Origin of the sequence: Flavobacterium sp. LAR06 (assembly GCF_041946075.1) — a bacterium.
In the GTDB taxonomy this organism is placed as follows: Bacteria; Bacteroidota; Bacteroidia; order Flavobacteriales; family Flavobacteriaceae; genus Flavobacterium.
The window spans coordinates 1-55,559 of sequence record NZ_JAUTYT010000023.1 but is presented as its reverse complement, the minus strand read 5'-3'; the positions used below and the strand labels follow the sequence as shown (position 1 = coordinate 55,559).

The following is a 55,559-nucleotide window of genomic DNA, read 5'->3' as shown; positions in this document are numbered from 1 at the left end:
TTTAAATCCTGTTATAAGCGTTTTTTTTGTCTAAAAAATAAACCTGATCAAAATAAGGGATGTTTTTCAGTGCCCTCACAAAAGTGGACGCTTTTTTTATGCTGAATGATCAAATGTAAAAAATGATCAAAAAAAAACCATCTCTAGGATGGTTTTAAAATTTTTAGAACTTAGGTTCTAATTATTTTTTTACTTCTTCTACTTTAGCAGCAGCAGAGTCAACTTTAGCAGCAGCAGAATCAACAGTTGCAGCAGCAGAATCAACTACAGCAGCAGCAGAATCAACAGCAACAGCAGTAGAATCTACAGCTGGCTCAGCAGCAGCATCAGCTTTTTTACAAGAAACAACAGTTAAAACAGCAACAACAGCTAAACTTAAAAATACTTTTTTCATCTTACTTTATTATAAAAGGTTAATTATTAATTCGTGGCAAAGATATAAATTTTTTAATATGTAAAATATTTTTTCACTTTTTTTTTAAAATATTTTCCTTGCTCACGATTATCTTATTTATCAAAGAATATGCCAAAATACTAAAAAAATGTTATATTATTGATTTTTTCGTCTAAATTATTTTTTATTGAATATTCTATAAGTGAATTGGCTGTTTTGATTCTCTTATTTGCACTTTGTTTTGCTTTTGAGTGATTATTGCGCAAGTTTATAAGCGTAAAATAATGCGATTTAAACGATTTTTATATTGAACGCGGTATGAAAATCTGTTTTTAGTGTTTTTGAGGCCTTACAAAACGATTTTCATTATGCTTTCGGTGGCACCTTTATTCTCTTGAATGTAGGACTTACAGATTTGACTCTTTTTTTCTAAGTACTTTTCATCCAAAAGCAAGCGATCAAAAATTTGTTTTAACTCACTACTATCTGAAATTACAATGCAACCTCCAATTTTAACGAGTTCAACTGCTTCTGCAAAATTCGAATAATTTGGACCAATAACTATCGGGACACCAAAGGTTGCAGGTTCGAGGATATTGTGAATTCCTGGGTTTCCAAATCCTCCGCCAACATAAGCAATAGTTCCATAACTATATATTTTAGTCAATAAACCTATGGTGTCTATAATAAAGACGTCATAACTAGATAAGTCTTTAATATTGTCTTTTTCAGAAAATAAAACCGTTGATTTTGTGATTTGAGATTGTAAATTGGAGATCTGGTCTTGTTTGATATTATGTGGTGCAATAATGAATTTTACAGTTGAAGGTGCCTGATTAATATATTCTGCTAATAAAGTTTCATCTTTTGGCCACGAACTTCCAATAACTATAATGGGAGTGTTGTTTTTAAATTGTTCAATAAAATCTACAGTGTTGTCTCTCTTTAAAATTGCTGCAACCCTGTCAAAACGAGTATCTCCAGAAACGATAACGTTTTTAAATCCGATAGCTTCGATTTTTTCTTTTGAATTTTCATTCTGAACAAAAAAATAAGTGAACGCTTTTAATGCTTTGCTGTAGAAACCGCCGTACCATTTAAAAAACATCTGATTGTCTCTGAAAATTCCGGAAATTAGATAAGTGGGAGTTTTTGTTTTTTCTAGCTCCTTTAAGTAGTTCAGCCAAAATTCATATTTAATAAAAAAGACTAATTCAGGATGGGCTAATTTTAGGAATTTCTTCGCATTGCTTTTGGTGTCTAAAGGCAGATAAATAGTGACATCGGCAACATTATTGTTCTTACGGACTTCATAGCCGGAAGGAGAGAAAAAAGTAACAATGATTTTATGCGAAGGATATTTTTCTTTGATTTTTTCGATAACAGGTAAGCCTTGTTCATATTCGCCAAGTGAAGCAGAATGAAACCAAATAGTCTTATCTGTTGGTTTTATTTTTTCTTCTAGAATAGTAAAAACATTTTTTCTTCCTTCAATAAATAGCTTGATTTTCGGACTAAAAAGCGCTATGATTTTCAGAAAAAACCCCGCAATAGAAACAACTAAATTGTATAGAAAAAGCATATATGTAATTTTGGTGCTAAATTACGCTTCTTTCAATTATTTTCATTGCCCAAAGGTATTAAATAACTATTTTTGTTCTTCCTTTTCGAGATTGGTTTTAAAAATTTAATCTCAAAGTTTTAAAAAAATAAAGACAAATGAAAAAAATTCAAATGGTTGACTTAAAGAGTCAATATGAAAAAATAAAATCTACCGTTGATGCTTCAATTCAGGAAGTTTTAGATACAAATACTTATATAAACGGACCTTTGGTTCATCAATTTCAAAAAAATCTTGAAGATTATTTAGGAGCAAAACACGTAATTCCGTGTGCAAATGGTACTGATGCTTTGCAAATTGCCATGATGGGATTGGATTTAAAACCAGGCGATGAGGTAATTACTGCCGATTTTACTTTTGCGGCTACTGTTGAGGTGATTGCTTTGTTGCAATTAACGCCAGTTTTGGTTGATGTTGATATGACAAATATGAACATTGATATTGATGCTATTAAAAAAGCAATCACACCAAAAACAAAAGCAATTGTTCCGGTACATTTATTTGGTCGTGCCGCCAATATGGACGCGATCATGGAAATTGCTGCTGAACATAATTTATATGTAATTGAAGATAATGCACAGGCAATTGGAGCTGATTATATTTCTAAATCAGGTACCAAAAGTAAAGTAGGTGTAATTGGTCACGTTGCAGCAACATCATTTTTTCCTTCTAAAAACTTAGGATGTTATGGAGATGGTGGAGCGATTTTTACTAATGATGATAAATTAGCCCACATTATCCGCGGAATTGTAAATCACGGAATGTATGAGCGTTATCACCATGATGTTGTAGGTGTAAATTCTCGTTTAGACAGTATTCAGGCAGGAGTTTTAAATGCGAAATTGCCACTTTTGGATGAGTATAATGCAGCACGTCGTTTGGCGGCTTCAAAATACAATGCGGCCCTTGCTGGAAACGCACATATTATTACACCTGAATTTGATGCAAACGAAAATGATCACGTTTTTCATCAATATGTATTGAGAATTGTTGATGCAGACAGAAATGCTTTAATGCAGCATTTATTGGATAAAGGAATTCCATGTGCGATTTACTATCCAATTCCATTGCATTCGCAAAAAGCGTATGTTGATACTCGTTATAAAGAAGAGCAATTTCCGGTAACCAATCAGTTAGTGAAAGAAGTTATTGCTTTGCCAATGCATACTGAATTGGATGATGAGCAAATTAAATTCATTACAGATTCTGTTTTAGAATTTTTAAACAAATAAATCATGAAGAAAGTAGGTGTTTTAATCTTGATGCTTCTTATTCAGTTTTCTGGTTTTGCTCAAAAATCAAATACTAAAGAAGAAACGGCTGTCAGTAATCAGGTTGAAATTTTGCGTAAAGCAATGATTGATGCTGATGGAGCTAAATTAAAATCACTGACTTCTGAAAAGTTAAATTACGTTCATTCGAATGGTAATTTTCAAAATCAGGCAGAATTTATAGACGGAATTGTTAGCGGAAAATCAGATTTTGTAACTATTGAATTTCAGGATCAGACCATAGCAATTCAGAATGATGTTGCAATAGTGAGACATGTTCTGGCAGCACATACCAAAGACGGTGGTGTTGATAAAGATATTAAAATCGGAATAATGCTTGTGTGGCAAAAACAAAAGAATAATTGGATTTTGATTGCAAGACAGGCTTATAAATTAACTACATAAAAAAAACAACACAAAAAACAACCAAAAAAATGAAAGTATTAGTAACAGGAGGATTAGGATTTATTGGTTCTCACACGGTAGTCGAATTGCAAAACGAAGGCTTTGAAGTTGTGATAATTGATAATCTTTCGAATTCTTCAGAAGATGTTTTAAAAGGAATTACAAACATTACAGGAAAAACACCTTTATTCGAAAAGTTAGATTTAAGAGAAAAAGCATCAGTTCAGGATTTCTTTAAAAAACACAGCGATGTTACAGGAGTAATTCATTTTGCAGCCTCAAAGGCGGTTGGAGAAAGTGTTGAAAATCCATTGTTATATTACGAAAACAACATCAGTACTTTAGTGTATCTTTTACAGGAATTACAGCAAAAACCTGAAGCAAGTTTTATTTTCAGCTCATCTTGCACAGTTTACGGGCAAGCCGAAAAAATGCCAATTACCGAGGATGCTCCAGTACAGGAAGCAATGTCTCCTTACGGAAATACCAAGCAAATTGGAGAAGAAATCATTACAGATACTACGAAAGTAACCAACATCAATGCAATTTTATTGCGTTATTTTAATCCGGTTGGGGCGCATTCATCCAATGAAATTGGAGAATTACCATTAGGTGTTCCTCAAAACTTAGTGCCTTTTATTACGCAAACAGGTGTGGGACTGCGTAAAGAATTATCTGTTTTTGGAGATGATTATCCAACTCCTGACGGAACTGCAGTTCGCGATTATATTCACGTAGTAGATTTGGCAAAAGCACACGTAATTGCATTACAACGTTTATTCAATAAAAAGAATTTACAAAAAGTAGAGACTTTTAATTTAGGAACCGGAAAAGGAAGTTCAGTTCTTGAAGTGATTAATAGTTTTGAAAAAGTAAGCGATAAAAAATTACCATACAAAATAATGCCGCGTCGTGAAGGTGATATCACTGAAGCCTATGCAAACACGGATAAAGCAAATAATGTTTTAGGCTGGAAAGCAGAATTGAGTTTAGACGAAGCAATGGCAAGTGCCTGGAAATGGGAACAAAAAGTTCGTTCTTAGTTTAGTATTCAGTCGCAGTCGCAGTTTCTAGTTACTGGCTATATAAATAAAATCCCAAATAATTTAAATGATTATTTGGGATTTTATTTTAATTTACTTTTATAATTTTGTAAGATTAATATGTTGTAATTATGGATTATGAAAAAGAGAATAAAAAAAATACTTTTGATTTTGATGCTGAATTTGCAAAAGGTTTAATTCCAGAAGAATTTAAAAACGAAATGTCTAAAAGAGTAAAAGCTTATCCCTGAAAAAAGTAACTAATGTCGATCAAAAGTTGGTGGGATTTTTTGTGATTCACTTTCTTTGTCAAATGTCCAGGATATAATCCACCATCTTTTCTCATCAAAATAAAGTTGTATACTGTTGATTCCTCTTCTCACAACCGGGCCGTTCTTTACTAATCTCGTTTCATAGGTGCTCCATACATGAGCAATGTTTCCGAATATTTGTACTTCACGATTAATTTCGTTTTCATAAAAAGGTGTTGTTAATATCATATCGTCCGTTAATTTATGGAAATCACTGATAGGCATAATGGTCTGTTTAATTTCTCCTTCTGAATTTACTGTGGGAAAGCAATAAATTGCATTTGAATTATGGAGTGAAATATCTCTTTTCCATTGTCTTTTTTCACCAATATCACCTGAAACTACTTCATAAGAAGCTTTTATGATACCGTCTATTGAAGTTACGTCCTCTTTTAATGGATATTGAATCTCTTGTCCACTTAAGAATGCTGTATTTGCTATCATAATTAATGTGATTTTAAAAATTGATTTTGTCATTGCTGAGTTTTTAAGTTCGGGCAAATAAAATCATAGCAAATCACATTAGGAACTTTTTTATACAGATGTGGGTAAATAGTATGCAGGCACGGTCTTTTTTTATGTTGCTGGTTACAGCATGAATTTATTGATTGCTTTAGTGAGACAATCTTTATACGTTTTGCCAATGGTTATTTTATTTCCTTTGGCTATAATGTGATTGTCTTCTATGCTATCTATATTGGTTAGGTTGACTATAAAAGAATTGTGAACCCTCATAAATTCATTAGGTAATACATCTATTAATTCTTTTAAAGATTTATAATAGGTGTGTTTGATATTTTCTATTGTTATAATCTGAACATAATTCCCCAAGCCTTTAATTACAGCTATAGAATCAAAATGTAGTTTTACAATTTTTTTATCCGTTTTTATGAATGTAAATTTTTCTTCTTTCATGCTATTTAATATCATTTTAAGGGATTGAGATTCTGGAGTAAATGTAAATGGTTTTATATAAAAAATCCTCACAAACATTAAGTTATGAGGATTTTTTATAAGTATAATTTTTAAACTGATCACTAAAAAAACTGATCACTGATTACTAAAAATTAAGCATTCGCCGTAACCGCTTCTTTGTCAATTTTATTAATCAAACCAGTCAATACTTTTCCAGGACCCACTTCAGTGAATAAAGTAGCGCCGTCAGCGATCATTTGCTGTACTGATTGTGTCCATTTTACAGGAGCAGTCAATTGTATAATTAAGTTCTTTTTGATTTCGTTTGCGTCAGAAACTGCGTTTGCTGTTACGTTTTGGTAAACTGGGCAAATAGGAGTAGAGAACGTAGTTGCTTCAATTGCAGCAGCTAATTCTTCTCTTGCCGGTTCCATCATTGGTGAGTGAAATGCTCCTCCAACAGGTAAAATTAAAGCACGTTTTGCTCCCGCAGCTTTCATTGCCTCGCAAGCTTTTTCAACTGCTGTAGTTTCTCCTGAAATTACTAATTGTCCAGGACAGTTGTAGTTTGCAGCAACTACAATTCCATCGATAGAAGCACAAACTTCTTCAACAATATTATCTGCTAATCCTAAAACAGCCGCCATTGTTGATGGCGTAATTTCACAGGCTTTTTGCATTGCCAAAGCACGTTGTGAAACTAATTTCAAACCATCTTCAAAAGATAAAGTTCCGTTGGCAACTAAAGCTGAAAATTCGCCCAATGAATGTCCTGCAACCATTTCTGGTTTAAAATCTTCGCCTAAAGTTTTAGCCAAAATAACAGAATGTAAAAATACTGCTGGCTGAGTCACTTTAGTTTCTTTTAGTTCTTCGGCAGTACCTTCAAACATAATATCTGTAATTCTAAAACCTAAAATTTCGTTAGCTTTTTCGAATAATTCTTTGGCTAAAGCCGATGTTTCATATAAGTCTTTGCCCATTCCTGTAAACTGTGCGCCCTGACCTGGAAATACGTATGCTTTCATTTGTCTAATTTATTTTTTTTATTTTTTTGAAATTGAAAATTAGTTTCAATTGAAAGGCAAAAATAGTATTTTTTTAGCTCGTATAATCCTTAAACATATAAATCCATGCTAATCTTGAAAATCTAAGATTGAAAGAAGTGAGTAAAGTAATGACAACAGCAATAATCGGAATGATTCGTAAATCGAATGTTTGATCAAAGAAAAACTGAGCAACACAATAAGTGGCAATACCTTGCGCAACGGTCAATCCGTAATTTACATACATTGCTCCAAAGAAATAGCCTGGTTCTTTCTGAAATTTGTAATTGCAATGACTGCAGTATTCATTCATTTTCGGCAAACCAAAAGGTAAAAAAATATTACTGTCTTTAAAAACTTTTCCTTTATGACAAATAGGACATTCGTTGCTTAAAATATGAGTTAATGTATTTGACATGACTTTGTTGTTTTTTATTTATACAAAGGTATTTTAGAATCTATTATAAGTCTTTTTTATATCTTCGCCACTTATAGCACAATAAAGACATTTGTTATGAAAAAATATCCAATTTATAGTGTTCAGAATTTCAGCTGTAACGATGTTCATCGCGATTTTTATGTAAATACTTTTACAGAACATTTAAAAAGCCACAGTTTTGTCGAAGAACCGCATCGGCATGATTCGTATTTAATGGTGTTTTTTACAAATGGTTCGGGATTGCATGAAGTCGATTTTGATCAATTCGAAATCAAAAGAGGGAGTTTGTTTGTTCTGCAACCCGGACAAATGCATCATTGGAGTTTGTCTGAAGATATCGAAGGTTTTGTGATTATCTTTTCGCAGGAACTTTATAATTTATACTTCGGACAGAAAAAGATCAACGAGTATAATTTTTACCATTCCATTCACAATCGACCGGAAATGGTTTTTGAAGAAAAGGAGATGTTAAAAATCCTGCCTTATTTTGATTTGCTGATTCAGGAAAATAATCAGAATAATAAATTGCAATTGGATAAAATGCTGAATTTGCTTGATTGTATTCACATTGAAATTTCAAGAAAATACAGTGAGACGTATTCCCATCAAACACATTCGTACAATATCAAAATCAACAAATTTGAATTGCTGTTAGAACAATATTTCAGAAAAGAGAAATTGCCTTCTTTTTACGCAGAAAAATTAAATATTACGCTTAAACATCTCAATAGAATCTGCAATGAAATTCTGCAAAAAACTGCCACAGAGGTAATCATGGATCGGGTAATTCTGGAAATAAAACGAATGTTAATCGACAAACAATTGGCGGTAAATGAAGTCGCATTTGCAGTCGGCTATGAAGATTATTCCTATTTCTCCAGATTCTTCAAAAAACAAACCGGAATGTCTCCCACGGAATTTCGAAATGTAAAATAAGGGCTTCGACTCCGCTCAGCCTGACATTCCTATTTTAAAGTTATGCATGTCAGGCTGAGCGGAGTCGAAGCCCCATTGCTAAAAGAAAGAACCCTGCACTTCCTAGAAAGTACAGGGTTCTTAACCAACCAAATTAAAACCTATTTTATAAGATTAAGCCTGTTTTGCGAATTGTAATTCGATGTTCAAACGAACTTCTTCTCCAACCAAAACACCACCAGTTTCAAGAGCTGAGTTCCAGTTTAATCCCCAATCTTTACGATTGATTTTACCTTCAATATTTAAACCTACTTTAGTATTTCCCCAAGGATCAGTCATGGTTCCGCTAAATTCTACAGGAAATTTTACTGTTTTAGAAACACCTTTAATGTTTAAGTCTCCAGTTAATTCATATTCTCCATCATTGATTTTTTTGAATGAAGATCCTTTAAAAGATAATTTTGGATGATTTTCAGCATCAAAGAAATCTCCACTTCTTAAGTGACCATCTCTGTCTGCGTTTGCAGTGTCGATAGAAGCGATATCTCCAGAAAATTGGATATCTGCATTTTCGAAGTTGTCTCCGTCTGTAGTAATTGTTGCGTCGTAAGTTCCAAATTTACCTGAAACATTTGTAAACATCATGTGTTTAACTTTAAAACCAATTTCTGAATGTGTTGGGTCAATTGACCATTTTGTAGTTGCCATAATTTTTATTTTTTAAATAATTAATTTCATTTTGATAGGACAAAGTTACGGTGGTAGTAAGCGTAACGCACTTAACCTAGATTAAGAAATAAAAAATGTCCTTTTTATTTTTTTGATTGATTATCTTAAAATACAATTCTCATGTAGATTAAAATTATCTTTTAGGAAAAGTTTAGTAAAAAAAAGAAACGATAAGAATCTGAAATTCAGATTGATTACCGTTTCTTGAAAAAAAGTATTAATTGTGTTGTAATGAATTAATAGTTCATCGGAATGTCCATCAATAAGAATTCGGCATCCGTATTTGCTTTTATAGTTAAAACATCAGTTCCTGAAATTCCAACAGCATCACGAGTATTTAATTCCTGACCATTGATCGTTACGTTTCCTTTTAAAATGAAAGCGTAAACTCCGTTTCCTTCTTTTTTAATTTTATATTCGGTGGCAATTCCGGCATCAAAATTCGCCATGTTAAACCAGGCATCCTGATGAATCCAAACACCTTCATCATCTGCATTTGGAGACAAGATTTGTGCTAACTTATTGTGTCTGTCAGCAACATCTAAAGTAATTTGTTGGTATCGAGGCGTTACATTTCTTTTGTTAGGAAACAACCAGATCTGCAACAATTTTGTTTGCTGATCTGCATTCGGGTTAAACTCACTGTGTTGCACTCCGGTTCCGGCACTCATTACTTGAATATCACCATTTTTAATGATCTCCGTATTTCCCATGCTGTCTTTGTGTGCTAAATCGCCTTCTAACGGAATGGTAATGATTTCCATATTATCATGAGGATGCGTTCCAAAACCCATTCCTCCTGCAATCGTGTCGTCATTCAAAACACGAAGCGCTCCAAACTGAATTCTATCCGGGTTGTACCAGCTAGCAAAACTAAAACTGTGATAAGCGTTAAGCCAACCGTGATTTGCATTTCCTCTTGTTTCTGCTTTGTGCAATACTATATTTTCCATGATCTGTGTGTTTTGTTATTTTTATAGTACAAATTTACGATCAACATGGAGGAAAAGCACTTAATGTAGATTAAGAAAGGTTTTTTGAAAGGTTCTGAGATTCTAAGGAACTAAGTTGCTAAGTTTTTGTTTTGATCAAAAACATGATAGAAATTAAAGGAAGTCCCAGCGGGACAATATGTTTATAGAAAATAATTTAACCGAATTATCAAAGCTCCAGCGGAGCGAAATGTTAATATTAGGAAAAATAGAAAAATATTGCTCCGCTGGAGCTTTGATGTTGGATTGGATATTTTCTAAGGTTTTTTTTGAAGCAGAAATTTTGGTTTTTACAAAACGTCTGGTCCCGCTATCCCATTCAATCTTTTATGCTGAACCCCAGCATAAAAGGATTTCCAGTTCTATTGGGGCTAAATTAGAAGTTTTATTTTATAAGAAGGTTCAAAGTTGCAGAGGTTCAAAGCTTTTTGATATTCAGTTGTGATCTCAACGAAGGAGAGATCACACAAGTAACTCGACAAAGATTGGCTATTGTTGGATCGGACTTTCTAGTGTGATCTCTCCTACGTCGAGATGACAAGATTATGCTGAATCATTATTTGAAAGTAAAAAACCTGAATTATTTAATCCTAATCAATTTCCCTTTTCCAACTACTTCATCAAGGTAATTCGCAGCCGAACTTTGCTTATCATGCATGTAAAATGGAATAGTATCTTTTTTGATTTGATCTTTTGAAATACTTATAATTAAATCTGTATTCATAAAATTTTCCAATAGAATTATACTGCCATAAGAAATTTTTCCTTTTGGCATATACTTGCTATCAAACACAAAGACACTATCCTTAAAAGTAATTTTATCTTTTTGGATATACGAATTGTCTTCTTCTATTAAATAATTATAACGGCCATTAAGTTTATCTGTTTCCTGATTTAAGTTAATAGAAAGCAACGTTATTATTAAAATAAGATATTTCATGATTTTCTAACTATATTGATTTATAAACTGCTGCACAACAGTATCCGTATTATCATGGCGTTTTTTTTGTTCTAAAGCAATCGGCGGCGCAGCTCTTTCTAAACAATTTTTCACGTCACAAGTCTCACACGTTACGCCTACAATTTTTTTAACAAGCGGTTTTCCTTCGATGAATTTGAATTTCTTTTTCATGGTTGGATTAATTAAAATTCCAACAGAAATACTTCGAATGGTATCGTGCATAAAAGGATCTTTTGTAGCCGATGAAAAAACCAAATATTCATTTCCGCTATGAATGTAACTCGAAACTTGCGCATCAAAGAAATGAGGTTTGTTTTGCTTGATGGCCTCGTCGATGGTTTTTACCGAAACCCATCTTCTGCAATAATGCTCGTTGGTTTCGTTGGCGTGTGGTTCTTGCTGGTTCGTAATATGTAATTCTTTTTTAATCTGATAAACATCAGAACCAATTTTATGCGACATTCTTAAAAAGAATAAATTCTTCAGATGAAAATCTTTCGGTAGTAAATTGGTCAATCTCTGGTAAAAAGATTCCGGAGAAACTTCGAAACTTTCGATCAAGGCCACAAATTCTTCCGGATTTGGTTTTTCGTTAATTAAGAAGTCATCGATTTTATCGACTACCAATTGTCTTGGTAACAATAAAGCTCCCGCAAAATAAGAAGCGTAAAAATTATGCAAAACCTGATCAAAATTATCAAATTTAATCCAGCTGAAAGTCAGTAAACGATCGGATATTTTTAAGTAATTATAGGCAATTTCTTTGGCTAAAATAAAAGCCCTTTGCGGATCGTCAATTTCTGTTGAAAGTAATAGGGTTTTGCTTTTGGGAACGTAAATCGAACGCAAATCACCCAAAGCTTCCTGATCTGTAAAAGCAATTTCTGTTATGGTATAATCGTATTCTTCTTTAAGAATGGCTTCTAATTCCTCAATCGTAATTTTTGAATCTAGATTGATCTGAAAGGATTTAGAAAATGCAATTACCTTCTCTTCTAAATCTTCAAAATAATTACTGTGTGCTTCCTGATAAGAACGCAATGCGGCCAAAAAGAAGCTTTCGCGACTTAAATTATAATGTTGGGCAATTTCAATAATAGTACTTATAAAAGCATTGACTTTCGCTGGTGCATTGGCAATAATATCGATTAAATCAGCCTCTTGAATGCCAAAAAGCTCAAGTGGAATCTCTTTTAAAATTCCGGATTTTAAGATTTCGCCAATCGGAGCGAGGTTGTTATCGAGTTTTAATGATACCATTTGGTCGTAAGACACGTCCAAATGTTCACACAAAAGCAAAATTTTATCAGTTTTTGGATATTTTTTTCCCTTTTCAATTTCGTTTAAGTACGATTTTGAAAGATTTGTCAATTTGGCTAAGCCAAAAAGGGAGAGATTTTTTTGAGTTCGAACCTGCTTCAGTTTTAGCCCAAATATCAGCTTTATATAGTCTTTTTCGATATCCATGAATCAAATATAATCATTTAAAAAATAATCGCCAAAAAATTATTTTTAATATTTAGCGAACGTTCGCTTGTTTTGTAAAAAACTTTTTTCTAATATTGTGGTGTAGAAATTATTAGATATCAAAACGTTAGTATTGAAATTCCTGAAAATGGATGGAAGTTGATTTTAACGAAAAGATTATTTAAAAAACTAAATAAAATCCACAGCTATGAAAAACCAATTAGAGATTACCGAGACGGCAATGGAATTTTTAGCCGAAAAGAACCTTTCTTATCCAAGTATTTGGACAGAAGAAGCAATTGTTTTTATAACAGAATTGCATCGAAAATTCGAAGCACAACGCAAATTGTTGTTATTACAGCGTGACCAAAAACAAGTCGCTTTGAATCTGGGCATTATGCCTTCTTTTCCTTCAGAAACCAAAACCGTCAGAGAAAGTAATTGGACAGCTGGAGAAACTCCGAAGGATTTATTGGATCGAAGAGTAGAGATTACAGGACCAGTGGATCGCAAAATGATTATCAACGCATTGAATTCGGGAGCGAAAACTTTCATGGCCGATTTTGAAGACAGTACTTCTCCAACCTGGCAAAATTTGATGGAAGGACAAATGAACTTAATTGATGCTGTAAACAAAACGATTTCTTATACAGATTCGGTTAAAAACAAATCTTATCAGTTAAATGAAAAAATCGCGACACTGATTGTTCGTCCAAGAGGATTGCATTTGCCTGAAAAACATCTTTTAATTGATGGAAAGGAAGTTTCCGGGTCTTTGGTAGATTTTGGATTGTATGTTTTTCATAATCATAAAAAGCTTTTAGAAAACAATTCGGGACCGTATTTCTATATTCCAAAATTGGAGCATTATCTGGAAGCGCGCTGGTGGAATACCGTAATTGATTTTACTGAGAATTATTTAAAATTGAAAAGGGGAACTATAAAAGTGACGGTTTTAATTGAAACTATTACGGCAAGTTTTCAATTGGATGAAATTATCTACGAATTGAAAGAACATATTGTTGGCTTGAATTGCGGGCGTTGGGATTATATTTTTTCTTACATCAAGAAATTCGGTAAGAATCCAAAGTTCATCGTTCCGGATCGTGATCAGGTTAATATGACTTCTCCTTTTATGAATGCCTACTCAAATTTGGTAATTCAAAGATGTCATAAAAGAGGAATTCACGCGATTGGCGGAATGGCCGCGCAAATTCCGATAAAAAATAATGAAGAAGCCAATGCACTTGCTTTCGCAAAAGTCAAAACAGACAAAGAAAGAGAAGTTCGAAACGGTCATGACGGAACATGGGTCGCCCATCCTGATTTGGTTTCATTGGCAAAAGCTGTTTTTGATGCCGGAATGCCGACTCCAAATCAGATTCATATTAAAAGAGAACATCGAAAAATAACGGAAGAAGATTTGCTTGAACCACCAATTGGAATTATAACAGAAAATGGTGTTCGAAAAAATATTAATGTAGGCGTTTTGTATTTGGCGTCATGGCTGAACGGTCAAGGTGCGGCGGCCTTGCATAATTTGATGGAAGATGCAGCAACTGCCGAAATTTCGCGATCGCAATTATGGCAATGGCTTCAGAATAAAGTGACTTTGGATAATGACAGAAAATTAGATTTGGCCTATTATCACGAATTGGCTTTAGACGAATATCAAAAAATAAAATCGGAATTAGGAGAAGAAAATTACGAAAAACGGCAATTTCCTTTAGCAGAAAAAGTACTGGAAAGATTAGTGGTAAATGCTGATTTTGTTGACTTTTTGACGATTCCTTGTTACAAATATCTATAAACTGATTTTTTTAAACACAGAGAAAACATAGGTTTAAAATTAAAAAAAAGGATATTTTAAAAAATCTCGATTTTCACACATAGCTATGCGTTTTTAAACAAGTGAAACGTCTTTAACCACAAAGAAAAGCTATGTCTCTACGTGTTTAAAAATTAAACTCAAAGAAAAGAAAATGCTTTACTAACCAACTTAACTATATTATTTATGAAAACAACAGAAGACAGAATTCAGGAATTGATTAACGATTGGATTACGAACCCGAGATGGAAAGGCGTTGAACGCCCTTATACGGCTACAGAAGTAGTGACGCTTCAGGGTTCGTATCAAATTGAACACTCTATTGCAAAAATGGGAGCGCAAAAATTATGGAAAAAGTTAAAAAGTCAGGATTATGTTGCTGGTTTGGGCGCATTGACAGGAAATCAGGCGATTCAGGAAGTCGATGCTGGTTTAGAAGCGATTTATTTAAGTGGCTGGCAAGTGGCCGCCGATGCAAATTTGGCAGGAGAAATGTATCCAGACCAATCGCTTTATCCGGTAAATAGTGTGCCAATGGTGGTAAAAAAGATTAATAATGCTTTGTTACGCGCTGATCAGATTCAGACCGTAAATGAAGTTGAAGATAAAAAAGACTATTTAGTTCCGATTGTGGCTGATGCCGAAGCTGGTTTTGGGGGAAACCTAAATGCTTTTGAACTAATGAAATCTATGATTGAAGCCGGAGCTTCTGGAGTTCACTTTGAAGATCAGTTAAGTTCTGCTAAAAAATGCGGGCATCTTGGGGGGAAAGTTTTGGTTCCAACACAAGAGGCAATTAATAAATTGATTGCGGCTCGTTTGGCTGCAGACGTTATGGGAGTTTCGACTTTAATTGTTGCAAGAACAGATGCGGACGCTGCTAATTTATTAACCAGCGATGCTGACCCAAGAGATGCTAAATTTATTACGGGTGAAAAAACGAACGAAGGTTTCTTCTACGTAAACAGCGGTATTGATCAGGGAATTGCAAGAGGTTTGAGTTACGCACCTTACGCCGATTTAATTTGGATGGAAACTAGTAATCCTGATTTGGTTTATGCTAAAAAGTTTGCGGATGCAATGCGAAAAGAATTTCCGGATAAAATGTTGGCATACAATTGTTCTCCATCATTCAACTGGGCAGCTAAATTATCTGTTGCTGAAATGGAAACGTTTAGAGAAGATTTGGCTGCAATGGGATATAAATTCCAGTTCATCACTTTAGCTGGTTTCCATGCTTTGAATACGAGTATGTTTGAATTGTCTAAAGCGTACAAAGAACGCGGTATGGCAGGTTATTCTGAATTGCAGGAAAGAGAATTTGCGCTACAGAAAAACGGATTCAGAGCGGTAAAACATCAGGCTTTTGTTGGGACTTCTTATTTCGATGCTGTACAGAATACGGTTATGATAGGAAAATCAACCATAACGGCGATGGAGCATTCTACGGAGGTTGAGCAATTTTAATTTTTTTCCGCCACGAATTCACGAATTTTTACTCTTAAAGATTGTAAAAAAAATAATTCGTGAATTCGTGGCGGAAAATCTTATTTCTTTAAAAGTCTTGCTTTCATTTTGCTGAAAAATTCTGGAGTAACGCCAATGAAAGAAGCAATTTGTTTTTGAGGAACTTTATGAACTAGTGTTCCGTATTTGGTCGTAAATTTCTCGAAACGTTCTTCGGCAGTTAAACTCAGATTATCCATTAATCTTTGCTGGTTGGCAACTAAAGAGTTTTCAATTAAAATTCTAAAAAAGCGCTCTAATTTTGGAATATCATGATACAATTGTTCCTGATTTTCTTTTGAAAGAGAAACCACTTCGGCATCTTCTAAAACTTCGATAAAAAGCTGTCCTGGTTTTTGCGAAAAGAAACTATACATGTCACTCATCCACCAGCCTTCACAGGCAAATGATAAAACATGTTCGACAATATTATCGTTGATATTGAAGCTTCTCAAAATTCCGGAATTTACAAAATACGAATGTTTGCATACTTCGCCGGCATTTAATAAAATGGTTTTGGTTTTGTACGTGTTGGTTTCTAATTTAGATAAAAAGTGAGCCTGTTCTTCAGGTGTTAGCGAAACGTGTTTGGCAATATTTTCAAGAATTAACTCCATTATTTTTCTTTTACTAAAGTGAATGAATTCGCCTTAAAACGATTATTTTCTACTTTCCCAGTAACGGATGCTTTGCGAATCGCATTGCAGAAACCATCTTTCGCATGGGCGTCTCCATGTTGGTCAATTGTTGTTCCGTCAACAAAATACGCTTTTCCATCAATGCGAACAGCTAAATCACAGCCATTTCCTTTCATTCCAAACTGACATTCGCCACAAGCGGTTTCTACAATTTGAGGTTTTTCAGTTGCTTTTTTATCCTGAGCTTGGGTTGCAATTCCAACAAATAGGAATAGTATAAATAGTGCATTTTTCATTTTTAAGAATTTACAGTTATTATTTTAGAAGTGGTTTTGGCGCGTTCTACAATTTCTTCGATTGGTGTTGCTAATGAATCGTGACTTAAAACAACTCCCATTCGGCGATACGGTCTTGAAGTAGGTTTTCCGAATATTCTGAAATCAGTTTTTGGCAGCGCCGCGACTTTTTCTATACCGGTAAAAGTTGGATTCGCTGAATCTTCAGAAGCTAAAATTACGGCGCTTGCTCCAGCTTTTTCTAAAGTAATTTCGAAAATTGGCAGACTTAAAATCGCACGTAAATGCAATTCGAATTCATTGAAGTTTTGTGTTCCGGCCAGAGTTACCATTCCGGTATCGTGCGGACGAGGAGAAAGTTCAGAGAAATAAACACCTTCGTTGGTTAAGAAAAATTCAACACCAAAAAGGCCTGCACCGCCAAGTGCTTCCGTGATTTTTTCGGCCATATCCTGAGCTTCATATAAATCTTTTTCTGAAACTAAAGCAGGCTGCCAGCTTTCCTGATAATCACCTCGTTCTTGTCTGTGGCCAATTGGAGCACAAAACAAGGTTGGATTGTTATTTTGGGTAATCGTTAAAAGTGTAATTTCTGAATTGAAATTAACAAATGCTTCTACAATTACTTCTATAACATCGCCACGCGAACCTGCAACGGCATATTGCCAGGCTTTTTCGATATCCCTTTCAGTTTTAATTGTGGATTGTCCTTTTCCGGAAGAAGACATTAAAGGTTTTACCACACATGGAATTCCGACTTCCAGAACTGCTTTTTGCAATTCTTCTGCTGAAGTTGCGTATTGGTACTTAGCGGTTTTTAAACCAAGTTCTTTTGCAGCTAAATCACGAATGGCTTTACGATTCATGGTAAAGTTGGCCGCTTTCGCTGAAGGAACAACAGTGATGCCTTGTTTTTCGTAATCGTAAAATCGTTCGGTGCGAATGGCTTCTATTTCAGGAACAATAAAGTCGGGTTTATGTTTGGCTACGATTCGGTCAAGAGCTTCGCTGTCGAGCATATTGATCACTTCAAAACCGTGAGCAACCTGCATTGCCGGAGCATTTTCGTAGCTATCAACCGCAATTATAGTTTGTCCGATTCGTTGTGCGGCAATGACAAATTCTTTGCCTAATTCACCTGAACCGAGGAGTAGTATTTTCATAGGGGAGAGTTTGAAATTTTGGAATAGTAAAAGTAGGGAAAAATGTTTTTAACCGCAAAGTACGCTAAGAGTTTACGCGAAGAACGCAAAACTTTGTTTTGAAGTAAAATAAAAAGGTTCGCAAAGATTATAAAACCCTTGCGAACCTTGCTTAATTCCTTTGCGAACCTTGCGGTTAAACTATCTAGTGAAAATGATCTTCTTCAATTTCGAATTCGGCGTCTTTTTCCCAAATTTCCATTTCACAAGGCTTACAGTTGAATTTTAGTTTGTATTCTAATTCACCTTGTTTCAATACTAATGGTTCTTTTACCTTGACACCAACAATGTCTTTTTGGTGTATTGGACATTTTTTTAATTCGTATTTGATGCAATATTTGGTTGTCATTACACGAGATTTTCCCGGATCCCATTGTAATTCGAATGCTTTTTCGATTTCGGTAACACCGTGACGTTCGTAGAATTTACGAGCCGTTTTGTTCGAAACATTGTACATGAAATCTAATTTGGTTTCTGGGTACGGATGTGACGTTTTTACTAATTGATGTTCTTCGCGTTTGTAATTTTTCAAACGAATTTCGGTTAACTGATCGTAAACCGTTCTTCTCATTTCGTTGATTTTTGAAATAGGAAGGAACCAGTTTTGAGAGAACATAATATTTATTTCATTAGCAGTATAAGGAGTGAAACCTGTTTTTGCTAATTGTATTTTGATATTTTCTTCAATTGATTCGCCAGTTTTAGTCTGCTCTTTTGCGTGTTCTAAATTTACGATGCTTACGTTTCCATCTTCATCGGTAGCGATTAATTCGAAACCAGTTTCATTTTCTGTAAGTAATAAAGTCGTGCTGATTTTTCTAACAGCACTATCTTCTCTTTCTACAATTTTAATGAAAGCGGCATCGTTATTTCTGTAGATAAAAGTTCCGTCTTTTATTTCTTTTAGAACGTTCGGATATATTTTACCGTTTTCTGCTTTGTTTACGTAAATTCCATCCGCTTCGTTATTTTCGTTGATGAAACAAAGTCCGTCACCGTTGTTTAAGAATTCGCCGTTCTCGATCTCGTAAGCGTTTCCAACAGTTCTGATTAATTTACCGATATATTGCCCTTTTGATTTTGGGCTCTCCCAAGAACCAATAGAGCTGTGTCTTTCGTTTACAAAATAATCGGTATAACCGCGGTTGAAAGTTCTGCTTAAAGAGGAATCAAAAGTATAAGTACAAGTTCCAGATGAAGCTTTCATGTATCTATCGCTTCCTTCGCCTTCTAAAAAGCTGTCTAGTTTTTGACGTAAATACGAAACGTTGTTTTTTACATAAACCACATCTTTTAACCTTCCTTCAATTTTAAAAGAAACAATTCCGGCTTCAATTAAATTCGGAATCTGTTCTGAAATATCTAAATCTTTAATAGAAAGTAAGTGACTGTTTTTGATTAAAGTTTCTCCGTTTCCGTCGATTAAGTTATACGGTAAACGGCAGTTTTGAGCACAAGAACCACGGTTGGCACTTCGTTCTCCATTAGCCACGCTCATGTAACAGTTTCCACTAAAAGAAACACATAAAGCTCCGGTTACGAAAAATTCTAATTCAACATCAGCTTCGTCGTATATTGTTTTAATTTGATGCAGGTTTAATTCGCGGGCTAAAACCACACGTTTGATTCCGGCATCTTTTAAGAATTTAATTTTGTCTGCGTCGCGGTTATTTGCTTGTGTGCTGGCGTGAAGTACGATAGGAGGTAAGTCCATTTCCATAATGGCCATATCCTGAATAATCAAAGCATCCACACCAATATCGTACAATTCCCAAATCATTGAGCGACACGTTTCCAGTTCGTTATCGTACAAAATGGTATTCATAACGACAAAAACCTGAGCGTTAAATAAATGCGCATATTGCACTAAAGCGGCAACATCTTCAATAGAGTTGTTGGCATTTGAACGGGCACCAAATTGTGGCGCGCCAATATAAACGGCATCGGCTCCACTATTTATGGCAGCCATTCCCCCAATTAAATCTTTTGCTGGAGCTAATATTTCAATCTTCTTCTTCATTTCTAGTACTTTAGGCTTTTGTGGTATTCACGCAAAAAAGTTTGCAAAGTTCTTATAAATAATTTGAGTTTGCTAATGCTGAAGTGACTTTTTTTGAAATAGTTAACTAATATGGAATGATGATGGTTAAGATTTTGATTTTATTTGATTGGTTCGTAGATAAGTTGCACGACACCCGACTTGAAAGTATTTGTTTTGAGTAACTTTAATTCGATTCTTTCTTTTAAATCTTCAAATAATGGTTTACCATTTCCTAAAACAGTTGGATGAACTGATATACGGTAAATATCTATAAGGTTTAATTGAATAAATGTCTTAATAAGACTTGCTCCTCCATATAACCAAATATTTTTTCCAGACTGTTTTTTAATTTCACTTACATTATTGGAGAGATCAGAATTTATAAAAACTGCATTAGTATCTTTTCTGTTTTGACTTGAAAAAACATATTTCTTTTTTGAATGAACTCCTTCCCAAAGTTTTTGTTCGGTTGGATCTGCGGTTGCTTCCGGTTGAAAATTACCCCAGCTATCAAAACTTATACGACCATAAAAAATGGTATCTATGTCAGACAAGAAACGATCAAAATCCATATCATCATCGAGAATACACCAATCAATTTCTCCATTTGGGCCTTCGATAAAACCGTCTAAGGTTACCGCTAAATCTAAAATTACTTTTTTCATTTGAGAATATTTTGTCTTATTAATTCAGTTAAAAATAGATAATTTCAGGTTTTAATAAAACAAAAAAACTACCCAGTTTAAGAACCAGATAGTTTTCTTCTCAAAAAAAATAGCATCAATTATTATGACGATCTTTTCGTTTTAATTTTATCCAATGTACTTTGGATGCTGTTTAATTGTTTTGAAACAATGGCAATTTGACTTCCGTCCAATTCGTTTTTCTCAAGGGCCATTTTGAATTTTTCAACGGCAGCTTCTTCTCCTGTAATACAAGCATTAATAATTGCTTCAGTATCTCCGCCGGTAAAAGATGATTTGATGTCAATCCAGGTACGGTGTAAAGCTCCTAATGGACCTCCGCCAGAAGTATCTGTCGATTTTCCAAGTTTGTTGATTTGATCTTGTAATTCAACTATGAATAGGGCGCGTTCGCGGGCGTACTCTAAAAAATCAGCTTTGATAATGAGATCTTCAACATGTTCTGCTGCATTGGTATATCCTAGTTTTCCGTCTTCCAAAATAGAAATTAATCCTTCTAAAGTATTAACTGCTTCTGTTGTGGTTTCTTCTGTATGTATCATAACTTTTAATTTTTAATTAATGTATAATACAAAGTTGGGATTTTAATAAGCCTTGTGTCTTATACAATTATAGTGTCATTTTATAAGATTGTAGAATGGGAATTTTGAAAGGTTGAGATTTATGTTTGCTACCAATTGCACGAATTTTTACGAATTATTCTGTACTGGATTAAAGTTTAAAATTGTTTCTTTTGAAATGAAACCTCTCGTTGACCGTTTTGGGTTAGAGATAGAAGTGGAAAGCCCACAGCCGTGAGGAACGAACAGGCGAGGACTTGTAACGGATAGCCCGGTTCGCCGCGGCGAAACACGCCCAAAATAAACATAAAAAAACAGCTTAAAGTATAAAGTGATGAAACTTTGAACCTTAAGCCGTTTTAATAAAACTCTTTATATTTTTATACAGTCAAAGCTTCTTTGATTCTGCGTAATGCTTCTTTTAAAATATCGTCGCTTGTCGCGTAAGAAAAACGAATACAATTTGGATTTCCGAAAGCGTCACCTGTTACAGTTGCTACGTTAGCCTCAGCTAAAAGATACATTGAAACGTCGTTTGCATCTTTAATTTCAGTTCCTCTTAATGTTTTTCCGAAGAAAGAAGAAACGTCTGGGAATACGTAAAAAGCTCCTTCAGGAACGTTAATTTTTACTCCTGGAATTTCTTTTAATAATCCAACTACTAAATCTCTACGAGTGTGGAAAGCCTGAACCATGTGGTTTAATACGCTTGGATCAGCATCTACAGCAGTAATTGTAGCGCGTTGTGCTACAGAATTTGCTCCTGAAGTTACTTGTCCCTGAATTTTTGTACATGCTTTTGCAATGAATTCCGGTGCTCCAATGTAACCAATTCTGTATCCTGTCATAGCGAATGCTTTTGCAACTCCGTTCACCGTGATTGTTTTTTCTAACATTCCAGGAATAGAACCGATACTGCAGAAAGTTCCTGAGAAATTGATGTGCTCATAAATTTCGTCAGCAACTACGTAGATATTTGGGTGTTTTTCTAAAACTTTTGCAAGCGCTGTTAACTCTTCTCTGCTGTAAACAGAACCTGAAGGGTTACAAGGTGAACTGAACCACATCATTTTTGTTTTTGGTGTGATTGCAGCTTCTAATTGTTCTGGAGTGATTTTGAAATCAGTTTCTACAGAAGTTGGAACTTCAACCGGAACTCCGCCTGAAAGTTTTACAATTTCGAAATAAGAAACCCAGTATGGTGCTGGCAAGATAACCTCGTCACCATCATTTAACATTACTTGTGCAATGTTGTATAATGATTGTTTTGCTCCTGTAGAAACTACGATTTGAGTTGGTTTGTACTCTAATCCGTTGTCTCTTTTAAATTTTCTAGAGATTGCTTCTCTCAACTCTAAATAACCTTCTACTGGAGAATATGTGCTATAATTTTCGTCAACTGCTTTTTTAACAGCTTCTTTAATAAAGTCTGGTGTATTGAAGTCAGGCTCACCTAAACTTAAACTGATAATATCTTTTCCTTGTGCTTTTAATTCGCGTGCTAAAGCGGCCATAGCCAAAGTTTGTGAGGTCGCTAAGTTGTTGATTCTGTCCGAAAGAATATGATTCATTATAAAAATTTTGAATGTCCTTAATTTCAACTTTAATTAAGGAAGGTTAATTATTAATAGATTTTTTATGCTAGTTCAGGTTTCATTCCAAGATCACGCAAATGCTTAAAGTGAGCAATTACGGCATCTGTCATGGTTCTGTATTCGTAATAAGGTAAGTTGCATTCTTTTGCAGTTTCTTTTACAATTTTTGCGATTTTACCATAATGAATATGACTGATATTTGGAAAAATATGGTGTTCGATTTGGTGGTTCAATCCACCAGTATACCAGTTTACGATTGCATTTTTAGGTGCAAAATTAGTAGTAGTAAACAATTGGTGAATAGCCCAGGTATTGTCCATTTCACCTAATTCGTTTGGAGATGGATTTGTAGTTTCTTCTACAACGTGTGCTAATTGAAAAACAACACTTAAAATTAATCCTGCAGTATAGTGCATGATGAAGAAACCTATTAGAACTTTCCACCATGTAATTCCGATAACCATTGGAAGAACAATCCAGATAGAAACATAAATTACTTTAGTGATGATTAAAGTTGTCCAAAGTATTTTTGGGCTTTTTGGTTCTCCATATGATAATTTTCTTTTTAGGTAACTTCTCATTTGCTTAAAATCGGTTGTAATAGCCCAATTGAAAGTCAATAATCCGTATAAGAAAACAGAATAATAATGTTGAAAACGGTGAAAACTATGCCATTTTGCATCTTTTGTAAAACGGATAATTCTTCCGGCATCTAAATCTTCGTCATGTCCGGGAATATTAGTATAAGTATGGTGTAATACATTATGTTGTACCTGCCAGTTGTAAACGTTTCCGGCTAAAACATAAATAGTTCCGCCCATAAATTTGTTAATCCAGTTTTTAGTTGAAAATGAACCGTGATTTCCGTCGTGCATTACGTTCATTCCAACTCCAGCCATTCCAATTCCGATAACGATTGACAAAAGCAACATTACCCAAAATGGCATATCAAGCGTAAGGATTAAAAAGTAAGGTGTTAAAAAAACAGCAAATAGAATAACCGCTTTTAAGTGTAACTTCCAATTTCCAGTTTTCTGAATATTATTCTCTTTGAAGTAATTGTTTACCCGAGAGTTAAGTGTTCTGAAAAATTTCAGATTGTCTTGCCTTGCAAATGTAGGTGCAGTGTTATTCATAATTATTTTAAATAGGTTTCAAAGGTAATTATTATAAATTCTCAATTTGCAAAATTGAGTTAAATATTTCAATCGTAAAGTAGTACTTTTGTTAAAAATTTAGAGCAATGGATGAGATATTGAAATATTTTCCGGATTTGACCGATCTTCAAATCGAACAATTTCAAAAATTAGACTTTTTATACCACGACTGGAATGAAAAAATCAATGTAATTTCTAGAAAAGATATTGATGCCTTATATACAAAACACATTTTGCATTCGCTTGGAATCGCAAAAATTATGAAGTTTGAGCCAGGTGCAACTGTTTTGGATGTGGGAACGGGCGGCGGATTTCCTGGAATTCCGTTAGCTATTCTTTTTCCGGAAACGCGTTTTTATCTAATTGATGTTATTGCCAAGAAAATAAAAGTGGTTCAGGGTGTTGTTGATGCCTTAGAATTAAAGAACGTAAAAGCAGAGCAAAAACGTGCTGAATTGGTAAAAGGAGATTTCGATTTTATCGTAAGCCGTGCAGTGACCAATATGCCTGATTTTGTTTCGTGGATAAAAGATAAAATCAAAAAACAACATAAACATACTTTGAAAAATGGAATCCTTTATCTTAAAGGTGGAGATTTAACTGAAGAATTAGCGGCTTTTCCGAAAGCAACGTTATATGATTTGGCTGATATTTTTGAAGATGAGTTTTTTGAAACCAAAAAAGTCGTGCATCTACCTTTGAAGTTTCAGCCTTAGAAAAAGTTTTTTTGTTTCAAGTCTCAGGTTGATGGGACTTATAAAAAGTAAAAGCCGAATCTAAATTTAGATTCGGCTTTTGTTTTTTATTTTAAAACAGCTGTGTTTAAATAATCCAGCCAGTTTTCTTTATAACTATTACCAATCGGAATTTCTACATTATTTATTTCTACATCATTTTTAGAATACGCCGTTAGTTTTTTAGTCTGAATAATAAAAGAGCGATGAATGCGAATAAAATTTGAATCTAATAGTTTTTCAAAAATCGAAATATTCTGTTTTATATGATGGGATGTACTATTTTCAAGATGAATCGTAATGTAATCTTTCAAACTTTCAATGTACAAAATCTCATCAAAAATTATTTTAATGTTTTTACTGCCGCTTGTCACAAAAATGTGATCTTCAGTTGTTGAAGTAATTTCCTTTTTTGGAAGCTGCATCTGTTTGAATTTTTCGACTGAAACAAAAAAGCGATCAAAAGTAATGGGCTTTAAAAGATAATCAATCACATTGAGTTCGTATCCTTCGATTGCATATTCTCTATAGGCCGTTGTAAAAATTACTTTGGGTGGATTTTTTAGTTTTTTCAAGAAATCATTTCCCTTCAATAAAGGCATTTCAATATCCAGAAAAATTAAATGGACAGTGTTTGTTTCCAGAAAAGAGTAAGCCTTAAGCGCATTGTCAAAAGAATCGATTAATTCAAAACTTTCGAAATGAGCTAAATGTGAAGCAATTAATTCTCTTGCTAAAGGTTCGTCGTCAACAATAATGCATTTGTGTTTCATTCAACAAGAATAAATATTTAAAATCTAATTTAGCGGTTTTGAAGTGTCTTTGGCTATTCTTTCTAAAACTTCCTTGCCATTTTTATTTTCAGGATTTAGTTTGATCGATTTTTTATACATTTTAATTGCTTCTTCTTTCTGATCAATTTTTAAAAGAGCTTCTCCATAACTGTCATAGGCATTTGCGCTAGCAGGATTCAAGAGAATATTAAGTTTAAAAACTTCGGCTGCTTTTTGGTTCTCATTCTTTCCTAATAATTGATAACCCCAAGTATTCAAATCATCTTCGGAATGATTAAAAGCCAAGTCTTCAGCCAGATCTTTAGCTTTTTCTTCATTACAGGCTGTAATCGCATATTGCAAGGCACGCTCTTGAATTTCTGCTTTTTGTTTAGAAGAATTAGCATACAGCTTTGCTATTGTATTTATTACCAAAGGCGGATTTCCTACCCAGATGCCATGACCGCAATCATGTGCCGTAATGCCAGTCACATTAGGATTGTTTGCTACAAAAATTCTATGACACTCTTTCCAACGCTCGATTTCTTCAGGTTTTTTCAAGAAAGGAATTCCGTTTACAAAATCCACAACCGGAATACTCTGCGGAATTGAAATTTTACTCATTATTTTGACGGTTTCAAGAATAGTTTTCGCCATAAAATAAGTGCCTTTATTATTGATCTTCCATTGCTCAATTAATTTATCCTGCGTAGCGACTTCTTTTTCGATCACACCATCTTCATAATAATTATGATTCACGTCAATCAGAACAATTCCTTTTACCAATTTAGGATGTCTTGAAGCATAAAGTGTTGAAAGGAAGCCTCCGTAAGAATGCGAAACTAATAAGATATCTTTATCGTATCCCAATTTTTTTAAACCGATTTCTAAATCTTCAATGCTGCTCATAATGCCGTGTTTAGATTCATCAGTCTGCAAAGTATCAATAGTACTTTGTCCAAAACCCGCACGGTCGTAGGTAATTAAGGTAGCCTTTGTAATCTCTGAGGTTTTCTCTAAAATAGAATTCCAAACTGATCCGTCATTTCCTCCTCCGGAATCAAAAAGTATCGGCATCCCGGTACCTTTTACAATCTTGAAGTGCAATTTATGATTGCCAACATCAACCAAAGTATCGATGGTTTTAGATTGACTGTTTGCTGTTATAAATGAACAAAGTAAAAAGAGATTAAATAATTGTTTTTTCATAAGGTTAGCGATATAATTTACGATTAAAGAGTAAGATAAAGTTTGACGGTATAATTAGTTTGTGTTTCTTCAATTTCTAATTGATGTTTTTTTGGATATAATAAATCCAGCTGTTTTTGAACATTTATTAATCCAATTTTTGATTTATCAGAAATTTTCGAAAACTCATTTTTAGGCTTTGTATTCTCAATTCTAAAAATGATTTGTTGTTTGTTGCTTTCCAATTTCAGGCGAATTGTTGCTTTTTCAGTTTCATTAACCACGCCATGTTTAAAAGCATTTTCTATGAATGTCAGAATAATTAAAGGAGAAATTTTGGCATTTTCCTGAATATTTTTGGTGAACAAAACATCTAATCGGTTTTCGCTGTAGCGGAGTTTTTCCAGCACGATATAATTTTCGATTAAGGCAATTTCTTTTTCAATCGAAACATAATCTTCGTTGCATCGATACAGAACAAAATCAAGGATCTCAGATAATTTCGCAATTACCTCAGGTGCTTTATCATCTTTTTTTAGCGTTAAAGTATACAGATTGTTTAAAGTGTTAAATAGAAAGTGTGGATTCAATTGGTTTTTTAAAACCTTCAATTCCATTGATTTCTTTTCTTCTTCCAATTTTAAAAGACGCTGCTGTTTGCGATTAAAACTTATAAAACCTAAGATAATAACCGGGTAAGTAAGAAAAGAGAATTCTCTAAGCATTAATTTAAATGAAGTTAATCTTTCTGGAATTGTCATTTTATGACCAAGCCAATCATCAAAAAAGCCAGGGAATTTTGGTTCGAGATAAAAATATTTAAATATCATTAAAAGAGCAAATACCAGATAAAACCAACTAAAGGAGGAGATTATAAAAAGTAAAGATCTTTTTTTATTTAATGTTTCAGGAATAATCCAATAAATCAGACCATATCCAAATGTTGCCTGCGCTGAAATTTTCCAACAATAAGTCACAATATATTCGTAATAACCTTCATTGTCAGATTTATTCGAAACGTAAAAGAATAAAAAAAATGTCCAATATAAAAAGTGAAATCCTATTCTTTTTAAATCAATATTTTTAAAAAAAATCATATGCTATTTTAATTGGAAGCAAGATAGCAAAATATAGTAGCACGCTTTATTGATGCCGATAAATAATGAGTTTTTGCTCTCAAAAACAGCGTTTCAGCATACGAATTTACTTTTGATCCGATTTTATTATTTGAATGCTGTAACGGACTTTCTGTATGCGGGCGCAATTGCAAAATCATTCTGGAATTATATTCGCTTAAAAATATTTTATGGTCAAACTTATCCTTGTAGTAATAGCATTTCTAATGAATCTACTAAAGTGAAATCCTCTTATAATAAACTAAAATAACCGAAATGAAAACAACAATTAAAAATGTAATCGTCATCCTGATTTTAATGAACACGATCAATCTGTTTTCTCAAAAAAGAAAACAAGATATTGTTTATGAAGAGCCTTCGAGATTTATAGAATCGCCTTTAGCTGTCGACAAAGCCGAAACTTCTCAGGTTCATGATAAACGAATTCCGAATAAAAATAGGAATTCGTTTCTTCGTAATATCAACCTAAGCTCGTTTGAAAAAGAGGAAAGTAATAGTGTATTAATTAGTAAATTGATAAAATTAATGATACCTCAAAAGGATTCATGTGAAATCATTTCTGCGCAAGCTGATGTAAAATCGGGGTTAATTATTTATCATAAAGATGATGTTACTGCAATTATTTTAACCAACTCGAAAGGCTTTCGCTCAGAAGATTATTTAGAAAAAATAGCCAATTTATATCTTGAAGAAACTAAATAAAAGCAATAATTATAAATAAAAAAGCCGAATCTATTTTAGACTCGGCTTTTTTATTTAGTCTAGCAAAACTTGAAACTTGAAACAAAAAAACTCATTCATCATCTGATATTTTCCGCTCATGTACTTTTATTTGTTCAATCTTAATTAGAGGAATATCTTTACAACAACACTTAAAAACTTTTGTATTGAAAAGAATTACAAGAATATCGACATATTGGACAATCCAATTAATTGGCTGGATTACAACTTCCTTGTATTGGGGATTATCGGCTTTTTTTGGGGGTACTTTTATATGGAAAATTGGTATAGCCGATTTAATACTTGACGTTACAATTGGTATTGCACTGACACATATTTACAGAAACTTTGCTTTAAAAAATGGATGGAATAAATTAAGTCTAAAAAGGTTAGTTCCAAGAATTGCAATGAGTGTTTTGGTACTTTCTTTATTTTATATGCTTTTAATTGTTGCTAAGCTTTATCTGGTTCGTTTAATTATTTTAAAAAGTAGCCCTATTTCGTTTTTAGAATTTTTGAAATTCACGCAATTGCAAGTTTTTATAACAGGTACAAGATTAATGTCTATTTGGGTTTTGGCTTATCATCTGTATCATTATTCCAGACTTGAAATAGAAACGGTAAAAGAAAATGCCCGATTGTCGCTTATGATGAAAGAAGCACAATTGAACAATTTGAGCACACAGCTAAATCCGCATTTCTTTTTTAACTCATTGAATAATATAAAATTTTTGATTTTAGAAAATCCGGATTCAGCAAGAAGAGCAATTGATTTATTGTCTGAGTTGTTGCGAAATTCGTTAAATAATAATGTTGGAAGATTGATACCATTAATTGAGGAGATTGATCTTGTCCTGGATTACCTTGAATTAGAGAAAATCCGGTTTGAGGAACGTTTGCAGACGAAAATTGAAACAAGTGTAAACTTATCAAAACATTTGATTTTGCCGTTAAGTATTCAGACTCTGGTTGAGAATGCAATTAAACACGGAATTGAAAAGAGAAAAAGCGGTGGTTTTATTACTGTAAAAGTTGAAATGGAAAATAAATTTATAAAAATTAGCGTTCAAAACTCAGGTAACCTAAGTAGCGAAATAAAAGATTGCGGCATAGGTTTAAATAATCTGAAAGAACGATTAAAACTACAGTATAACGGAAATGCTTCATTTGAAATTAAAGAGATCAATGATGAAACGGTTTTGGCAACAATTTTACTTCCAACAAAATGAAAAAGATAAAAGTTATAATAGTAGATGATGAGCGTTTATCACGCGAAGAACTGAAAAGAACTTTATTGGCGTATGAAGATTTTGTTTTAATAGGTGAGGCAGAAAATGCTGATGATGCAAAAGATTTAATTGAGACAAGTAGGCCTGATTTAATTTTTTTAGATATTCAGATGCCCGAAAAATCTGGTTTCGATTTATTAGAATCTTTAGACCATGTACCAGCTGTGCTATTTACAACCGCTTTTAATCAGTATGCTGTGCAGGCATTTGAAGTAAATGCTTTAGATTATTTAATGAAACCTATACGGGAAGAACGTTTCGCACAAGCAATTGAAAAAATAAGAAATACGATAAACTTAAAACCTGCTCCGAATTCACTAGCAAACAATCGTAAAATTTTCATTAAGGATGGGGAAAAACGGTTTTTTGTTCAAGTGAATGAAATTTACTTAATCGAATCGCTTGAAAATTACACCAGACTTTATTTTCAGGGGAAAAAAGCACTTCAAAGACGTTCTCTTCGTCAATGGGAAGAAATATTAGATGAAGGTATTTTTTTCAGAATAAATAGAACCGAAATTGTAAATATAAATTACATCCAGGAAGTTAAAAGAACAGTTGGATGCGGACTGGAATTGACGCTAAATTCAGGCGAGTTACTAAAAGTTTCAAATCGTCAAGCGGTCAAATTCAAAAACAGTAATGAAATTTAGTGGACTAACTATAAAAGGATTCAATGAAAACAATTTTAAATTTTGTATTTCTTATCTTATTAGTATCAAATACATTCTCACAGCAAACTAGTGCAACAAAATCAGAAGATTTAAAAAGCGCTTATAATATTCAGGATAGTGTAATGATTAAAACACGAGATGGTGCTTTTATATCAGCAATTGTAGTTCGAAAAAAAGGAGTTTCCGTTCCGAAACCTGTGATATTGCAGTATACTATTTATGTAAGAGATAAAGGGAGAGATATTAAATCCTTAAAAGAAGCAGTAGATAAAGATTACGTTGGTGTTATTGCTTATTCACGAGGGAAAAGATTTAGTCCTGATGAAATATTTCCTTATGAAAACGATGCCAATGATGCATACGATGTAATAGATTGGATTAGTAAACAAGATTGGTGTAACGGAAGTGTAGGGATGTATGGTGGCAGTTATAACGGATATACACAGTGGGCGGCTTGCAAAAAGATGCATCCGGCATTAAAAACGATTGTTCCATATGTTGCTAATAGACCAGGAATGGGGCTTCCGATGGAAAATAACATTTTTGTAAATCCCAATTATGAATGGTCGTTTTATGTTGGGAATAATAAATATCTGGATACAATTGCGGGAAATGACAGGCAGCGATTTAGAAAAATGCTATTTAAATGGTGGGAAACCGGAGTTGCTTATAAAAGAATGGATAGTATTGATGGTAGTCCAAATCGACATTTTCAAAGATGGATAAAGCATCCTTCATTTGACGAATATTGGCAAAAAATGGCACCTTATAAAGAAGATTTTGAACAAATAAACATTCCTGTTTTAGCTTTTGATGGCTATTATAATGATTCTCAAAATTCAAGTTTGTATTACATACGAGAACTTCAGAAATACAATCCAAAAACTCCGGTGTATGTAATAATTGGACCGTACGATCATTTTGGTACTCAAATTGGAGGGAAAATTGAATTGCGTGATTACAAAGTTGATTCAACAGCCCTAATCGATATTAAAAAAATAACGTATCAATGGTTTGATTATATTCTGAAAAATGGAACAAAGCCGGAAATGTTGAAAGACAAAATTAATTATGAAGTAATGGGAGCAAGCGAGTGGCGAAGCGCTCCCTCTTTAGATAAAATGACGAATGGTTTTCTAAAAATGTATTTAACGAATAAAAAATCAGGAAAATTCTATTCTTTGGATCCCAGAATGCCAGGTGAAAAAGATTATTTATCACAAGAAGTTAATTTTGCCGACAGGCAAACACAAAATAACGACTATTATCCAGATCCTATTATTAGAAAAGAAATTGATACCACAAGCGGATATGTTTTTGTTAGTGATCCATTAAAAGAATCAATGTTAATTAATGGTTCCTTCTTAGGAGAAATAAAAGTGAGCATCAATAAGAATGATCTGGATATTGGAGTTACTTTATATGAGTTAATGTCAAATGGAGAATATTTTCATCTGTCTTATTTTTTAGGACGAGCCAGTTATGCTAAAGATATTACAGCGAGAAATTTATTAAAATCAAACCAAATAGAAGTCATTTCTTTTTCGAATACACATTTGGTCAGTAAACAATTAAATAAAGGGAGTCGTTTAGTTGTTGTGCTTAATGTTAATAAGAATGCCTTTTCTCAGTTAAATTATGGAACAGTAAAAGAAGTTAGTGATGAAAGCATTAAAGATGTAACAGAACCATTAAAAGTAAAATGGTATAATGATAGTTTTGTAAAAATTCCGATCTGGAAATAAGAAAAAAACAAAAGCCGAATCTAAATTTAGATTCGGCTTTATATTGACTTTAAGACTTTCGACTTTCCAACTTTAAGACTATCCTAAGAAAGGATATCTGTAATCTTCCGGAGTTACAAAAGTTTCTTTGATTGTTCTTGGAGAAGCCCAACGCAATAAGTTCAATGCAGAACCTGCTTTGTCGTTAGTTCCTGAAGCTCTTGCTCCACCAAAAGGCTGCATTCCAACAACAGCTCCTGTTGGTTTATCGTTGATGTAGAAGTTACCAGCAGCATTTTGCAATTTCGTAGTAGCTACTTCAATAGCATAACGATCTTGACTAAATACAGCTCCTGTTAAAGCGTACTCAGAAGTAGTATCAACTAATTCTAAAGTCTCTTCCCATTTTGCATCTTCGTAAACGTATATAGTAATTACTGGTCCGAATAATTCGGTTTCCATTGTAGTATATTTTGGGTTTGTAGTTACAATAACTGTTGGCTCAATAAAGTAACCTACAGATTTATCATAATTTCCACCAACAATAATTTCTGCGTCAGCATCTTTTTTAGCCTGGTCGATATAACTAGCTAATTTATCAAAAGAACCTTCGTGAATAACTGCTGTAATAAAGTTTCCAAAATCTTCAGGAGAACCCATTTTCATAGATTTTACATCAGCAATTAATTGTTCTTTTACAGCTGGCCATAAACTTTGTGGAATATAAGCTCTTGAAGCTGCAGAACATTTTTGTCCTTGAAATTCAAATGCACCACGAGTAATACCTGTGGTCACTTGTTTTACGTTAGCGCTTGGGTGTGCAATGATAAAATCTTTACCACCAGTTTCTCCAACGATTCTTGGATATGTTTTATAGTTGTGGATGTTTGCACCAATTTTAGCCCAGATATCTTTAAATACGTGAGTTGATCCTGTAAAGTGAACTCCAGCGAAGTCACGGCTTGCTAAAACAGTATCCGTAATCATTAAAGCGTCTCCAAAAACAACGTTGATAACGCCATCAGGAACACCAGCTTCTTTGAAAACTTCGATGATGATTTTTGTAGAGAAAATCTGGCTATCACTTGGCTTCCAGATTACAACGTTACCCATCATAGCAGCACTTGCAGGAAGGTTTGCAGCAATAGCAGTAAAGTTGAAAGGAGTAATAGCATAAACAAATCCTTCAAGAGGTCTGTATTCTAAACGGTTCCAAACAGAAGAATCAGATTTTGGCTGATCGTTGTAAATTTGTGTCATGAACTCTACGTTGTAACGTAAAAAGTCAATTAATTCACAAGAAGCATCAATTTCTGCCTGGTGAATATTTTTAGATTGTCCAATCATTGTAGCAGCGTTGATACGAGCTCTGTATGGACCTGCAATAAGTTCAGCAGCTTTTAAGAAAATAGCAGCACGTTGTTCCCATGCCATGTTTGCCCATGCAGTTCTTGATTCAAGAGCATTTGCAATCGCTTTTTCAATATGTTGTTTTTCAGCTAAATGATAGGTTCCAACGATATGTTTATGATCGTGTGGAGCTGAAATTGTTTTTGTATTTCCAGTTTTGATTTCTTCACTTCCAATGTATAATGGTACATCAATTTTTGAGTTCCACATTGTAGTGTAAGCTGCCTGAACAGCTGCTTTTTCTGGCGAGTTTGGTGCATAACCTTTTACAGGTTCGTTTACCGCTTTTGGTACATGAAAGAATCCTTTTAACATGGGATAAATTATTTTAAAATTACGAAATGTCTAATTTTTGACAAAAGTACAAATGATAATTTGATTATATCACAATACAATATTAAAAAGTTGAAATTTAATAAACTAATCCAGTGAAACTGTAAAACGGCTTGAGTGGTAAATAGTTAAATTTGATGGAATGTGCCAAAATGTGCCAAAAAGGTTTATCAATATTAAAAATGATGACAATATGAACATCCCACTCTTAGCTTTTAACGATAACGGAATTTACTGCCAACAAGCTGATGTTTATCTTGATCCATGGCGGCCGGTAAAAAACGCTATCATTACGCACGGACATTCTGACCATGCACGCTGGGGACATCAAAATTATATAACACACCATACTAATATCCCGATAATTCGACATCGGTTGGGCGAAATAAATGTTACGGGAAAAGAATGGGGTGAAACCTTTGTAATCAACAATGTGAAATTTTCTCTGCACCCTGCCGGGCATATTATTGGAAGTTCTCAAATTCGGGTAGAACATAAAGGAGAAGTTTGGGTTTTTACGGGCGATTATAAAACCGAAGATGATGGTATCTCGGTTCCCTATGAGGTTGTAAAATGTGACACTTTTATAACCGAATGTACTTTTGGTTTACCGGCTTTTAACTGGACGCCACAAGTTGAAGTAATTACAGAAATAAATAATTGGTGGGCAGAAAATAAAGCAGAAGGAAAAACATCTATTCTTTTTGGATATTCTCTCGGTAAGGCGCAAAGACTCTTAAAATATCTTGATACTGATATCGGAACGATTTATACACATGGCGCTATCGAAAACATGACAAATGTTTTACGCCCGATGGTTGATTTTCCACCTACAACATTAGTAACACGTGAAACTAAAAAAGAAGATTTATTGGGAAATATCGTCCTCGCACCGCCAAGCGCGCATGGAAGTATCTGGATCAGAAAAATGACTCCGTTTGTGACCGGTTCAGCTAGTGGGTGGATGGCTTTTCGCGGAGCCAGACGCAGACGCGCGATTGACAAAGGTTTTGTTTTGAGCGACCATTGCGATTGGTTTTCATTATTGGATAGTATAAAAGCAACTGGCGCAGAAAAAATAATTTGCACGCACGGTTATACCGATATTTTTTCTAAATATCTAAGAGAATTGGGTTACGATGCCAGAACGGAGAAAACACAATATGAAGGAGAAGCGGCAGAAATGGAAAAGGAAGTTGAAGTAGAAAAAGAAATCCAACAATGAAAAACTTTGCCCAACTTATAAAAACGCTAGACAGTTCAAATAAAACGAATGTAAAAGTGGATGCTTTGACGACGTATTTTAAAAATGCATCGCAGGAAGATAAAGTATGGACGATTGCTATTCTGTCGCACCGTCGTCCGCCGAGACCGGTTAATACAACTTTATTGCGAATTTGGGCAAATGAATTGGCTAATATTCCACTATGGCTTTTTGAAGAAAGTTATCATATTGTGGGCGATTTGGCAGAAACGATTGCGTTGATAATTCCCACTACAAAAGAACATTCTGACAAAAGTTTAACCGAATATCTTCAGGAAATTATTGCCTTAAAAAAGAAATCAGATCCGGAGAAAAAGGAATATTTACAGGATAACTGGCTGGCGTTAAATTATTACGAACGTTTTGTTTTTACCAAATTAATTACAGGAAGTTTTAGAATCGGCGTAAGCCAAAAATTAATGACCAGAGCTTTATCAAAAGCAGAAGATGTTGATGAAGATGCTTTGGCATACAAATTAATGGGGAATTGGGATCCCAACACCATCACTTTTCAGGAATTGATTTTGGATGAAAAGGACAGCGATTATTTATCGAAACCCTATCCGTTTTATCTGGCGTATCCAATTGAAGGCGAGGTTGATAATTTAGGAAATCCCGAAGATTGGTCCGTCGAACATAAATGGGATGGAATCAGGTCACAGACGATCATCCGAGAAAGCGAAATTTACGTCTGGTCAAGAGGCGAGGAGATGGTTACCGATAAATATCCGGAGTTTCAATCTTTTGTTAATTTGATTCCAAACGGAACTGTCATTGATGCTGAAATCTTAGCTTTTCCCGAAGGAGAAATCGGAACTTTTAATGATTTGCAAACCCGAATTGGACGCAAAACACTATCAGTAAGTTTACTCGAAAAAGTTCCCGTAATTTTAAAAGCATATGATATTTTAGAATGGGAAGGTCAGGATATTAGAAATTTACCTTATTCAGAACGTAGATTATTATTAGAGCAATTATACGATTCGATAAAAGATAAAACTAAAAGCTTTCAATTATCAGAAAGAGTTTTGCTTCATTCCTGGGAAGATGTCGCAGCCGAAAGGATGCGTGCGCGTGAAATGAAAAGTGAAGGTTTGATGATAAAACGCAACGATTCAACTTATCAGGTTGGACGGAAAAAAGGGGATTGGTGGAAATGGAAAATTGAACCTTTGGTAATCGACGCCGTTTTGACTTATGCGATGCGCGGTCATGGACGAAGATCGAATCTCTTTACCGATTATACTTTTGCACTTTGGCAAATAAATGAAAAAGAGGAAAAAGAACTGGTCACTTTCGCGAAAGCCTATTCCGGTTTAACGGATGCAGAATTCAGGAAAGTGGATGATTTTATCAAAAAAAATACTTTAGAACGTTTTGGCCCAGTTCGAAGTGTAACGCCAAAATTAGTTTTCGAAATTGGTTTTGAAGGAATAGCACTTTCCAAAAGACATAAAAGCGGTGTTGCAACAAGATTTCCAAGAATCTTAAGATGGCGACACGATAAAAAAATTGAAGACGCCAATTCAATTGAAGATTTAAAAAGTATGATTTCGTAAAAGGTTCAGAGATTCAAAGCAACAGAGTTTCAAAGAAAAAAAAACTTTAAGAAACAGCTAAACTTTGTCCCTCTGAGCCTTTGCAACTTTGAATCGTATAAAAAAAATGAACAGAGAAGGACTATACACAATTGCAGAAACTTGGTTCAAGGATCAGGGATGGAAATCTTTTCCATTTCAAACCCAAACCTGGACTGCATTTCTGCAAGGCAAAAACGGTTTGTTAAACGCTCCAACCGGCAGCGGAAAAACTTATGCCTTATGGTTTCCTATCGTTCTCGATTACATCAAAACAAATCCTGATTATAAAACGAAGCACAAACACGGATTAAAAGCAATCTGGATTACGCCTTTGCGAGCCCTTTCTGTAGAAATAAAGCAAGCTGCTGAACGAATTATTACAGATTTAGATTTGCCGTTGACTGTTGGAATTCGTTCCGGAGATACTTCGCAAAGTGAAAGAACAAAACAGAGCAAAAAAATGCCGGATTTACTTATTACAACTCCTGAAAGTTTACAGCTGCTTTTAGCCTCAAAAGAGTTTGCTAAAACTTTTGCCAATTGTTCTGCTATTGTTGTTGATGAATGGCATGAATTATTAGGTACAAAGCGCGGTGTACAAATGGAACTGGCTTTATCAAGATTAAAAACAGTTGCACCAAAAATGAAAATTTGGGGAATTTCCGCCACCATTGGAAATCTCGAATTAGCGCGACAAGTATTGTTAGGAGTTAATTCTGAGGCGTATGAAAATTCGGTTTTAATTAAAGCACATATCAACAAAAAAATAAAAATAGAATCAATCTTTCCAGAAAAAATGGAGAGTTACCCATGGCGCGGGCACATGGGGTTGCACTTGATTGATGAGGTGGCGAAAATCGTCAGAAAAAGTAAAACAACTTTAATTTTTACCAATGTGCGTTCCGCTTGCGAAATGTGGTTTCAGGCACTTTTAGAAAAATATCCTGAATTTGCCGGCGATATGGCAATGCATCACGGAAGTATAAGCAGAGAAACACGTTTATGGGTAGAAAATGCCATAAGAGATGAAGAATTAAAAGTGGTTGTTTGTACGTCAAGTTTAGATCTTGGTGTTGATTTTGCTCCTGTTGAAACGATTATTCAGGTTGGCGGGCCAAAAGGTGTCGCGCGATTTTTACAAAGAGCCGGAAGAAGCGGTCATCAGCCTGGAAAAGAAAGTGTTATTTATTTTCTCGCTACACATGCGATGGAATTGATTGAGGCTTCGGTGTTGAAAAAAGCGGTTGCCAAAACGGTCGTCGAAGATCGAATGCCATATCTGAATAGTTGGGATGTGTTGGTACAATATCTCAATACTTTAGCGGTTTCAGATGGATTTTTTCCAAATGAAATTTTTGAAGAAGTCAAACAAACCTTCTGCTTTCAAAATATTACTAAAGAAAATTGGAATTGGATTTTGAATTTTATTACCAATGGAAGTCAGAGTTTACAAGCTTATGATGAATATAAAAAAGTAGAGATTGAAGAAGACGGACGTTTTAAAATCAACAGCCGACTTATTGCGATGCATCATCGAATGCAAATTGGGACAATTGTTGGCGATGCGGCGCTAAACGTTAAGTTTTTAAGTGGCGGTTATATTGGTTCGATTGAAGAATGGTTTGCTTCAAAATTACAACCCGGAGATGTTTTTACCTTTGCCGGAAAAAGACTGGAATTATTTCGTGTGAAGAATATGCAGGTTTTGGTTCGAAAAGCAGATCCGAAAAAAGCTTCTCGAGTTGTAAGCTGGATGGGCGGGCGAATGACTTTATCTGCACAAATGAGCGAATTGCTGCGCGAGGAATTGTATGCCGCAAATACAGAAAGTTTATCACCTGAATTAAAAGCATTGAAACCACTTTTTGAAAGACAACGAAAAGAAAGTATAGTTCCTAGTGACGATGAATTTTTAATAGAAACCTTTAAAACGCGTGAAGGTTTTCATGCTATTTTTTATCCTTTTGAAGGGCGTTATGTGCACGAAGCATTGGCAAGTTTGATTTCATATCGCATTAGTTTGCTTTCGCCGATTACATTTTCTTTGGCGTATAATGACTACGGATTTGAGCTGTTATCGGATCAGGAAATTGATATGGAAGCGGTGTTTGATAATGATTTATTTACAACAGAATATGTTCATCATGATTTGCAAAAAAGCCTCAATTCAACCGAAATGGCGCGCAGAAAATTTAGGGATATTGCTGTTATTGCAGGATTGGTTTTTACAGGAATGCCGGGAAAACCAATAAAAACAAGACATTTGCAAAGCGGATCGCAATTACTTTTTGAAGTTTTTCGCGATCACGAGCCTGATAATTTATTGCTGCAGCAGGCTTTTATAGAAACGTTCGAACATCAATTGGAAGAAGGGCGTTTGATTCAGGCAATGGAAAGAATCAACAGGCAGAATATTGTTTGGAAACAATGCAAAAAGCCAACGCCATTTAGTTTTCCAATAATCACAGATCGTCTTAGAGAAAAAATATCCAGCGAAACTTTACAGGAAAGAATTAAAAAGATGACGGCGAGTTATATGAAATAAGGAATAAAATATGAAGATTACGATCAACAATCACAATTTCGTTTTACACCAATCGGGCGCCGCTTTTTGGCAAGAAAAAAAAATACTTTTTATTTCTGATTTGCATTTGGGAAAGATTGGACATTTTAGAAAACACGGAATGGCGATTCCTGAAAAGGCTATTTTAGAAAATTTTGCCAGATTAAATGCCGTTTTAGAATTATTTGATTCTGAAACTATTATTTTTTTAGGAGATTTATTCCACAGCAAAATCAATAATGAATGGAATTTTTTTTCAGAATGGACAAAAACACATTTTCAGAAAATTATTTTGATTGAAGGTAATCACGATATAATTTCAAAACAGTATTATATTGATTTGAATATTGACGTTTATCCCGAATTGATTATTCATGATTTTTTGCTGACCCATCATCCATCAGAAAGAGCAGATTTATTTAATTTTTGCGGGCACATTCATCCTGGAGTTAAATTGAAGGGAATGGGTAGACAGTTTTTGAGTTTATCGTGTTTTTTTAGAAAACCAAATCAAATGATTTTTCCTTCTTTTGGAGAATTTACAGGTAACTTTTATTTGATTCCCGAAGAAAACGATCAGATCTACGCGATTACAAAAGAAGAAGTAATAGAAATAAAACGTTGAATTAATTCAAAGCAAAAGGAGCACACATTCTAAAAGTAGGAACAATAACTTTGAATGTTTTGGTAGTAGTAAAATTGATCATATTAAAATGACCTTTCATTGCTCCGTAAGGAGATGAAAGTAAACAACCGGAGCTATAAGTATGGTTTTCTCCAGGTTTTAAAACTGGTTTTTTACCAATAACACCTTCTCCGTCAACAACTTCTAAATCGTTAAGAGAGTCAAATATTTCCCAGTGACGAGAAGTTAATTGTACTGAATCTTTGCTGTGGTTTTCAATCGTAACTACATAACTAAAGGCAAAATGAATCTTGTAGTTCTTGAAGTAAGTACCTTCAAAACTAGTTAAAACAGAAATTTTTATGCCTCGTGTAATCTGAGAAACCATACTAACGTAGTATATATGTGTGTGTTATAGATGCAAACTTACGAAAAAAAATCGTTCAAAGAAATCCTTTAACAATGTTTTAATTGGTGATATTTATAGAGTTTGCGTTTCCTTTTCCAATTACTCTTTCGTATCGATCTGAACTATGTTTGTAATAAACCAGGATAGTGTACTCGTTTTCTGTTTGATAGAAATTACCGTCGATCGCATTTTCATATTCAATCACGCCCTTTTTATCGGCAACACGATACTCAAAATTGGTAAAACCCTGTTTGATCATGACGGCTTTTTCGTAAACTCCTTTTTTTTCATCATAATCCATTTTATATTCTGGAGATAAGCTGTAATTATTGAACATTCCAACAATATAAATGTCTTTGTTTAAACGAAATGCCGGGGCCGAAAGACTGAAATAAACCCAGGCATAATCTGCTTCGATTTCCTGGTTGGAACCATTGATGTTCTTCACAACAAAATTTCCGTCTACGTCTTCATATAAAGTATAAATTTGATTTGCCCTCGCCTGGCTGGTGTATAAAAAGGAACTGTAAATATCGTTTGCCGAGCCTACTTTTGCGACATTATTACTCGCCGCGCGAATGTCTTTATTTTCAAAATATAAAAACTCATTTCCAGCCCAAAATTGCGTCTCCTTATCATATTTGTATACCATTTGGTTACCAATGGTATATTGTGGAGGAATATTTTTGATCGTAGTATTAAAGTCTCCATTTTGCATTAAAAGCACTTTTACATTCTGCAGAGGCGTCTGAAAAACAATGTCGTTGGAAAGTACTGTAAATTCCAGATTTTGTTTGTAATCAATATTGCTGAGGTTTCGGCTGCGTTTTACTAAAGCCCCAACTGTTGAATGATTTTCGAATAAAATGAACTTTCTGGAGAAAACAACTTCTCTGTCTTCGTTCAAAATTCGCAACATATAATTGCCTGAAATTAGCAATTGTGTGGTAAACTGGTTCGGAAAAGAAAGACGATAATGAGAAAAAGCCTGTAAAGTATTGAAAGAATTGGAGTAGTCGGTTATTCGCTGATTGTCGAAACCACGAACATAATCGGTCTTCGGGATGTCAGTCGGAATCCAGTTATAGTCGCAATGAATTACATCAAAATAATAATTGGCTTCATTCCCAAACAAATCATCAAATTGCAATTGAAATGTTGAGCCCAACTCGAAAATCGGCACTACATTACTTCCATTTTGAATAAATGAAACAGTTTTGATATTATAGGGTGGAATAACTTCGGTTTGTACTTCCTGGGCTTTCGCCGAAGTAAAAATGAAAAGTAAAAGTAAACTTTGAAACAAAAATTTTGACATCTTTTTAAGTTGTATGAACTCGTTACGCGTAATTTGTTAAACACATAGAAACATAGATGGAATCGCAAAAAAAAAGCGTTTCACTTATTTTAAAGACACAAAGTCAGCTATGTGTGAGAAATATATTTCTCTTTTGCACTCTTTTAAAAACAGAAAAACCTATGGTATCTATGTGTTTAAATGACACTCAAAGTGTTTGCAAGATTGTAAATATAACAATTTATACAACGAAAAATAAGACGTTTTATTGGTTTTAAGAACAATTTGTTATGAACCTAGTATGTATTTCAAATTAACTTCGATTTCATCGTTGATATAACTTTCCTCCAAAAGCGAGTCAGACAACAGCTTTTTGTTTTCCTGCAGTTTGATTATTTTTTCTTCTACTGTATTTTTCGAAATAAAGCGGATAACATTTACTTTGTTTAATTGTCCAATTCGGTGCGCTCGTCCAACTCCTTGTTTTTCTGCGAAAGGATTCCACCACGGATCTAAAAATAAAACATAAGAAGCTTTGGTGATATTCAACCCAACGCCACCGGCCTTAAGTGAAATAAAAAATAATAAAGGCTCTTCTTTTTCCTGAAATTGTTTTACCTGTTGTTCTCTTTTACCGGCTGGAGTTTCGCCTGTAATTTCGCAATACTGTATTTTGTTTTCCTTACACCAATCTGTGTAAAAATTCAAATTAGTAACAAAGGAGCTGAAAATGATAGTCTTTTGTTTTCCTTTAACTAAATTTTCGAGATAATTAGTGACGGCAATATATTTCCCCGAATCAATTTCCGACTCCTGATCAACCATTTTTGGATGATTACTCAGCTGTCTTAACTTCATCAAAGTATTGATAATGCTAATTTTATCAGGACTTGTTCCATCTGTTTTTAATAGGAAATTACGAGCTTTTGATTTTTCTTGCTCGTATAATTTTTCCTGTTCAGGATCCATATCACAATAATAAATCTGCTCTGTTAATTCCGGTAAATCTTTTAAAACCTGTTCTTTTGTTCGTCGCAAAATATAAGGCTGAACCAAATTTTTCAATTCAGCTAAACTATTCTCGTCCTGCTTTTTCTCAATCGGAATTTTAAAGTTTTCTGCGAAAAAATTATAGGTTCCCAAAATATCCGGATTTATAAATTGCATTTGGGACCATAAATCGTCCAATGAGTTTTCGATAGGCGTACCACTAAGTGCGATTTTATGAGCCGTATTTATTTTATTAATGGCTTTAAAAATCTTAGAATTTTTATTTTTTATGTATTGACTCTCGTCTAAAATTAAATAACGGAAATTGTATTTTTCTAAAATTGAAATATCTCGATGTACAATACTATAACTGGTAAAAATCAAATCTGTTGAGGCTAATCTGTTTGCTAACAGTTTCCTGTCATTACCAACATATTGCATTTTTGAAAAATGCGGTGTAAATTTTGCAGCTTCATTATGCCAGTTAAAAACCAATGAAGAAGGTAAAACAATTAGCGTTTTTAACGGTTCTCTTTCAATAGTAGTTTCGTTTGCAAACAAATCAAAATTTGAGGTTTTAGTTGTAAAACCTAATTGTTCTTGTACAGCAACCAGTACGGCCAGAGTTTGTAATGTCTTACCAAGTCCCATATCATCAGCCAGACAAGCTCCTAAATTCGAATTGAAGTGACCTAAAAGCCATTTTACACCTTCAATCTGATAAGGTCTTAAAGTTGCTTTCAGCAAATCAGAAGCGGTATATTCTGCTTTTTGAATGACATCATTTTTAATTTCGGGAATCGTATCTAAAGCGGTAAAATTACTTTTACGCAAAAGAAGATTTTCATTTTCTGTTTTGGCTAATTTGGCCAGCGAACTGTATTTACTGAGCCATTCCAGCGGAATCAGAAAGTAGTTTCCGTCAGGCAATAAAAAGAGTCTTTCTTTGCTTTTTATATTCGGAATAATTTCACTGAAATTGATCGTAAAAATTCCAACACTAATTATTATTTTGATGTCAAACCAATCTTCTTTTGTTTCTTCTTTTGAAGCAAAAACAGTATGACTATCAGTAATGATTTCTTTGCTTTCTAATTTCAGATTTTGGATGATAAAACCTAAACTTTCCAGCTCTTCTTTGCGATCAATAACAAATTGAATATTGGCATAAGGATCATGAATTTCAGCCTCTGAATTCGATCCAAATAAATTATTTTTGATTTTTAGTAAACCAAGTTCAAGTAATTTGTCTGTATACAAAGCCTCTTCAACACTTCGTTTAAACTGAATTATTTTTGGCTCATTGATAATGCCAAAATCAACAAATGAATGGGTCTTTTTAGTTTTACTAGCGTCAAATGAATAGCCGTTATAATCAAAATAAAGGTTGAGGTAATAGCAGTTTTTAAAGAAATCATAAACAGGCTGAATGGTACAGGAAATAATTTTGTCCCGAAGTTCAATTTCGAAACCAGTCGCATCGATGTCGATTTTTTTGGCTATTTCAGGAATAAAATTCTTAAAATAATTATCAACTAATTTTGAAGGTATTTCGATTGATTTCTTCTTTAAAAAAGGCTGAAGCTTTTTAGAATTAAGGTCTTTTAACTGTCCTAATTTTTTATCGATAACTAACCAGCCCGGTTCGTCCAGAAGGATATCGACACTTTTATTCATTGGTAAAAATGAAGTTTCGTTTTCTTTTAAAGATAAGGTATAAGTAATTCCTTCTTGATGTTTATCAAATTGAATTTGAGGTTCAAAATCTAACGGAGTTGTGTTGACTCTCCAACGATAAAAATCCTTTTCTGCACTCATATTGGCAGATAGAGGAAATTGTTCTTTTACAATTAGATTGTAAAAGGATTCCAGGTTAAATTTTAAATGCTGACGAATGGCAAAATCAATTTTGGAATCTTTTTGTAAATCTGCAATTGTTTTTGCCGATTTGATTTTGGCACTGAATTTTTTGAAAATAAAGTCAGGCTTTAAAGATTCGCAAACAGTCAGTATTTTTTTTGTATTGGTCTCTAAATTTTCATAGATAATTCCAAAACTTTCAAGAACATCTGTACTTGCTTTTTTGTCTAAATATTTAATGTCAGTAGTATTCTCAACAATGTAGGCTGTTGGGATGTAAGTATTCAGGTTTTTTTCAAAACTGATGTCAAAACAAAACTGAAATGATTTTGGTTCCAAGAGTAGGGTTGTGGTTTGGTTGTAATTTTGGATGGACTAAAAAGTAAAAAGTTTTCAAAATAATTAATAATTTGAAAACTTTTAAAATGAACTTACAGGGTGGGGAAAAATTAGTTTTCCTGTTTAAAGCAAAGTGGAATAATTTCTCCTTTTGCCAGACAATATTTTTCTACTAATTCTGGTGCAATTTTATTGGTGTAATCTTCTTCGATTACGATAAAACCAATGCTTCTTAATTTGTCAAAATAATCGCGGCCATAAATGCGCACGTGATCATATTGTCCAAATATTTTAGCACGTTCTTTTTGGTCTGTTATCGAATCATCAGCAAAAGTAACTTCTCTCGATAAATCCTGTGGAATTTGCAAAACTGCCATTCCTCCCGGTTTTAAAACTCGGAATAATTCCTGCATTGCTTTTGTATCATCCGGAATATGTTCTAAAACGTGATTACACAAAATGACATCATATTCGTTGTCTTTAAAAGGCAAATTACAGATGTCTGCTTTTACATCTGCTAAAGGCGAAAACAAATCGGTTGTGGTATAATCAAGATTTTTTTGCTTGCGGAATAATTTATAAAAAGCTTGTTCCGGTGCAAAGTGAAGCACTTTTTTTGGCGCTGTAAAAAAATCAGTCTGATCGTTTAAATACAACCAAAGTAAACGGTGTCTTTCTAGTGAAAGTGTACTTGGCGAAAGCACATTATTACGTTGTTTTCCGTATCCGTAAGGTAAAAACGATCTGAAACTCTTTCCGTCGATAGGGTCAGTAAATTTGTCCCCTTTTAAAGATAAAGCCAAAATTGGACGAGCCACATAACTCAAACGAATTAATAATGGACGTGGTATTGTATTAAGTACTAGTTTAAAAAGTTTTTTCACAGGGCTAGATTCGGGTTGTAATTATAATACTAAAGGCACTTTTCTGAATTCGTCTTCTTCATTGCTTTCGATTCCTAATGCTTTGTATATGTATTGGAAAGTCGATAATAATTCTGGTTTTCCATCAATTAGCGCTACATCGTGTTCGAAATGTGCACTTGGTTTTCCGTCAGCAGTTAAAATTGTCCAGCCGTCTTTTAATTGTTTGATGTTTCTGGTTCCCATATTGATCATAGGTTCGATCGCAACAACCATCCCTTCAACAAAAAGTTTTCCACGACCACGTTTTCCGTAGTTTGGCATTTCTGGCTCTTCGTGCATTTTTTGCCCTAAACCGTGACCTACCAATTCGCGAACCACACCATAACCGTGAGACTCAGTATATTTTTGAATCGCATTTCCAACATCTTCAACGCGATTTCCAGCTTTAAATTCTCTGATACCTACATAAAGAGATTCTTTAGTTACTTTCAAAAGTTTTTTAACTTCCGGGGCAACTTCTCCAATTTCGAAACTATAAGCATGATCACCGTGATATCCATTTTTGAACGCGCCACAATCTACTGAAATTACGTCTCCGCTTTTCAAAGGGGTGTTATTAGGAATTCCGTGTACAACCTGTGCATTCGGGCTCATACAAAGAGAATTCGGGAAATCATACAATCCAAGGAAACTTGGTACTGCACCGTGATCACGAATAAATTCCTCGGCTAATTTGTCAAGATATAATGTGGTAACTCCTTCTTTAATTTCAGAAGCAATCATTCCTAATGTTTTAGATACGATCAAAGCACTTTCACGCATTAATTCGATTTCTTCTCTACTTTTTTGGATAATCATATTTTTCAGATTTTCAGTTCGCAAAAGTACAATTTTAAAATTATTTTTTTGACACGAATTTCACGAATTAGCACGAATTCAATTTTAAGCAAAAAATTGAATTTTGAGAATTCATTGTTTTTATAGTTTTCGGAAGAAAAAATTAGTAAAAATTAGAGAAATTCGTAGAAAACCTTTTTTTACTCTTATTGATTTCAAAGTTTTTAGGCTTATTATCTAACATAAAAAACGTAAATTAGTAGTAAAAACGCTTACAATCATGGAAAATTCTACAGATCTAGATATAGTTAAAGTAAAAGCTTTAAAGAAAATGAAGGCAAATGCGTTATCGCTTTTAGGCGTTGCAGTGTTGCTGTTTATAATTGCTATTTATTTTAAGATTCCGATGTTGCAGGCTTTTAGTGAAGCCGCTATGGTTGGTGGAATCGCAGATTGGTTTGCGGTTGTAGCTTTATTTCGCCATCCTCTTGGAATCCCGATTTGGCATACTGCAATTATTCCAACTAAAAAGAATGAAATTGGAGAGAACTTGGGAAATTTTGTTTCAGAGGAATTTCTGAATCGTGAAAAACTAGAAATTAAATTAGAAGAGTTCAATTTCGCAACAAAAGCTTCAGACTGGCTTGCCCAGGAAGAGAATGCCAATAAGATTGCTGATGCAGTTGCAGTGAATATTATCCCGGGTATTTTAAGAACAATAAAAGATGAAGATGTAAAAAGATTTATTCAGGTTCAGTTCAAAGAAAAATTAGAAGCAATAAATTTTGGAGATTGGGTCGCACTGGCATTAGAGCCTTTGCAGAAAGGAAATGTAAAAGATCAATTACTAACGAATCTTTTGGAGGTTATGAGCGCTGAACTGAAGGATAATAAAGATTTGATTCGGAAAAAAGTAAAAGCTTCAACGCCTTTTTTGAGTTTCGGTTTGGCAGATAAAAGCATTTCAGAAGGTATTTTCAATGGACTCCAAGAATTTTTGGACGAAGCTAAAAAACCGGAAAGCGAAATTAGAATTAAGATAGATGAATATATTGCTGATTTTCTAGAAAAAGTCAAAAACTCTGAAGAAATGAGAATCAAGATCAATAATTTGATTTTAGGTTTTGCGGGTAAAAAAGAAGTCCAGGATTACATCAACGGAATTTGGGATGAAATTAAATTATCTATTTCTAATGATTTAGAAAAAGGTGATGAATCTTCCATCAAAAAGAATATTTCAAGTTTGGTACAGGGTTTCGGAAACGGAATCAAAGAAGATCTTGTAATGATTGACAAAATCAATAATTTCATCAAAAATGATTTGTTATCAGTGCTTCTGAATAATAAAAAAGTAATTGGTGATTTAATTTCATCAACCGTAAAAAGCTGGGATGGAAAAGAGGTTTCTGAAAAGTTAGAATTAGAAATCGGAAAAGATCTTCAATACATCAGAATCAACGGAACTTTAGTTGGAGGCTTAATCGGACTCGTAATTTATGCAGTCGAATGGACGTATCATTATTTTGTAATGTGATTAATTTTAAACCATATAAGTAATCGTAGGGGATGCTTTTAAATGTTCTTCTTAAATGAACTTATATAACTTATATGGTGAAAATCAATAAAAAACAAAAAAGAGACAAATCTAAAGACTTGTCTCTTTTTCTATTAAAAAAAAGTGGTTTTCTATAATAATGAATGACAAGTCATTGCATTTGGCTGAGGAACTCCCATTAATTCTAAAATAGTTGGGGCAATATCTCCTAATACACCATTTTGAATGTTTTTAAGATCTTTGTCAACTAAAATAATCGGCACTGGGTTTGTTGTGTGTGCTGTATTTGGACTTCCATCAGGATTGATCATTGTTTCGCAGTTTCCGTGATCGGCAATTACAATTGTAGTGTAATCGTTGGCGAGAGCCGCTTCAATAACTTGTTTTACACAAGCATCAACAGCTTCGCATGCCAGGATTGCAGCACTCATAATTCCGGTATGACCCACCATGTCTCCGTTTGCAAAATTCAGACAAACGAAATCTACTTCGCCTTTATTCAATTCAGGAACAAGTGCCGCAGTCAGTTCATAGGCGCTCATTTCTGGCTGTAAATCGTAAGTAGCCACTTTTGGAGAATTTCTCAAAATTCTTGACTCACCTTCAAAAGGAGTTTCTCTTCCGCCGGAAAAGAAAAAGGTAACGTGTGGATATTTTTCTGTTTCAGCAATACGAATTTGTGTTTTACCCGCTTTTTCTAAAACTTCGCCAAGAGTCTCCGTAATATTATCTTTATTGTAAACAACTTTTACGTTTTGATACGTTTCGTCGTAGTTGGTAAGCGTTACATAATACAAGTTTAGTTTGTGCATGTTTTGCTCGTGAAAGTCTTGCTGTGAAAGTGCTTCTGTAAGTTCACGACCTCTGTCAGTTCTGAAATTAAAGAAGATTACAACATCACCTTCAACAATTGTTGCCAAAGGTTTTTGTTCTTCGTCAACCATTACAATAGGCGCAATAAATTCGTCAGTTACATCGTGTGCATAACTGTCAAGAATACTAGCTACCGCATTTTTTGAAGGAATTCCGGTACCGTTAACTACTAAATCGTATGCTAATTTTACACGCTCCCAACGTTTGTCACGATCCATTGCATAATAACGACCAACAATCGAAGCTATTTTTACAGGCGTATCTTTAATATGCTCTTCTAAATCATGAATGTATTTTGCTCCAGATTTTGGATCAACGTCACGTCCGTCTGTAAAAGCGTGGATATAAACCTGATCTAAACCATATTCCTGAGAAGCATCAATTAGTCCACGTAAATGAGAAGTATGAGAGTGAACACCTCCGTCAGAAACTAATCCTAAAAAGTGTACTTTTTTATCGTTTTCTTTAGCGTATGTAAAAGCATCAACCAAAACTTGTTCTTTGGCTAATGTTTGATGTGCTACGGCAAGGTTAATTTTGGCTAAATCCTGATACACAATTCTTCCGGCACCAAGATTCATATGTCCCACTTCGCTATTTCCCATCTGGCCTTCAGGTAAACCTACGTTTAATCCATCCGTACGAAGTTGAGCGCTTGGGTAATTTTTGTAAAGACTATTTATAAAAGGAACATTTGCATTGTCTATTGCGGATACTTTAGGGTCAGGAGATTTTCCCCAACCGTCTAAAATCATAAGGATAACTTTTTTGTTCATTACTTTTTGTTTTGTACAAAGATAAGCCATTTCTAAAATGTGCAAAGAAAGCAATGTTACATTTATGTTTAATAAAATGAAGTATGTGAAAAAATAATAATTTAATTAAAGAAGGACTTATTTTTTAAAATTAATTCACGCTAAGCTCTCTTTCTGAGCTTATTTTTGACAGCGTTATAGTCAATAAAATATTTAACACTTATTGAAAAAACATGTTTTAAGGCGTCAGTATTAAGTAAGGCCGTTACATTGTCTTTATAATCCTTGTCAATAATGCGTTCAAAATTATCGGCACTATTACGGTATAAAACGGAAACCTGACTTCCCGGAGCAAACCACCATGAATAAGACAAATCAGCATTCCAGGAATAAAAACTTGAATTCTTATTATCAGTGTATTGAGGATAAGGTGTTAAAGTTCCATCTTGTTGCAATTCAAGAATATCTTTATTTTCAGCATACGACCAATATTGGCGAAGTGCCAAATTCAGTGTCATAGCACTGTTTAAAGCATATTTTCCGGTAATTGTGTTGGAGTAGGTAATTACATTTCGATTGGCAAAAACAATAGTTTTCGGAGTACTTTGGTTACCGTCGTCGTCAACGCTGTCTATGTATCCTTTGTTGTTGTTTTTTCTTAAAAAGCTAAAAGTATAGACCATTAAAAGTTTATCACTAAAGCGATATCTGGGTCCGATATCAAAACCGTATGCCATTCGTCCAGGCTCATCAGCAATAGCAATTGACGGATTTATATCTATAGCAAACTTGTGATTGTAATTTGTAGAAATGCTTCCCCAAGCCTCCATTCTGCGCGGAATAAGAACATATCGATTTGCTGCTCTGGGTTCATAATAATCATGAGATACCAATGGGAAAAGGGTAATTCCGCCACCATAATAATTATTTTTTACCGTACTCAGGTTTACATTTACATCAATATTATTGTCTTGTACTTTTCCAGATTCTTTGTTGAATTCGGTATACATATTATAGTTAATCCTGAAACTATTAAAGAGCTTTGTTGGGTTTAGGATTCTATAATTGGCATTTCCATAGAAATTGTAATAGTTGGTGTAAAAGTTAATTCCGAGATCATTTGGATCGTAGCTTTTTGTAACAAAATCAGTGCCTACACTGTAACGGTATTTTCCAGTAGTTTCGGCAAAACCAATTGTAGAGAAAACTCCGGTTTTATCTTCATCCAGATTGATAGTGCTATATTTTACATTTCCTGATAAATTATAGGTATTTGCTTTTGTATTCAAGTCCCAGGCCAGACCGGAAACATTGGCGTCTCTATAATGTCCGTTTCTTGTAACGTTTGTATTTATAAAAGTTACCGAAGAATTTTTTCGGAAACGCTGATCTAGAACCAAAACATTGTAATTAGTTAGTGGTTCGACCACTACTTTTCTTGTATCGCCTGAAATAGTATCTTTTATAGTGGCAAAGGTTTTTTCGGTAACCGCATTTAAAACGCCAATTCCTAAGCCGTTTTTGGTTCTTCCTGAAACCTTCAAAGCATTGATAAGATTAACGTTCTGTACTGTTTCATATACTTCTTCGTTATCATTTAATTCAGGATCGATAGTAGGGGCGCCTCCAATTCTTCTGGAATAAAAGATGTTTCCTTTATTAAATAAGTCGGTTCCTTCGGTAAAAAAGGCTCGGTTTTCATTGAATTGCTGCTCAAACGGACTCAAATTTAAAATCTGATCATCGTATTTTGTTTGTCCAAAATCTGGAACCAGAATCGCGTCGAGTGTAAAGGCGTCGTTGATTCCGTATTTAATATCCATTCCGCCTTTTATGGTTCCGTACGTTTTTTGGCTATCTGAAGCGTTTAAATAATATGATGCGTACGGCATAAAAAATAATCGGGTAGGAGGTTTGATATTTTCGATTCCGGTTAATTCCCCATTTTGTTGGGTAAATGTTCCAATTTTGGTGTTAATTAAGGACCAGGTGTACTTTCTGCGTTCTCTTTTTATTTCTCTGAAAAAATTAATGCCCCACGTTTGTTTATTCTCCGCAGAGAAACGCAAGGCGGCGTATGGAATTTTAATCTCCACTATCCAGCCTTTATCAGTTATTCTGGCTTTGCTAATCCATACGGCATCCCAGGAATAGTCTTCGCCAATGGCATCTGTCATTATACAATCGCCCTGAACATCAGCTGCAGATACAAAAAACTCAAAGTTTTGTTGTCCATCGTTAAATCCGTTAATGAAAACGCCAAAAATATCAGCAGTCCCAAAATTATCACGTTGCGAAATTTCTTTTAAAATCCTGTTCGGTTCAGCATCATACATCATAGCACCTATGTAAATAGCGTCATTGTTGTAGATAACCTTGATTTCTGTTTTTTGAGATTCTGGAATTGGTTTTCCATTATCAGGTTCAAACATGATAAAATCAGAAGCTATTGGGGTATTTTCCCAAGCTGTCTCGTCCAGCTTTCCATCAATAATAATGGACTGCGAGGTAGATTGTGCTTGCAGGGTTTTCTTTTGGCTGTAGCCGAAAGATACACAGAAGAGAAAACAAAGGAAAACAACTTTTTTCATTTTGTATTATGAAGGATTCTTGAGATAATATAGACATTCAATTCTGTGAAATGTTACATTTTAAAAGCTGAAAATTATATCTTTTTAACATTGTAAGTATATCGCTACGTAATAAAAGTTAAAATAATGTGTAAAAATAAGATTTTTACGTCAAGTTGCTAATTTTTTGTTTTTGATCTGTTAAAGTTTAAACAAAACAACCTTGATTTACAGGGATTTATTTTGTGTGGCATATTTTTTTTATATTTTTGTCAAACCCAAATTTGTTATTAACCTAAAGAAATTCAATGATTTACAAAATTTATCCACTGCTAGTGTTTTTGTTATTATCTTTTGGTAAAGATTCAAAAAGCACTCCCGAAACTAAAAAAGTAGCAACCAAAAGTATCGCTAAAGTTGAAATGCTTACAGTCGAAGCTAAAATTGAAGGTGTGTATCATGCCTTGAATCCAAACAATTATCAGTTGCCTGAACTTAAAACTTTCTCTGAAGCCTTAAAAGGATTTTATCTATTGAAAGAAAAAGGAGTTGTTCAAAAAGATATCCTGACATTGATTGATTTCAGTTTGTCATCAAATACCAAACGTCTTTGGGTAATTGATTTGGCTACAAACACTGTTTTATTTCAATCTTTGGTTGCTCACGGAAGAAATACCGGTGAAGAGTATGCTTCTAATTTTTCAAACAATAATTCCTCTAATAAAAGTAGTCTGGGTTTTTATGCTACAGGTGAAATTTATCAGGGAAAACACGGTGTTTCTCTTCGTTTAGATGGTTTAGAAAATGGCGTAAATGACAACGCTCGCGAAAGAGGAGTTGTAATGCATGCCGCAGATTATGTTTCAGAATCGTTCATCAGAAATAATAAAAGATTAGGCAGAAGCCAGGGTTGTCCTGCAATTCCATTTGAATTGAGAGATAAAATAATCGAAACTATAAAAAACAAATCGTGTTTGTTTATCTACCATCCGTCAAGAAGTTTTGCGATGGAGGAAAGACTAATTTCTTAGTTGAGTATACAAATCCGAATCTAAATTATAAATATCAGCTCTGAAAATGAGCTGATTTTTTTTGCTCCAGGCTGTCCAGTACCATTGATACAAAGCATATTTTTTTGTTATCCTAATGTTAGTTGTGGTTTTGGTTTCAATAATTGAATCAATTTTTTCTTTCGGCCAATTTGTCGAAATACTGTCATTTAAAATATGTTCGGCAAGCTCCAGTGGATTTTCAATACGAACACAACCAGAACTTAACGAACGATTATTTCTTCCAAAAATATTGCGATGATTGGTGTCGTGAAGATATACGCTATGGTGATTTGGGAATAGGATTTTCATCAATCCTAACGAATTATTATAACCCGGACTTTGCACATATTTATAATTACCAGGTTTGTTTTCATTCCATTTACTTGGATCAACTTCATGGCCCATAGTATCGTATATAGTAATGTTTTTATTTTTTAGATAATTACGATTACGTTTCATGGCGGGAACCACATCTTCTTTTAAAATAGTTGGCGGAACGGTCCACGTTGGGTTAAAAACCACCGTTTTTAATGCCGAAGTGATAATTGGTGTTTTTCTTTTGCTTGTTCCAACAACAATATTGCGCACTAAGGTAGTGTCCTGACTTTCGACAACATTCAGGCTGTAATTCGGGATGTTGATGATAAAGTAGTTCTCAGCAAAATCATTGTTATACCAGCGCCAACGCTCTAAATTGGCAATAATTTGTTGCTTTCTTTTTTCTTTCGAATAATTAAGAGCACTTATTGTTCCTTTTCCAATTACACCATCAGCTGCTAAGCCGTGTCTTTCCTGAAATCTTTTTATTGATTCAAAAGTTTTTTTATTGTAGATAGTGTTTAAGGTATCTTTTCCGGACATGTCTCCCCAGAATAAGAGTCTTTTTTTAATGTTGATTAAAGCAACATTGGTGTCATTTAGTGATATTTTCTTTGTCAAGGAATCTATAGTAATCATTGCAATGTCATCCTCGGGATAGGTATCAATAATTTCAAGTGCCTTTAAAAGCTCTCTATAAGTTTCTGATTTTGGCTGGATATTTTCAACGATACTATCTAATTTGTTTTTGTTAAATGCTTTTATCAAAACACTATTAACATCCAGTTCTTTTTCTTTGAGATCCCAATCTGTGTATATTTTTTTAGGATCCAGTTTTCCTTTGTGTAAATGATTCAGGTACAATTCAAAATTGTAAGTTAGCAAGATGTCATATGTTGCTAATTCTTTGTCGTTAAGTTTATGGATTCTTTTCTCGTATTTTTCAAGTGTAACAGATTTGTAGTCATTTGGATCTAATCCTAGTTCAGAACAATTTTTTAATTGAGATAAAACATAAGTTCTTTTTTTGAGATTTCCCCAAACGGTTTTGTTGTTGGAAGAATTGTAAAATTCCTGAAGTGTTTTGCTTTTAAAAACCCCAATCAGGGTAGTGTCAATAGAAACTGTTCTTTCATCGGTAAGTATGATTGCGGGAGGTGGAGTTGCTTTTTTTACAGGAATAACTTTCGGTTCCTCTTTTTTGCAACAAACAAAAATAGAGAAGAGGATAAGAAAGTAAATATTTCTCATTTTATATTTTTTATACATCAAATAGTGTTTACTAATATCTTTCATATCAAATGGTTTAATCAGGGGCATATATTAAAGTTTAAGCTGATCTTTATTTTGGCGTGTTTCTTAAAATGGTCATTTCTTAGATTTTGGCTCGCAAATATAGGATTGCTTGAGATAAATTATGAAATAATTCCTGTTAATTTTTGATTATTATAAATACTGAAATTATGTGTTGTTCTGAATCATTACCTTCGAAGGTATAACTTTTTATGGGTTTTCGTTTCCTGAGAACAGGTTGAAGAACGCGATAAGTTTCTTTTGAAGCCATTTCTTTAATTTGAATCATAATTTATGAAAAATAATTACGGGTATAACTTTTTAGTTTTAAATAGGTTATAATAAAATGTTGTTTTTTATTCATTTTTTTTGAAAAAAAGCTTGTTTTGAACTGAACTTATTTTTTATATTTGCACCAGTAATGCGAAAGTAGCTCAGTTGGTAGAGCTCCAGCCTTCCAAGCTGGTTGTCGCGAGTTCGAGCCTCGTCTTTCGCT

Annotated in this window: 48 protein-coding genes and 1 tRNA gene; 19 read left to right on the top strand and 30 right to left on the bottom strand. The window is 34.0% G+C overall.

Going from position 1 to position 55,559, the window contains the following annotated elements:
* Positions 1 to 181: 181 nt before the first annotated feature.
* Positions 182 to 394: a hypothetical protein gene (locus Q7C23_RS22390; protein WP_026985591.1), complete on the bottom strand. Its 213-nt coding sequence runs from the start codon at positions 392 to 394 to the stop codon at positions 182 to 184.
* A 349-nt stretch (positions 395 to 743) separates the two neighbouring features.
* Positions 744 to 1,976 carry a 3-deoxy-D-manno-octulosonic acid transferase gene (locus Q7C23_RS22385; protein ID WP_375034587.1) on the bottom strand — a complete coding sequence of 411 codons (1,233 nt, stop codon included), beginning with the start codon at positions 1,974 to 1,976 and terminating at the stop codon, positions 744 to 746.
* Between the two features lie 137 nt (positions 1,977 to 2,113).
* Between Q7C23_RS22385 and Q7C23_RS22380 the strand changes: the two genes are divergently transcribed.
* Genes Q7C23_RS22380 through galE form a run of 3 tightly spaced genes read left to right on the top strand, consistent with a single transcriptional unit; the run spans position 2,114 to position 4,734 of the window.
* Positions 2,114 to 3,247, top strand: coding sequence for a DegT/DnrJ/EryC1/StrS family aminotransferase (locus Q7C23_RS22380; RefSeq protein WP_375034586.1), 1,134 nt, complete (start codon positions 2,114 to 2,116; stop codon positions 3,245 to 3,247).
* Between the two features lie 3 nt (positions 3,248 to 3,250).
* The gene (locus tag Q7C23_RS22375) at positions 3,251 to 3,691 is read left to right on the top strand and encodes a nuclear transport factor 2 family protein (protein ID WP_375034585.1); all 441 of its coding nucleotides are present in this window, start codon (positions 3,251 to 3,253) and stop codon (positions 3,689 to 3,691) included.
* 29 nt (positions 3,692 to 3,720) lie between these two features.
* Complete coding sequence (gene galE / locus Q7C23_RS22370) at positions 3,721 to 4,734, top strand: UDP-glucose 4-epimerase GalE (RefSeq protein ID WP_375034584.1); 1,014 nt, start codon at positions 3,721 to 3,723, stop codon at positions 4,732 to 4,734.
* A gap of 260 nt (positions 4,735 to 4,994) precedes the next feature.
* Here galE and Q7C23_RS22365 read toward each other — a convergent pair whose 3' ends face one another.
* The 4 genes from Q7C23_RS22365 to Q7C23_RS22350 form a co-directional block, all read right to left on the bottom strand.
* Positions 4,995 to 5,522, bottom strand: a complete 528-nt coding sequence (locus Q7C23_RS22365; RefSeq protein ID WP_375034583.1) for a hypothetical protein — start codon at positions 5,520 to 5,522, stop codon at positions 4,995 to 4,997.
* Positions 5,523 to 5,633: 111 nt separating this feature from the next.
* Positions 5,634 to 5,960 (bottom strand): LytR/AlgR family response regulator transcription factor, encoded by a 327-nt coding sequence (locus tag Q7C23_RS22360; protein WP_375034582.1) that lies wholly within the window; start codon positions 5,958 to 5,960, stop codon positions 5,634 to 5,636.
* Between the two features lie 152 nt (positions 5,961 to 6,112).
* Entirely contained in the window at positions 6,113 to 6,988 is an 876-nt protein-coding gene (gene fabD / locus Q7C23_RS22355; protein ID WP_375034581.1) for an ACP S-malonyltransferase, read from the bottom strand.
* Positions 6,989 to 7,061: 73 nt separating this feature from the next.
* A complete protein-coding gene (locus Q7C23_RS22350; protein WP_375034580.1) occupies positions 7,062 to 7,424 on the bottom strand; it encodes a DUF983 domain-containing protein in 363 nt (120 codons plus the stop codon).
* A 96-nt stretch (positions 7,425 to 7,520) separates the two neighbouring features.
* Between Q7C23_RS22350 and Q7C23_RS22345 the strand changes: the two genes are divergently transcribed.
* Positions 7,521 to 8,381 (top strand): helix-turn-helix domain-containing protein, encoded by an 861-nt coding sequence (locus tag Q7C23_RS22345; protein WP_375034579.1) that lies wholly within the window; start codon positions 7,521 to 7,523, stop codon positions 8,379 to 8,381.
* A gap of 153 nt (positions 8,382 to 8,534) precedes the next feature.
* Here Q7C23_RS22345 and Q7C23_RS22340 read toward each other — a convergent pair whose 3' ends face one another.
* Both Q7C23_RS22340 and Q7C23_RS22335 read right to left on the bottom strand, forming a co-directional pair.
* Positions 8,535 to 9,068: a YceI family protein gene (locus Q7C23_RS22340; RefSeq protein WP_194658030.1), complete on the bottom strand. Its 534-nt coding sequence runs from the start codon at positions 9,066 to 9,068 to the stop codon at positions 8,535 to 8,537.
* Positions 9,069 to 9,325: 257 nt separating this feature from the next.
* Positions 9,326 to 10,042 (bottom strand): pirin family protein, encoded by a 717-nt coding sequence (locus Q7C23_RS22335; protein ID WP_375034578.1) that lies wholly within the window; start codon positions 10,040 to 10,042, stop codon positions 9,326 to 9,328.
* A 178-nt stretch (positions 10,043 to 10,220) separates the two neighbouring features.
* On the opposite strand from Q7C23_RS22335, the gene Q7C23_RS22330 reads away from it, so the two are divergent.
* Positions 10,221 to 10,526, top strand: coding sequence for a hypothetical protein (locus Q7C23_RS22330; RefSeq protein WP_375034577.1), 306 nt, complete (start codon positions 10,221 to 10,223; stop codon positions 10,524 to 10,526).
* Positions 10,527 to 10,661: 135 nt separating this feature from the next.
* Here the strand turns inward: Q7C23_RS22330 and Q7C23_RS22325 are convergent, their stop codons facing one another.
* Both Q7C23_RS22325 and Q7C23_RS22320 read right to left on the bottom strand, forming a co-directional pair.
* The gene (locus Q7C23_RS22325) at positions 10,662 to 11,021 is read right to left on the bottom strand and encodes a hypothetical protein (protein WP_375034576.1); all 360 of its coding nucleotides are present in this window, start codon (positions 11,019 to 11,021) and stop codon (positions 10,662 to 10,664) included.
* Positions 11,022 to 11,027: 6 nt separating this feature from the next.
* Positions 11,028 to 12,509 carry a helix-turn-helix domain-containing protein gene (locus Q7C23_RS22320; protein WP_375034575.1) on the bottom strand — a complete coding sequence of 494 codons (1,482 nt, stop codon included), beginning with the start codon at positions 12,507 to 12,509 and terminating at the stop codon, positions 11,028 to 11,030.
* 208 nt (positions 12,510 to 12,717) lie between these two features.
* Here Q7C23_RS22320 and aceB point away from each other — a divergent pair, with 208 nt between their 5' ends.
* Both aceB and aceA read left to right on the top strand, forming a co-directional pair.
* Entirely contained in the window at positions 12,718 to 14,319 is a 1,602-nt protein-coding gene (gene aceB / locus Q7C23_RS22315) for a malate synthase A (protein ID WP_375034574.1), read from the top strand.
* 204 nt (positions 14,320 to 14,523) lie between these two features.
* Entirely contained in the window at positions 14,524 to 15,804 is a 1,281-nt protein-coding gene (aceA, locus tag Q7C23_RS22310) for an isocitrate lyase (RefSeq protein WP_375034573.1), read from the top strand.
* 80 nt (positions 15,805 to 15,884) lie between these two features.
* Here the strand turns inward: aceA and Q7C23_RS22305 are convergent, their stop codons facing one another.
* From Q7C23_RS22305 to Q7C23_RS22270, 8 genes are all read right to left on the bottom strand, one after another.
* Entirely contained in the window at positions 15,885 to 16,460 is a 576-nt protein-coding gene (locus tag Q7C23_RS22305) for a Crp/Fnr family transcriptional regulator (RefSeq protein WP_375034572.1), read from the bottom strand.
* Positions 16,460 to 16,777, bottom strand: a complete 318-nt coding sequence (locus Q7C23_RS22300) for a DUF6370 family protein (protein WP_375034571.1) — start codon at positions 16,775 to 16,777, stop codon at positions 16,460 to 16,462. The genes Q7C23_RS22305 and Q7C23_RS22300 overlap by 1 nt, the downstream gene beginning before the upstream one ends.
* Before the next feature lie 2 nt (positions 16,778 to 16,779).
* Positions 16,780 to 17,940: a formate-dependent phosphoribosylglycinamide formyltransferase gene (gene purT / locus Q7C23_RS22295; protein ID WP_375034570.1), complete on the bottom strand. Its 1,161-nt coding sequence runs from the start codon at positions 17,938 to 17,940 to the stop codon at positions 16,780 to 16,782.
* 184 nt (positions 17,941 to 18,124) lie between these two features.
* Positions 18,125 to 19,999, bottom strand: a complete 1,875-nt coding sequence (locus Q7C23_RS22290; RefSeq protein ID WP_375034569.1) for a U32 family peptidase — start codon at positions 19,997 to 19,999, stop codon at positions 18,125 to 18,127.
* A 140-nt stretch (positions 20,000 to 20,139) separates the two neighbouring features.
* Entirely contained in the window at positions 20,140 to 20,685 is a 546-nt protein-coding gene (locus Q7C23_RS22285) for a dihydrofolate reductase family protein (protein ID WP_375034568.1), read from the bottom strand.
* 122 nt (positions 20,686 to 20,807) lie between these two features.
* Positions 20,808 to 21,266, bottom strand: coding sequence for a PA2169 family four-helix-bundle protein (locus Q7C23_RS22280; protein WP_026985616.1), 459 nt, complete (start codon positions 21,264 to 21,266; stop codon positions 20,808 to 20,810).
* A 398-nt stretch (positions 21,267 to 21,664) separates the two neighbouring features.
* Entirely contained in the window at positions 21,665 to 22,855 is a 1,191-nt protein-coding gene (locus Q7C23_RS22275; RefSeq protein ID WP_026985617.1) for a pyridoxal phosphate-dependent aminotransferase, read from the bottom strand.
* A gap of 65 nt (positions 22,856 to 22,920) precedes the next feature.
* Complete coding sequence (locus Q7C23_RS22270) at positions 22,921 to 24,015, bottom strand: acyl-CoA desaturase (protein WP_072975360.1); 1,095 nt, start codon at positions 24,013 to 24,015, stop codon at positions 22,921 to 22,923.
* Between the two features lie 107 nt (positions 24,016 to 24,122).
* Between Q7C23_RS22270 and rsmG the strand changes: the two genes are divergently transcribed.
* The gene (gene rsmG / locus Q7C23_RS22265; RefSeq protein WP_194658041.1) at positions 24,123 to 24,752 is read left to right on the top strand and encodes a 16S rRNA (guanine(527)-N(7))-methyltransferase RsmG; all 630 of its coding nucleotides are present in this window, start codon (positions 24,123 to 24,125) and stop codon (positions 24,750 to 24,752) included.
* Between the two features lie 86 nt (positions 24,753 to 24,838).
* Here rsmG and Q7C23_RS22260 read toward each other — a convergent pair whose 3' ends face one another.
* From Q7C23_RS22260 to Q7C23_RS22250, 3 genes are read right to left on the bottom strand one after another with little or no spacing between them, the layout of a single operon-like run.
* Complete coding sequence (locus Q7C23_RS22260) at positions 24,839 to 25,543, bottom strand: LytR/AlgR family response regulator transcription factor (protein ID WP_375034567.1); 705 nt, start codon at positions 25,541 to 25,543, stop codon at positions 24,839 to 24,841.
* Positions 25,544 to 25,567: 24 nt separating this feature from the next.
* The gene (locus Q7C23_RS22255; protein ID WP_375034566.1) at positions 25,568 to 26,752 is read right to left on the bottom strand and encodes an alpha/beta fold hydrolase; all 1,185 of its coding nucleotides are present in this window, start codon (positions 26,750 to 26,752) and stop codon (positions 25,568 to 25,570) included.
* Positions 26,753 to 26,775: 23 nt separating this feature from the next.
* Positions 26,776 to 27,828, bottom strand: coding sequence for a sensor histidine kinase (locus tag Q7C23_RS22250; RefSeq protein WP_375034565.1), 1,053 nt, complete (start codon positions 27,826 to 27,828; stop codon positions 26,776 to 26,778).
* 294 nt (positions 27,829 to 28,122) lie between these two features.
* On the opposite strand from Q7C23_RS22250, the gene Q7C23_RS22245 reads away from it, so the two are divergent.
* The 4 genes from Q7C23_RS22245 (at position 28,123) to Q7C23_RS22230 (ending at position 32,295) form a co-directional block, all read left to right on the top strand.
* Entirely contained in the window at positions 28,123 to 28,569 is a 447-nt protein-coding gene (locus Q7C23_RS22245) for a hypothetical protein (protein WP_375034564.1), read from the top strand.
* Between the two features lie 185 nt (positions 28,570 to 28,754).
* Positions 28,755 to 29,816 carry a sensor histidine kinase gene (locus Q7C23_RS22240; RefSeq protein ID WP_375034563.1) on the top strand — a complete coding sequence of 354 codons (1,062 nt, stop codon included), beginning with the start codon at positions 28,755 to 28,757 and terminating at the stop codon, positions 29,814 to 29,816.
* The gene (locus Q7C23_RS22235; RefSeq protein WP_375034562.1) at positions 29,813 to 30,529 is read left to right on the top strand and encodes a LytR/AlgR family response regulator transcription factor; all 717 of its coding nucleotides are present in this window, start codon (positions 29,813 to 29,815) and stop codon (positions 30,527 to 30,529) included. The genes Q7C23_RS22240 and Q7C23_RS22235 overlap by 4 nt, the downstream gene beginning before the upstream one ends.
* A 23-nt stretch (positions 30,530 to 30,552) precedes the next feature.
* Positions 30,553 to 32,295 (top strand): CocE/NonD family hydrolase, encoded by a 1,743-nt coding sequence (locus tag Q7C23_RS22230; protein ID WP_375034561.1) that lies wholly within the window; start codon positions 30,553 to 30,555, stop codon positions 32,293 to 32,295.
* Between the two features lie 78 nt (positions 32,296 to 32,373).
* Here the strand turns inward: Q7C23_RS22230 and pruA are convergent, their stop codons facing one another.
* Positions 32,374 to 33,999, bottom strand: coding sequence for an L-glutamate gamma-semialdehyde dehydrogenase (gene pruA, locus Q7C23_RS22225; RefSeq protein WP_375034560.1), 1,626 nt, complete (start codon positions 33,997 to 33,999; stop codon positions 32,374 to 32,376).
* Positions 34,000 to 34,210: 211 nt separating this feature from the next.
* Here pruA and Q7C23_RS22220 point away from each other — a divergent pair, with 211 nt between their 5' ends.
* The 4 genes from Q7C23_RS22220 to pdeM all read left to right on the top strand — a co-directional run bounded on the left by Q7C23_RS22220 (position 34,211) and on the right by pdeM (position 40,049).
* A complete protein-coding gene (locus Q7C23_RS22220) occupies positions 34,211 to 35,242 on the top strand; it encodes a ligase-associated DNA damage response exonuclease (protein ID WP_375034559.1) in 1,032 nt (343 codons plus the stop codon).
* Positions 35,239 to 36,840, top strand: a complete 1,602-nt coding sequence (locus Q7C23_RS22215) for an ATP-dependent DNA ligase (protein WP_375034558.1) — start codon at positions 35,239 to 35,241, stop codon at positions 36,838 to 36,840. Before Q7C23_RS22220 ends, Q7C23_RS22215 begins: the two co-directional genes overlap by 4 nt.
* A 106-nt stretch (positions 36,841 to 36,946) precedes the next feature.
* Positions 36,947 to 39,406 carry a ligase-associated DNA damage response DEXH box helicase gene (locus Q7C23_RS22210; protein WP_375034557.1) on the top strand — a complete coding sequence of 820 codons (2,460 nt, stop codon included), beginning with the start codon at positions 36,947 to 36,949 and terminating at the stop codon, positions 39,404 to 39,406.
* A 10-nt stretch (positions 39,407 to 39,416) separates the two neighbouring features.
* Positions 39,417 to 40,049 (top strand): ligase-associated DNA damage response endonuclease PdeM, encoded by a 633-nt coding sequence (gene pdeM, locus Q7C23_RS22205; protein ID WP_375034556.1) that lies wholly within the window; start codon positions 39,417 to 39,419, stop codon positions 40,047 to 40,049.
* A gap of 1 nt (position 40,050) precedes the next feature.
* Here the strand turns inward: pdeM and apaG are convergent, their stop codons facing one another.
* The 5 genes from apaG to map form a co-directional block, all read right to left on the bottom strand.
* Positions 40,051 to 40,437 carry a Co2+/Mg2+ efflux protein ApaG gene (gene apaG / locus Q7C23_RS22200; RefSeq protein ID WP_008467225.1) on the bottom strand — a complete coding sequence of 129 codons (387 nt, stop codon included), beginning with the start codon at positions 40,435 to 40,437 and terminating at the stop codon, positions 40,051 to 40,053.
* Positions 40,438 to 40,516: 79 nt separating this feature from the next.
* Positions 40,517 to 41,776 (bottom strand): DUF5103 domain-containing protein, encoded by a 1,260-nt coding sequence (locus Q7C23_RS22195; RefSeq protein ID WP_375034555.1) that lies wholly within the window; start codon positions 41,774 to 41,776, stop codon positions 40,517 to 40,519.
* Between the two features lie 267 nt (positions 41,777 to 42,043).
* The gene (locus Q7C23_RS22190; RefSeq protein ID WP_375034554.1) at positions 42,044 to 44,944 is read right to left on the bottom strand and encodes an SNF2-related protein; all 2,901 of its coding nucleotides are present in this window, start codon (positions 44,942 to 44,944) and stop codon (positions 42,044 to 42,046) included.
* 110 nt (positions 44,945 to 45,054) lie between these two features.
* Entirely contained in the window at positions 45,055 to 45,828 is a 774-nt protein-coding gene (locus tag Q7C23_RS22185) for a class I SAM-dependent methyltransferase (RefSeq protein WP_194658053.1), read from the bottom strand.
* Positions 45,829 to 45,849: 21 nt separating this feature from the next.
* Entirely contained in the window at positions 45,850 to 46,668 is an 819-nt protein-coding gene (gene map, locus Q7C23_RS22180) for a type I methionyl aminopeptidase (protein ID WP_375034553.1), read from the bottom strand.
* Between the two features lie 259 nt (positions 46,669 to 46,927).
* Here map and Q7C23_RS22175 point away from each other — a divergent pair, with 259 nt between their 5' ends.
* Entirely contained in the window at positions 46,928 to 48,181 is a 1,254-nt protein-coding gene (locus Q7C23_RS22175) for a DUF445 domain-containing protein (protein WP_375034552.1), read from the top strand.
* Between the two features lie 152 nt (positions 48,182 to 48,333).
* On the opposite strand, the gene gpmI is transcribed toward Q7C23_RS22175, so the two are convergent.
* Both gpmI and Q7C23_RS22165 read right to left on the bottom strand, forming a co-directional pair.
* The gene (gene gpmI / locus Q7C23_RS22170; protein WP_375034551.1) at positions 48,334 to 49,851 is read right to left on the bottom strand and encodes a 2,3-bisphosphoglycerate-independent phosphoglycerate mutase; all 1,518 of its coding nucleotides are present in this window, start codon (positions 49,849 to 49,851) and stop codon (positions 48,334 to 48,336) included.
* 140 nt (positions 49,852 to 49,991) lie between these two features.
* Positions 49,992 to 52,421: a DUF5916 domain-containing protein gene (locus Q7C23_RS22165; RefSeq protein ID WP_375034550.1), complete on the bottom strand. Its 2,430-nt coding sequence runs from the start codon at positions 52,419 to 52,421 to the stop codon at positions 49,992 to 49,994.
* 287 nt (positions 52,422 to 52,708) lie between these two features.
* On the opposite strand from Q7C23_RS22165, the gene Q7C23_RS22160 reads away from it, so the two are divergent.
* Complete coding sequence (locus Q7C23_RS22160; protein ID WP_375034549.1) at positions 52,709 to 53,431, top strand: murein L,D-transpeptidase catalytic domain family protein; 723 nt, start codon at positions 52,709 to 52,711, stop codon at positions 53,429 to 53,431.
* On the opposite strand, the gene Q7C23_RS22155 is transcribed toward Q7C23_RS22160, so the two are convergent.
* A complete protein-coding gene (locus tag Q7C23_RS22155; RefSeq protein WP_375034548.1) occupies positions 53,420 to 55,021 on the bottom strand; it encodes a murein L,D-transpeptidase in 1,602 nt (533 codons plus the stop codon). The two genes, Q7C23_RS22160 and Q7C23_RS22155, sit on opposite strands and share 12 nt — an antisense overlap.
* Positions 55,022 to 55,486: 465 nt before the next feature.
* On the opposite strand from Q7C23_RS22155, the gene Q7C23_RS22150 reads away from it, so the two are divergent.
* Positions 55,487 to 55,559: transfer RNA gene (locus tag Q7C23_RS22150), tRNA-Gly, on the top strand.

Coding starts and splice junctions, on each gene's coding strand:
- Q7C23_RS22390 (WP_026985591.1), bottom strand. CDS start 394: ATGAAAAAAGTATTTTTAAGTTTAGCTGTTGTTGCTGTTTTAACTGTT.
- Q7C23_RS22385 (WP_375034587.1), bottom strand. CDS start 1,976: ATGCTTTTTCTATACAATTTAGTTGTTTCTATTGCGGGGTTTTTTCTG.
- Q7C23_RS22380 (WP_375034586.1), top strand. CDS start 2,114: ATGAAAAAAATTCAAATGGTTGACTTAAAGAGTCAATATGAAAAAATA.
- Q7C23_RS22375 (WP_375034585.1), top strand. CDS start 3,251: ATGAAGAAAGTAGGTGTTTTAATCTTGATGCTTCTTATTCAGTTTTCT.
- galE (WP_375034584.1), top strand. CDS start 3,721: ATGAAAGTATTAGTAACAGGAGGATTAGGATTTATTGGTTCTCACACG.
- Q7C23_RS22365 (WP_375034583.1), bottom strand. CDS start 5,522: ATGACAAAATCAATTTTTAAAATCACATTAATTATGATAGCAAATACA.
- Q7C23_RS22360 (WP_375034582.1), bottom strand. CDS start 5,960: ATGAAAGAAGAAAAATTTACATTCATAAAAACGGATAAAAAAATTGTA.
- fabD (WP_375034581.1), bottom strand. CDS start 6,988: ATGAAAGCATACGTATTTCCAGGTCAGGGCGCACAGTTTACAGGAATG.
- Q7C23_RS22350 (WP_375034580.1), bottom strand. CDS start 7,424: ATGTCAAATACATTAACTCATATTTTAAGCAACGAATGTCCTATTTGT.
- Q7C23_RS22345 (WP_375034579.1), top strand. CDS start 7,521: ATGAAAAAATATCCAATTTATAGTGTTCAGAATTTCAGCTGTAACGAT.
- Q7C23_RS22340 (WP_194658030.1), bottom strand. CDS start 9,068: ATGGCAACTACAAAATGGTCAATTGACCCAACACATTCAGAAATTGGT.
- Q7C23_RS22335 (WP_375034578.1), bottom strand. CDS start 10,042: ATGGAAAATATAGTATTGCACAAAGCAGAAACAAGAGGAAATGCAAAT.
- Q7C23_RS22330 (WP_375034577.1), top strand. CDS start 10,221: ATGTTTATAGAAAATAATTTAACCGAATTATCAAAGCTCCAGCGGAGC.
- Q7C23_RS22325 (WP_375034576.1), bottom strand. CDS start 11,021: ATGAAATATCTTATTTTAATAATAACGTTGCTTTCTATTAACTTAAAT.
- Q7C23_RS22320 (WP_375034575.1), bottom strand. CDS start 12,509: ATGGATATCGAAAAAGACTATATAAAGCTGATATTTGGGCTAAAACTG.
- aceB (WP_375034574.1), top strand. CDS start 12,718: ATGAAAAACCAATTAGAGATTACCGAGACGGCAATGGAATTTTTAGCC.
- aceA (WP_375034573.1), top strand. CDS start 14,524: ATGAAAACAACAGAAGACAGAATTCAGGAATTGATTAACGATTGGATT.
- Q7C23_RS22305 (WP_375034572.1), bottom strand. CDS start 16,460: ATGGAGTTAATTCTTGAAAATATTGCCAAACACGTTTCGCTAACACCT.
- Q7C23_RS22300 (WP_375034571.1), bottom strand. CDS start 16,777: ATGAAAAATGCACTATTTATACTATTCCTATTTGTTGGAATTGCAACC.
- purT (WP_375034570.1), bottom strand. CDS start 17,940: ATGAAAATACTACTCCTCGGTTCAGGTGAATTAGGCAAAGAATTTGTC.
- Q7C23_RS22290 (WP_375034569.1), bottom strand. CDS start 19,999: ATGAAGAAGAAGATTGAAATATTAGCTCCAGCAAAAGATTTAATTGGG.
- Q7C23_RS22285 (WP_375034568.1), bottom strand. CDS start 20,685: ATGAAAAAAGTAATTTTAGATTTAGCGGTAACCTTAGACGGTTTTATC.
- Q7C23_RS22280 (WP_026985616.1), bottom strand. CDS start 21,266: ATGATACATACAGAAGAAACCACAACAGAAGCAGTTAATACTTTAGAA.
- Q7C23_RS22275 (WP_026985617.1), bottom strand. CDS start 22,855: ATGAATCATATTCTTTCGGACAGAATCAACAACTTAGCGACCTCACAA.
- Q7C23_RS22270 (WP_072975360.1), bottom strand. CDS start 24,015: ATGAATAACACTGCACCTACATTTGCAAGGCAAGACAATCTGAAATTT.
- rsmG (WP_194658041.1), top strand. CDS start 24,123: ATGGATGAGATATTGAAATATTTTCCGGATTTGACCGATCTTCAAATC.
- Q7C23_RS22260 (WP_375034567.1), bottom strand. CDS start 25,543: ATGAAACACAAATGCATTATTGTTGACGACGAACCTTTAGCAAGAGAA.
- Q7C23_RS22255 (WP_375034566.1), bottom strand. CDS start 26,752: ATGAAAAAACAATTATTTAATCTCTTTTTACTTTGTTCATTTATAACA.
- Q7C23_RS22250 (WP_375034565.1), bottom strand. CDS start 27,828: ATGATTTTTTTTAAAAATATTGATTTAAAAAGAATAGGATTTCACTTT.
- Q7C23_RS22245 (WP_375034564.1), top strand. CDS start 28,123: ATGAAAACAACAATTAAAAATGTAATCGTCATCCTGATTTTAATGAAC.
- Q7C23_RS22235 (WP_375034562.1), top strand. CDS start 29,813: ATGAAAAAGATAAAAGTTATAATAGTAGATGATGAGCGTTTATCACGC.
- Q7C23_RS22230 (WP_375034561.1), top strand. CDS start 30,553: ATGAAAACAATTTTAAATTTTGTATTTCTTATCTTATTAGTATCAAAT.
- pruA (WP_375034560.1), bottom strand. CDS start 33,999: ATGTTAAAAGGATTCTTTCATGTACCAAAAGCGGTAAACGAACCTGTA.
- Q7C23_RS22220 (WP_375034559.1), top strand. CDS start 34,211: ATGAACATCCCACTCTTAGCTTTTAACGATAACGGAATTTACTGCCAA.
- Q7C23_RS22215 (WP_375034558.1), top strand. CDS start 35,239: ATGAAAAACTTTGCCCAACTTATAAAAACGCTAGACAGTTCAAATAAA.
- Q7C23_RS22210 (WP_375034557.1), top strand. CDS start 36,947: ATGAACAGAGAAGGACTATACACAATTGCAGAAACTTGGTTCAAGGAT.
- pdeM (WP_375034556.1), top strand. CDS start 39,417: ATGAAGATTACGATCAACAATCACAATTTCGTTTTACACCAATCGGGC.
- apaG (WP_008467225.1), bottom strand. CDS start 40,437: ATGGTTTCTCAGATTACACGAGGCATAAAAATTTCTGTTTTAACTAGT.
- Q7C23_RS22195 (WP_375034555.1), bottom strand. CDS start 41,776: ATGTCAAAATTTTTGTTTCAAAGTTTACTTTTACTTTTCATTTTTACT.
- map (WP_375034553.1), bottom strand. CDS start 46,668: ATGATTATCCAAAAAAGTAGAGAAGAAATCGAATTAATGCGTGAAAGT.
- Q7C23_RS22175 (WP_375034552.1), top strand. CDS start 46,928: ATGGAAAATTCTACAGATCTAGATATAGTTAAAGTAAAAGCTTTAAAG.
- gpmI (WP_375034551.1), bottom strand. CDS start 49,851: ATGAACAAAAAAGTTATCCTTATGATTTTAGACGGTTGGGGAAAATCT.
- Q7C23_RS22165 (WP_375034550.1), bottom strand. CDS start 52,421: ATGAAAAAAGTTGTTTTCCTTTGTTTTCTCTTCTGTGTATCTTTCGGC.
- Q7C23_RS22160 (WP_375034549.1), top strand. CDS start 52,709: ATGATTTACAAAATTTATCCACTGCTAGTGTTTTTGTTATTATCTTTT.
- Q7C23_RS22155 (WP_375034548.1), bottom strand. CDS start 55,021: ATGAGAAATATTTACTTTCTTATCCTCTTCTCTATTTTTGTTTGTTGC.